The organism is Ammoniphilus soli, from assembly GCF_040813775.1.
Genome location: NZ_JBEGDL010000031.1, coordinates 1 through 57,671, shown reverse-complemented (window position 1 = coordinate 57,671; position 57,671 = coordinate 1). Strand labels below are relative to the sequence as shown.

Sequence of the window (57,671 nt, the reverse complement as noted above, 5' to 3'; positions counted from 1 at the left end):
ACAGAAGAGACTTGTAACGATGAATCCGATGATCATGGTTGTAATAACAACTGGATCATCCCATCCCTTGCTTCCTGCACTACTAAATCCAAATAAAATTGAACCAAAGCCAATCGTTGATAAAATAACACTTACAGTATCTAATTTTGCTTTTGTTGTTTCTGCAACATTCATTAAAAATTTAAACGCTAGAATAATGACGATTAAAACCATTGGAGCCAATCCAATAAATAACCATCTCCAAGATGCATAGTCAATGATAAAACCTGATAATGTTGGAGCGATGGCTGGCGCAAAAATCACGGCAAAGCCAATGGTCCCCATAATACTTCCACGTTTTTCTAAAGGGTATAAGTGTAAAATAACCGTCATCATTAGTGGCATAATGATTCCTGCCCCGATGGCTTGAATCATTCTTCCTGTTAACAGAATGCCAAAATTCATGGCAAAGGCACAAAGCACAGACCCGATGAACAAAAAGAACATCGAGCTAATAAACAACTGCCTTGTTGTAAAACGTTTCATTAAAAACGCAGTAATCGGCACTAATACCCCGTTTACGAGCATAAAACCTGTAGATAGCCATTGTACAGTTGCAGCCGTAACATTAAATACTTCCATTAAGTTAGGCAGTGCTACATTTAATAGCGTCTGATTTAATGTTGATAAAAAACACCCTGCAATCAGGACAATTATTAAGTTTTTTTTATTTCCTTCCGTTATTTCCATCGGCATTTATAAACTCCTTCATTTTATACTTGAGTTATCAACACTGTGTCGATAAAATCATAGTAACAAAATAATTATTCATTAACCATAAACAGTTTTTTTGAAAATGTTCACTACTCGACACAGAAAGTATGTCATGTTGAGAAAGTTAATAAAAAATCTATAAGGAGTCTAAAAATGTCTACACCTAAAAATGAAGATCCTCGTACCATTCGTTCAAGGGAAATGTTCAAAAATGCCGTCTTTTCTCTCTTATGTGAGGACTCCACTGTAAAAAATTTAACGGTACAGAAAGTCGCAGGCAAAGCAGGATTAAATCGGACAACCTTCTATTTACATTATCAGGATATTCAAGATTTACTAACGCAAATCACTAATGAGATTTTAAATGAGCTTTCTGATAAAATTGATGATTTAATACATACAAAAGATTTATCAGAAAAACAAATGCTAACGCAATTGCTTGATTATTTGTATACCCATCGAAATTATTTACTTATCTTATTTAGTGTGAATCAGTTTGAGGAGCAATTGTTTTTATTATTAAAGAAATTAATAGAAACAAGAAGGAAGAATACGAAGAAGGATTTACCTGCAAATTACGTTTCAGTAGATATAAAAACAGCCTCACTGGTAGGCATCATCATGTGGTGGATCAGGAAGGGGCTTCATTTTAGTTCAGATTATATTGCAAATCAAATTTATTTAATGTACAAATCGCAATGATTCTAAACTAATATTCCAGCCCATTTTTTTGTAATCAGTTCCATAAGAATTATCGATTATGCAAGTATAAGGTGTAGAATTATAGTTTGTTATTCCGCTAAACTCCCTTTAGCAGAATAAAGGAGCCATGAGACTCCTAGAAAAATCGTTTATATAGTTCTCTACGACGCTCTCCACGTAACTGAGCATAAATTTGAGTTGTAGATGCCTTTTCATGCCCCAACATCCCCTGAATGAAATCTAATGGTGCGCCATTATCGAGTAGTTGGCAAGCGTAGGTGTGTCGAAAACGGTGAGGATACATATTGACAGGAATCCTACCACGGGCAGCAATCAACTTTACAGCGTAACGGTGGGTTGGGATGGTCAATCTTCGAATTGGTTTCCTGTTCGTTACAAAAAGCGCCTCACAATGATCTTCCCGACTATCTAAATACTTTTTCAACCACACCTTGCACTCCGTTGTAAAATAAACCTCTCTTTGTTTTGAACCCTTCCCATTCACAATCGCAGATCCTTTCTCCCAATTGATATCTTCGATGTTTAGTCAATGAACCTCTCCCACACGACAGCCTGTGGAGTAAAGGAATTGGAGCAGAGCATGGTCTCGGAGGGACTGACAGGATATCTTGAGATGAATGACATCTTCTTCGATCAGGAATTTGGGGATTCTCTTGTCGGACTTCGGTTCTTTAAGTTTGAGAGTCGGATTTCGTGCGATATATCCTTCTTCAAATGCATATCGAAAAAGTGACCTTATGAATCGGATGCGATGACCCAAGCTACTGGGCTTTAGACGTTCTGACTGTTTTGCCAGATAATTCTTTAACAATGGCAACGTGACATCTTCTAGTTCCAGATCACCTACTTCACGAATGAGGACATTTAACTGAAGAGAATACGCTTTTAATGTATAAGGACTGAACCCCAGAATACGTTTGTCTGCCTTATATAAGTTCCACAACTCACTTAAATACATAAAGAAACCCCTCCCCAGAATTTATCTTCATAGATCCAGCATTACTGGAATGGGAGAGGGTTAATCATTTTATTCTGTTGAAGTAGCGATCCCCGTTAGTTGAGTCCCTTTAATTTGGTTTTGCATTGATTTCCGTTAAAGTTCATGCATCACGAAGTCCCACCGAGTTAAGGCAGCTTGCTGCCGGCCGCGATGCGGTTAGTCGGTGCGGATGTGTCCCGGCAATTACTTCCTCGTTCCTTGTTTCCGGGACCGAGGGTCGCCCAGACCCGGAGCGTGAATGCGGTGTTTATATGATGCACCCGACTTCTTCGAGATACTTTCACACTGCTTTTCTGTTTCTATTTTTACTCTAGTAATGTATATTTCAGTTAAGTCTTCTTTTAAACGTCACTTATTTATTACCGAGTTGTTCCGCCAAACCGATTAGAAGTCCTTCATTTCCACGAATGTAGCAGAGCCGATACGAGTCCTCGTACTGAACCACTTCGCCAACGAGCTGAGCACCATACTTAGTGAGTCTGGATACCATTTCGTCAATGTCTTCAACGGTGAACATGACGCGTAGATAACCGAGGGCATTTACAGGAGCAGTTCGGTGATCTGATATAGTAGGTGGGGTGAGAAATCGCGAAAGTTCAAGTCGGCTGTGGCCATCTGGGGTAACCATCATAGCAATCTCTACACACTGTGAACCCAGCCCGGTTACGCGACCAGCCCATTCACCTTCGACAGTAGCTCGCCCTTCGAGCTTCAAGCCAATCTCCTCGAAGAAAGAGATTGCGTCATCAAGGGATTCTACAACGATGCCAACATTGTCCATTCTTAGTAATTTGTTTTTTGCCATAGTTTTATCTCCTTATGTGTACAAATTTATTACCTGATCATCTTCATATTTATTCTATCAAGAATTACTAATTCCTTCCAAACGATTAACATCTTGTCACAGTTCATGATAACAAAGATAAGTCACAGTATAGTAAAATGTGAAATTTGGTTTTCGGATATGTCATATTAACTTTTATTCTAGAAATTCAATTCGTAATTACCGTAATAAGATCGTTTTACGTAATAAAATTACGTAGATACCCCTTTTCTAAACTCCTAATATTTTTATACTTTAACAATTCGGAGTTACGATATTATCTCCTGCTTATTATTTTTGATGTAGAGTAGGGGACTGGTTTCCCAGTCCTCCCTCATCAAACCGTACGAGCGGTTTTCCCGCATACGGCTTTCCGATGCTCTTCACCTTGTGCAGTATAGCTACCCCAAGCGCTAACTCGTTTCAGTCCCATACGTCCGAATTCCTCTGCTACCTTTCTCGGATGCAAATGGTTTCGCTTGTACTTCTTGTTCCAGTACAGTGTCAGTCTCCGAATAATGTGCCAATCCACTTTTGCCAGGAATTTGTTTGACATGCCTGGGTCCACGCTGCCGTAGTAATTCTTCCATCCTTGTATAATAGGATTGAGCTTGTCTACCATTTGTTTAGGCGACCAATAGAGAAGTGCGCGTGGTGCGGTTACTTCCTTCACCTTGGCACGCATTTTCTTCATCGCCTTCTTAGATGGAATACTCCGCAAGTCGTAGAATTTCCCCGACTTAAACAACTTCGGCATGCGCCGGTGATGAAATCCGAGGAAGTCGAACCCCTCTTTATCCAACCACAGGTTCACTAATTTGGACTTGTCCGTGTTCATGGTCAGTTCCAGTTTCCCGAAAACTGCCTTGAGCACTTGAATGGCTTCAAGAGCGTGGGTTTTCTTTTCGCATAAAATAACCAGATCATCAGCATAACGCACTAGTGTGCCAATATGGAGAAATTTCTTCTCCCATATAGAATCGAGATAGTTTAGGTAGATATTCGCAAGTAATGGGGAAATCACGCCACCTTGGGGGCTTCCGATTTCTGTGTCACGGAACAGGCCTTCTTCCATGACTCCAGCTTTCAACCATTTTCGAATGAGTTTCAACACTCTTCGGTCGCTCACCCTTTGTTCCACGAGTTTGAGCAGTTTGTCATGCGGGATATTGTTGAAGTACCCGGTGATGTCGACATCCACCACCCAATATACTCTCCCGTAGTTCACCGTTTTGTGTATCCTCTCAATCGCCTGTTTGGCGCTTCGCTTCGGTCGAAACCCAAACGAGCAGTCTTTAAAATCTGCTTCAAATATCGCCTCCAGGACGATTTTTGCCGCCATCTGCACCAGTCGGTCTTGAATGACAGGTATCCCCAGTGGCCGTGTTTTACCATCACCCTTGGGTATATCCTTCCTTCGTACGGGTTGAGGTCGATAGGTGTCCTCCAACAACTGCTGTTGGGTATCTCTCACAAATTGTTCTTCCCCGTACTCCCGTACAATGTGCTGAATCGTCACACCGTCGATTCCTGCACTACCTCGATTTGCCTTGACTCGCTTCCATGCTTCCCGCATGACATCTGTTCGGTACACCTTATCGTACAGAGCATGAAACCTGCGCTTGGCATTCGCCTTAGCCGCAAGGTAGAGGGTTCTTTGGAGTTCTCGAACTTTTCCTTTGATGTAGTTAGCAAATTTCACTGCATTCACTCGCTCTTACCTCCTTTGATACCCGTGAACAAAGTGGGGTACTGTGTTTACACACGCCCTTCCCTCCACGAGGTTGTGTTGTCCTCGCTTCCCCGGTACTATGGCCCCCTCCGACTCCCTTCTCGCCGCTGGCCACTTCACCCCTTTGGGCTTATAGGTTCACGCTTTACGACTCCGTCGTGCGAGGTAGGGTCTCCCTAGTTCCAGACACAACTGTCACTGCATGCCGATCCCCATACACCGGAGGGTTCTTCCGCGCTGTTTCTCCAAGTTCTTCACGCGTTCCATGGCCTTCATCACACAATACGAGATTCGGCTCCCTCTTGTCCCTTTCGGGTTGTAAATGACGATGCGGCAGGATTCACTTCATGTTACGGCCTGCAGTCTTGCTTCACCCTTAGTCAGGGCTTTTCACAGGGCTCCATCCTTAGGCTCTCACCACCAGATGCCTGCTAGCTACGAGGCGGCTTGGCCCCTACCTCGATTGGACTTTCACCAATGAGCTGTGCCTAGCTTTGCTAGGCGCACTATTGTGCTATCCTGCCCAATAGCGCAACAACAAAAGAAAGAAGACTGTCCTAAGCAGCCTTCCTAAGTAATTTAATCCCGTTATTCTAATAAAATCAACAAAGTAAAATGTCATTAATGTCTAATCAGACCTAAGATAAAAAGAAACGCCTAACTATTGGAAGTTGGTGCGATTTCTCTCTTTCTTGACAGATGCTATTTAATTTTCTTTCTGCCCATAAAGCCTTCGTGGATACCATGGTAATAGTCAATCTGATCCTCCCCTTGTTTCCAGCAAAGCAGAACCTCTTCACCATCGATCCAAGCAGGAAAATCAATTAATCCATGATCAATATCCTTTAATTGGACTCCTTGGGTATGTATATTGTTAATATGCATATTAGCTTCCATTTGCAGAAACTCGAGCTGACATTCCAATTCGAAAGTTCCTTCTCCATCGTTTATGGTACGTAACTCGACATATTTATCCTGAAACTCATTCTGAAGTCTCTGCAAATGATGAAGCTCAACTTGGATGATGGGCAGTAGCTCTTGAGCTTCGGAAAGAGTAAAGTACTTTTTCGTCAAGAAAATACACCTCCATTCAAAACAGGAATAGACCATATCCTTCTCCAGGTACTAATTCTTATTATTTATTTTATCCACTTCATCAAATCGTATTGATTCCATTATGTAGCTAACCTTCCCGGAATACGTATTTCTTCAAAGTGACGGGTTGTTACCTTGCGAATGGTTACCGTAGGCCGTGAGGTTGTGGAGGAAACGTAAAATCGCAAAACCTCCGGGTGAGCGGAGTTTTTGATGAAGAGCAGAAAGAGAATCCCCCACTTTAAGATCGCATGCGCGTCCTCTTTTACTCCGATGCCTTCTCTGCCCTTTATCGTCTAACCTTGAACCATTCTATGTCCGACCTTACTACCTAGCTTCCAAGAACTCATCCGAGAACATCCCCAACTTTCATTTCAAGCTTTACTATCGATCCCTGAACACATCTTAGAACAACCCATTGAAGAGCTCACTAGACTATCCCATCATTTCTATCCCGTGATCACCCCTCGTCTGATCAACATCTTAAAAAAGATCCTTCCTCGTCGACGAGCCAAAGGTCATAGCGCATTGGAGCCGATCACGATACAGGAGGTGGCATCTAGAAAGCCCATGGAACTTCAGTGAATTAATCATTTGGGACCTAAGGTGTTTAAAGACTTACTGATTATGCTCCTCAAAATCAGTCGGATCACCCCACCCGATGAAGACAGCATTCGTTATTAGTTGGGGCCTGAAAATCCATTTTTTTAAATTTTCTATTAATTACTTTACGGTGATCATACCAACCATAAAGTTGTGCGGCTTGCAATAAATATGATATTCCCCCTCTTTTTTGAAGGTCATGGTATATGATCTTCCTTTGCCAATATTGCCGCTGTTAAAAGATTCATCTTTAGCCGACACCGTATGATCGACATCATCCAGGTTGTTGAATGTGATTGTAGATCCGACTTCTACAGTCAATGAACCTGGCTTGAAAGCAAACGATTCAATGTTTACCGTGTAGGTTTTCGCTGGATTAGCTGGCTTTGTAGATGTTTTCTCTGTTTTCTGTGACGGATGGGCTGCCGTTTTAAATTTTACTACCTCCTTGACTGCAGGAACAATCGGCTTATGATTGGCCCCTACGAGTTGAACGGTCAATGTATGATCGCCTGGCTTTATATTTTCGAAAATCACAGGTTTTTCGCTAATTTGCTTATAGGCCAATTTGGGATTGGTAATATCCGTATCTAGCCAGAGGTGTAAATGGCCTTCTTCAACAGCTACCTCACTCTTCGTACGGAAATCTAAGAATTTGAACCCGGTCAGTTCTGAGGTGACCGTTACTTTGTCCCCGAAGATGGTTTCACCTTCCTTAGGTCCTTTGATGGCTAGTGATGGAGTTGTTGCTGTTGTAAACGTAATGACTTGCTTAACTTCAGGCGTAATTGGCTTATGATCATTTCCCACCAACTGGACCGTAAGAGTATGATCTCCAGGTTGTACATTCTCAAACACGGCGGGTTCTCCATCGATCATTTTATAAGCTAACATAGGATTGGAAGGATCTGTATCCAGCCAAAGATGGATGTGTCCCTTCCCGTTTTGAGGTTGCTTTTGTTGTCGGAAGTCCACTAGTTCATGATTAAAGGAGGCAATGGAAATCTTTACTTGATTGGTGTAAAGAATATCATCTTGGGAAGGAGATATCACCTTAAAAGAAGGATTGTCGTTGGCTTTTAAGGATACAGTACGGGTCTCCTGACTATAACCGACTTTAAGCCCCAAGTTTTCAGAAACAAAACGAAGCGGCACGTATGGCACCTGGTTGATAATAGCGGCAGACACATCCAAACTTACAGTGGTCCCGTTAAAGTTCGCTGCATTGCTACCGATTGGAAGTAAATAAATATTGCTTCCTTTTATAATTCTTATTGTCTTGTTTACCTGGTCGTAAGTCATCTTGGCCCCAATTTCTCTTGCAAAAGTTTCAGAAGGAACCAATAAGCGATTATGTACAAGTACAGGTTCCTGACTAAATTCAAGGGCTTTTCCATTAAGGAGTACTACTGTTTTGATTAGAGAAGCGTTATTCATATTAGTAGCTTCAGTTTGAGCTCCTGTTCCCAGTATTCCGCATATTAACAGACCAGATAATATGGAAGACATCATTTTCTTCATTCGTATTCCTCCTAAGTTTAATTGCGAGAATTTCTCGCTTTTACTAAGAGAACGACGAAGAATTCAGTCGGTTTGTACAAAATAAAAATATTTTTTGATAGAAGAGGAAGGGGGGTTGCCTTGTTAACGAAATTTTATAACCTGAATAAGGGGGTATCGGACGAAAGGTTTTAGAAGGAAAAAGACAGAATTCGAATACCTGGATAAAGGGACAATCTTTTTAGGACCTGTTACAATAACAAACGAGGGGTTGTCCCAGATCCTTAGTCAACCCCTGTTAAAACGGTTCTATTAAGTTCCTAACACCTTTTTTCCTCTTGGTTGGGTTCCATCGGCATCCGGTTCCAAGGTAATGCCAATAGCTTCAAACGGTAACTGTTCTTCTTTCATTTCGTAAGTCAGAACACCGTTTCCCTGCTTATCTACACGGAATACCCCAGCACTTCGCCTCTTTCCCGACTGAATCAACCATACTTGATAGGTCTCAGTTCCCTTTGTCGCTTCCAGTCCCTCGAGATGAAAGACGAGTTTTTTGGCGTTTCCTTGCTCAAACAGCCAGACGTTCCCTTTGGCTGATACAAGGGAGGGATCTGCCGACTTTAAAGAATAGGCTTGAAGGACCTGAGAGGGAAGCTGGGATTGTTGTTCTAAAGCCAGCAACTGTTGTCGCATAATTACGTTGTTCCATAAAGCACCAACCAAAGCAACTGTCAAGGCGGCAGTTATCCATATATAGGAGGGAAGGCCTAGAAATGTCAATCGTTCTGGCCATTTCCATTTACTCGCAGGCTTATCCTCCTCTTCAGAAAAAAAGATCGCTTGCATGACTTCTTTCTTGAGATCGTCGGGAACATCCACTTCCTCCAGATTGTATGGAATCATATCCCAAGCCTCCTGCAATTCTCTTACTTCCCTACTACAACTGGAACAGTTTAAAAGATGTTTATCCATGAAGTTTTTTTCTTCTTCTGAAATTTCTCCGATTACATAAGCTAGAATCTCATTAGATAATGAGCAATGTTCATAAACTCCCACTTTTAAACTCCTCCATCTCTAGTACCAAGTGGCTTCGCAGAATCTTAAGTGTTTGATGAAGACGGCTCTTGATCGTGCCAATGGGCTCTTCTCTCATTTGGGCAATTTCACTAAGTGAATGGCCTTCCCAATATAAGGATTGGATGAGTTCTCTTTGGCTTTTCGATAAGTATTGATAAGCGTTTTCAACCTGTTCCCGAAGTAGCTTCCGTGATACGATATTGGCGGGATTTTTTTCCGGTTGATCAGGAATCCGATCCCAACGCTCAGGCTCAATTGGAACGAAGGACTGATTGCGTCTTTCTATTCGGATATGATCGATCGTAATATTCCGGGTTATGGTCAGTAGCCAATTCACGAACTGGCCCTTTTCTGAATCATAACCTTTCTCGGTCGTCCATAAGCGTGTAAAAACGGCTTGAACGATTACCCTTGCCATATGTTCATCTTTGGTTGATTTCATAGCAAAGGAATAGACTAATTTAATATAACGATCATATAATTCTTCTAATGCTGGGCGATTCTTTTCCATGACCAGCCGCATTAATTCTGTATCACTCTTGTTTCGCATGAGATAGGCACTCCTTGTTTTTTACTCATACTTTTATTAACGTAAAAAAACAACAACCGGTTTGATTCTATTTTTAAATATTTACTCCAAATGATAGTTTATTGCTTCGAAGCCAATCATTTGAAGACCTCTCTAAAATAAATCAAACCAGCAGGAAAAGTTTGAAGGCCTATTCAAAACATCTTTAGTAATTTTTTTATTTATTCTTAGTCAAATGATAAAGCTACAAAAATTAAACTTTTTATATCGTGGCATTATTTCAGTTCTTATACGTGCAATTTCATCTAAACCTTCAAAAATTCTCTCTAAAAGGTGCAGAAGTTGTATCCGCTTAACAAATAATCATTACGAATCCTAAGAATCAATATGGTATGTGAAGGTATTCAATTAATATTTGAAATATCAAACGTAACTGATTTTAAAACATAACGAAAAAGTATAAAAACAAGAGATAACAACTATGTTGAAGAATTTATAAAATAAGAAGGCACGAGGGCCTTCTTATTACAAAACGTTACTTTTTAATCACAGCATTATGCTGGATGGTATCTTTATTTATCCACTTTACAGTTGTACCAGGTGTGATTTCAAGTGTTTCTGGTGTATAAGTGTAGTCTTTTATTTCGACTGTTTGTCCCTCCAGCAATTCACCGTCTTTAACAATGATCGTCATTGTCATATATGGATGAGGATCGCAATGAATAGCATATTCCCCAGATTCATTAAATGTATACGTATATGTTTCGTCAGTTTTTAAAAGAGGGGTGCTTTCAAGAACCATTTTTGATGCTTCTTGTTTTGAATCATCTAAGTTCTCTTGTGTTTGGGATACCTTTTTTTCTGAATGATGGTTTTCCGTCATTAAACCTTCCGTAAAATAAGCTGTACCTCGGCTTCCCATTGTCGCTGTGAAAAACGGAAAGGCACCTGTTTCTATCGTTTGGATCACTTCATTCGTTGTTGTATCGACGACAACAAGTTTATTTTCTTCCGTAACAGGTACATAAACTTCTTTATTGTCTGGAGTGATTGCAATACCATGCGGACCTTGTCCTACTTTAATCGATTTTATGACTTCTTTTGATGTTGTATCAATGACTGTAATGGTATCGTCTCCTATATTCGCAACATACGCAAACTTACCATCATTTGTTAAATCAATCACGTGATGCCCTTTGCCAACAGCAATCGTTTCAACCATTTCTCCTTTTTCCAAGTCAACAATTCCAATGGCATTTGATTTTGTTAATGTTACCCAAAGTGCTTTTCCGTCTGGTGTAATTGTTAAATTATGAGGCAAGTCTTTTACACCTTTAATTGTATTAATAACAGATTGATTTTTTGTATCAATGATGGATATCGAATTTGAGCCTGTATTTGTAACATAAAATTTACTGCTATCTGGGCTAGAAATTCCGTTATGAGGGAATTCACCAACTTGAATGATAGTACTTTTTTTCATTTGTTTAACATCAATGACTGACACAGTACCCTCACCTTCATTTATTATATAGGCCCATTTTCCGTCTGTTGTAAAGTTCACTCCTTTTGGTGTTTTACCAACCGGAATGCTTTTAATTATTTCTTTTGATTTGGTATCAATAATTGAAACTTCTTCTGATTTGCTGTTTACAACATACGTATAACTTCCATCAGGCGTTACTTGAACATATGTAGGTTTTTCCCCTACATTCAACGTACTAACAACGCTATATGTTGTAGGATCAATGATTTGAACAGTGTTTTCTTCCTGATTGTTGACATAGATTAAGGGGGAGTGGCCATTATCTGTCTTAGTGCTTTCTTCATTAGTACTTTCGTTATTTCCCATGGCTACAGGTTGAGTGTTTTGTCCACTGCTGCATGCACTTGTGACTAACAGTAATAATGTAACAATAAATAGCACCACATAAGATGATTTTAAATAGTGTTGTATCATGGAAGATACCTCCTTTTTTATTCCTAGTTAAGTAAACGAATAAAAGAAGATATCGGTTTGCAAATTATAAAAATTGAAACAAAATGATTAGTGGACCCCCTACTTGCTAAACTCTAGAGAACATATTTTTGGTATTACCTGATGAGTTTTGAAAATTAGAACTTTAGTGAAATTAGTTTATTACTGTACTTTTTATTGCCAGTAATATTTATTCCGGTTCTATGTTCAATTGCAACACAGATCCCATTCACAAATGAAAAAGGAAATGCATGTATTTTTAATCCGTTCCATAATAGGGTACGCATACTGTATTCAATGCATCTATTCTTTTTAACTAATAACACTATTCTTGAAGTAAGGGATTATAGTAAGTATGCACGGTAATTAGATAGGTTAGTCTAATGTATAAAACAATTCATAATTTTTTTATACCTCTTCCACTCTCCTTCCTGGTATTATTGTATAGGAAGAAAATGTAAGAGGAGTGGATATCATGCTTGACCACAAACTTTATAGTATCGAATATTTTGCCGACCTTTTTCACATTGCTGTATTCTTCAAAGGTCAACCGAAATTTGACAAGTTAGATTATCAATGCAAGTTGGATAGAGTTTATCGAGTTTCCGTCTCAAACGTCTTGAAGTATGCAAAGGAGGATGCAGAGCAGAAACTTGAGTACATAGAAAACGCACAGAAAGCTTATGAAGCTGTAAAAGCTGATTATGAAGCTAATTTGTAGACTCTTTGTAACTTTTATAAAAATTTAACGCCACTCCCAAATACCATCCTCACGAATGTAAAGCACTCTTTGTTCAATTTCTACTTTAGCAATCATCTCACGATATTGTTCTTGTTCAGTCATTTCTTAATTCCCCATTTCTTCGATTGGATTTATTGTAAATTACCTTAAATTGAGAATACATTGAAAAGTGGACATATGAAAAATTAATATATTTAATCATTACAATAAGTATTTACTTATAAATAATAAAAACCTATTCTATATTGGGGTTTTAATTTGTCATTGCTACTAGTTTCTTGTTTTTAGTGAATTTAACGATAATAAGTAAATGGTTATTATTTTAATAACAATAATTAATTTTCCATATATAAATTTCCGATGTATGATTATTTCAAAAATTAATAACAAATAAATCAAATCGGAGAGGTCGGGATTATGCGTGAAAGGAACACTCGTTGAGGTGGTTAAAGGATTAGGAGTTGGCCTTGTTGTGATTACGTTATTACCCTTTATCACAATTAGAGAAATCACAAAAACAGGTTAGGAAAAGTGAGTATGGTTAGTTTTGTGCATAAACCCTATGGCGAATCCCCTGTAAGAAGCCATAGGGTTTTCCTTATCTAAAAGCTTGCAAGTCCTTATTTTTCCACAAGATCTCTAAAAATACTTTCGTTGCTTTGGTATGAAACTCCGTATCTTTTTTTACAATTGAAAATTGACGAATAATAGGGTTACCATTGATTTTCAGTAATTTTAAACTACCGAGTGAGTCCTCTTTTTTAACTGCCCAATGGGATAGAAGCGTAATACCTAGGCCAGCCTCTACGGATTCTTTAATAATTTGAGTACTGCCAAACTCCATAATGTCTTTTGGAAAAAAATGAAATTCAGAAAACATTTTCTCCGTTGCTTCTCGTGTTCCCGAGCCCAATTCTCTCACAATCCAAGTTTCATCCGTCAATTCGCTTAATTGAATTTCCTTGAGATGAGCATATGGATGATGAGCTGAAACAATGACAAACATGTGATCTTCTGAAAATGGCTCAATAGATAAATCTTCATGTTTAAAGTCTCCCTCAACAATTCCAACGTCTAATTGATGGGCAAGGATCAATTCTGCAATTTTTTTTGTATTTCCTATCGTAATGTTCGGTTTTATCAAGGGATACTCTTGACGCAAATAAGCGATGATATGAGGCAAAATGTATTCACCAAAGGTATAGCTGGCGCCGATGGATAAATCTCCTTTGTTTTCATACAGCAAATCATCCACTAAGCCTTGCATCCGAGAGTAAAGACTCGTAATTTCCTTTGCATGATGGTAAACAATTTCTCCAGCTTTGTTCAAACGCACATATTTATTTGTTCTTTCCAATAATCTAGTTCCTATCGTTCTTTCTAATGCTTGAATGTACTGACTCACAGCAGGCTGAGTCATATGCAGTTCTTCGGCAGCGCGAGAAAAGTTCTGCTTTTCAGCTACAGATATAAAGACCAGTAACGATTGATCCATAAAGTCCCCTTTCTTTAGGAAGTCATTCATTAGTAAATAATTATCATTATATCTTAAATGATTTATTTTTCTAAATGTTAAGAAGGATAGAATGAACAAGAGATTCGCTAAGTGAAAATTTTCATTTTGTAAAAGCAGATGCTTCACTTTCTCTTCTTTTGGCAATTTGCACTGGTCTGCTGCAATAACGTAGTATCTATCTTCAAGGTTAAAGAGGAAAGTACAATCATTAGAGTAGGAATTATTGTTCTATTTGATAATCTTTAATTTAGGAACAAATTGAAGGCTATACTTGGAGCAACTGCAGTACGGAACTAATAAACACCTGTACCTTTCGAACGGAGGTAAGGACTTCTTCCTCCACTTTTGAATAGACCGCTTTTCCTTTAGGTAGAAGCCGGTATACTCGATGGGACCTCCGCTCTCCTTCCCATTCCCCTTCTACCCATATTTTCTTTTCCATATCCCAAAGAACTTCATAAAAATAGGTTTTGGCCGGTTGCCAACCATACTTTTTGAGAGATTCGTTGAATATCGTGGATGGGATTAATCGAGGTGTGTGGTGAAGTTCTTTTAAGATCATCCACTCAACTAAGCGGCGGACATGAACCAAACGACTAAAAAATTTCTGGTGTTTACTATTTGTATGGATAATTGAAGGTTTGCTACCCATCCGTGTAATTTCAAATACGAACAGATCGGCCCAATGCTTCACTATCGTAAAAGACTCTATATAACTTTGACTATACCACTCTCGTTTCTGTCTGCCTGTCGGGGTGATCGTTAATAAAGTTTGACGGTGATCAGTGGAAGGTACTTTTTGTATGAATCCTTGCTCTCTTAAAGAAGTTAACGTCGCATAAAAATGGGATTGGCTTACTCGTCTTCCTAATAGTTCTTGGCCCATTTTAAGAAAGAGTGCCGATCCGCTCTCTGTCCGTTGATCGAGTGCTTGCAGTACGAATAACATAAACAGTTCCCTGTGACTAAGCCCTATTTTTTTTACGGTTAGCACCTCTTCTTGATCTGGGTTCATCGTGTCTCCTCCTCTCATATCACGCTTATTCTATTATATACCATTTAAGAAACAGTACGCTAACGGAATATTTTAATAAATCCAATAAAGATATCTCACCTTCCCCCCTCCCATTTTCACCTTCAGTTTTACTACCTAACCACAATTTTTACTCTTTCAATAAGGGAAGTATGTAAAAATCCATAAAAAGTGATTGTGTCCGTAGATTCCAACATATATTCCGTTAGCGTACTGTTTGATAGAAGAAGCATTAGGAACGTTTGCGAGCGTGGTATAGTTTGCTTTGGATTTTTTCCACCGTAATCACCTTTAGTCCCATTTCCAATTATTTATCAAATGTATTCTATGTGTATTGTACTTTGCTTATTGTTTCAAATTGGTTCCTTGTTTCTTGTTTCTTGTTGAAGATTTGACGATAACATAACATATTGAGCAGCAACCACTACGATTTTTATGTTGTCTCTGCTTCTAAAAACAAAATGAATCAATCATTTCAGCTTGGTCTCTTTGTAGGAAATTTCAGGTTCAGCATCAACTTTGCTTCCTGATTACAACCATGAAATAATAGGCAAATAAGCTGACTCTCCGTTGAATTTTTCTCTGGAGGATATTGTTCCCAAAATCATATTAGACAAAATCGTTTGTTGCGTTAAACTACTCGTCCGTAGCAACGCAAAAGAGGATCGTAACCCTCGATCCTCGATTATCAATCTCCGATAGCGTAAAAATCAACTTTTTGCCTAAATAATTGTTCTTGATTTGATGTCACCTTTAGATTTAATAAAAAATGAGCCTATTCGGCTCTACAAGTGTAAATCTCAGGGGTATACTCTCCTCCTCTATCGTTGATAAATCGTATATTTTCTTCTTCCTTTTTAGTTAAGTTTAATCCTCTTGCCACCCAAGGCCATACAGCACCAATATTTTGATTATTATTTGATATCCTAAGTGCCTCATCTGTAGTTAAGTCAAATTGTCTGTGATCATTAATAACATGGAATTTTGAATCTCCACCTGAGGTTGTTATTTGAATAGTTATCATAAAGTTCCTCCTTAGTATTTTTACAATACTAAAGTTCCCTACATTTGCTTGGAATAATCAAATAATTGGTTACACCCTTATCTCTGCTCCATCGTTACCCCGCTCATATTTATTTTCATCCAACGTTAGCTCTTTATACTGACGGCAAAAAGGGTTATTGAACAATTGATCCCCGTCCCTCGATATTTAAGGAAGTTTTTCCACATGCTCTCTCATTCGCAGAATTTCACTACCTCGAAAAGAGATGATTGGATGGAGAGTATGTCAGATAGAACCGGTGGTGTTGAATTGAAGCATGTTTAATATAGAAGAAGTGATGTCGATTCACCTTGGAAATCTTTTACGTGACGTATCCTCTACTACCTTTCCTTGGAAGTTCACCTCCCACTGCTCTACGGGTCCATGCCCTTACATTCCTTCATTACACCTGTGTCCAAGATGTGGAGACGGATGACGGTTTAGTTAATAAGTCTATGCCCTTCTGGGACTCGAACCCGGTCCTCCCTGCTTTCTTTGTAAAATCCTGCGAACGAGCCAATCTACGTAAGGTAAAATTTCGTGAATTAGAGGATATAACTCCGTATCGAACCTGACCGAAAGGAAGGTGAACCAGGAGAACTTCTTCGTTTTATGCGGTCTGATCATAGATAGGAGCAGCTTTATCAAGACAAATAAATTCTCCATGAACAATTTTGATTAAGATTCGAGCTAACTTCCCTATCAAGTTTCTAGTTGCGATAGTACCAAGAGTTTTACTAAAACGTATCCTAATTTATATTTTGGAAACATATCGTTCAAGGGTAAGGGTGATGTCTAACTAAAAAAGAAAAGAGCACCCTGTTTCCGAACGGGGTGCTTTTGTTATGCCATGTTTTATCGTCTCTATTACATTGTATTAAATTTGGGCATTACATAGGCAATAGCAATTACAAGGAAAAGCAGTCCCCGGCCAATCCACCGTGCTTTAGGTTTTCTTTTTATATGGCCCATAATTAAAATAACTAAACCGGGCAATATCATTAACAGAAACTGAGTATTTGTCATTCCGGGAACCTCCTTCATTACTTTACGGGGTTGTTTCTACTGGAATAAAAGTCTCTCTTGTCTTCCCAAGAGCGTTTAACCATAGTTCAACGAATTTCTCCCTGTCAACGAGTTCGATCTTTAGTCCTTTGGCATACTCAATTGCATTTTCCTAATAACTACTTATTGTAACCAGGAATCCACCTACAGCACCTTGCTTGATCATTTGGCTATGAATGACTGCAATCATGTGGGCTCTCGCATTTAACGTAGCCCAAGGTGAATATTATTCACCTGAAGAAATTATATCTTCTGTAATCCTTTAATTTAACTATTCTTTTTCGGAAGTTTTTTCTTACTAGCCAATCGTTTTCCTTTGCCCATTTTAAGATATCCTGCTTTAACTTTTTGGCATCCTGTTGTTTCTACAACGTTCTCGGGCTTAACTCTCTTCTTAATTGCCAGTCTAACCAGAAAAGTCCAACCTTAATCCTCGTCATCCCCCCTTCTTCTCCACATTAGATGTACTAATAAAGTCTTAAACACGTAAACACGGTTTAAAGGATCATGGAAGAGAAAAGGTCGAAAGATGAGTCGAGGAGTAAAAGAAAAAGCGGAAAGAGCGATCCCGATAAGAAACGGGCCATTAATCTAACTATACTGTTGCCTTTGTATGATGTACTTTATCGGTTAGCTTACATTTGCAATCGTCCACTGAAAGATATTGGCGAAGAACTTTGCTTTCAAGGAATCCGAACACGGACCGTTATAGAAAAAATAGCACCTTTTTTAAGAAGGGATTTCATTTTCCTTATTAAAGGAGATATTGTCTATTGTGGAAACCCGGTCAACACCGGATTAATCTTCGTTTTCGTAAATAAGACTATGAACGATTTGCTGCCCCTAGCCTAGCTTATAGTTTGGATAGGACCATTTCCAGTACCATCGCCCTTTTGTTAGATATATCCCTTCAAGATAAACAAGCACTAGGTCGGTTATTAGTTCAATTCGTTGAAGAAGAATTAGACCCTCAACGATTCAAGCAGTTAAAAGAAGTCCTAAAGATCATCAACCAATCCAACCTCCCCTCTCCGGATGTTTCTCTGGGTACTCTTTTAGGCTATCTTCTTGAAAAAATGGGAACGAAGACCAAACGATTAAAAGAAGTTGAAGAGGAGTGGATCCCCTCTATAGAGCAGTCCTAAAGCCTCTATTTCCTTGAAGATGATATAAAAATAAAAGTAATAAGCTAGGAAATTAAATAGATTGGTGGTCTTTTCACATTCGTTGGACACGAATTTACTGCGGGACTTGCTTGCCATCTTCGATGCAAATAAGATGATGGCGTACGCGGTATCCTCAATGGTTGGAAACGTCAAAAACGACGTTCCCACATACATTGAACCTTTGATTTCAAAATGAAAAATCCTCCCGATTTAACCGGGAGGTAAGTTTTTCTCAACCTGAACTTTTTATTAAACTTTTTCTTTTCATGAAAACCATGAAAATTAGCGGTTGGCGTTACGAAAAGACAAACTCAACAAAACTAGGTGTCCTCATGAGCCCGGCTTTCGTCCAACACTGGAACTTCACCTTCACTTTAACCAATGGATCGAGATAGATCCATTGATCATCCTCTTTTTGAATGAGCTGTTTGGCAATTTGATAAAAGGCTTTCCGTTCGTTGGGGGGTACGAATTCACATGTCCCTACATAACGTCCATTCTTTAGGATCGACCATGCAAATTCCTTCTTCCGAATTCCGCCGATCTCAACCACTTCATATTGATAGTTCTTCACCTTAAGCCAGTTATCGCTGCGAGTATCCAGATGATATTTGCTATCCTTACGTTTGCTTACCATACCTTCTAACCCTTGCTGAACAACGGCCTGAAATAAACCACTTCCATCGTCAAACGTGGGGCATAAGGATATCCAATCTGGCGTTACTATGATTTCATTCAAGATAACCCATCGCTCATGTATATGGGTCATTCATTAAGCTTTTTCCGTTGAGATAAAGAATATCAAAGGCCATAAAATGAACGGGTAAGGTCTGAGAAAGACGGAAGATGGAAGAATCTTTACGAGCTTGAAATCGTTTCATGACCGATTCGAAGCAGGGCTTGGCCTGTTCGTCCAGCACAACCATTTCTCCGTCCAATATACAGGTCTCCACTGGTAGTCGTACGTTTTGAAGCTCGGGGTACTGGGCTGTGCAGTCATTCATTTGGCGGGTAAAGACCTTCACCCGCCCGTTATCGTAATGGAATAGCCCTCGGTGGCCATCAAATTTGAGCTGGTGAAAATATTCGGCACCTTCTTTTATGGTGTCTGACTTATGAAGCAGCATGGGCTTCAAGGGCTTGTTTAACATATCATCCCTCCATAATCACCATAACATTTCCGTGGGTTCAATCAATATGAAAAGAATGGAAGGATTTCGTCCATCAAGCCTTCTATTTATTTTTCTACTATTTTGTCGTCATACATCCATTCTTACATCCCCTACTCCCCGGACGGGTTTTGAAGCCAGAAGCTGAGATGACCGACTACACAAGCCAACACGAATAGCCCGAACTGCTGCAAAGGAGGTTCCAGAACATCCCCTTACCCTTTGGTGCCTCAGCAATTCAGACTAAATATATGACGGAGAAAGCAGCCTTGCATCGAAAATCCCTGCTTTTCAGCCCGTAAGAATTTAAAGGAAAAGATTAATAACAGTGAAACGGCTTAAGGTATAAAACGAAAGCCATGGGAATCGATTGGATTGATTCTCATGGCTTGTTTATTTTATTAAAGTCCTACTCCATCGATTGGTTTATTGGATTCTTCCTGCTAGAGCCTGTTCTGCAAACTGTACTAATCGTTTGGTGATTTCTCCCCCAACAGAACCGTTGGCACGGGACGTCGTGTCTGGTCCTAACTGTACACCAAACTCTTGAGCAATTTCCCATTTCATTTGGTCGATAGCACTCTCAGCTTGCTGTACAAGTTTTTGATTTGAATTACGATTTGGCAATTTACATACCTCCACTCATAAATTTTTGAAAACTACTTGTGAAAGTATCATTCCACTATCTTTGTGCTTTATTCATAGAAACTCATTATTTATATATCATCTGAATATTAAAAATATATTACACGCTAATTAGTTCAATATTGAATGTGTTTATCACCTCTTATTATACAATAAGACTCTCGGAATTAAGTCTTCCTTGATGGCTCTAGTCTTTTGACTAGGGCTATTTATTGTTTCACCTCAAAAAAGAGGTGGGAACTAACTTTCTTCTTGACAAATCAAAATCCCTACAAAATCGCCAGGAAGGTGTTAGGCCTACTACGGACGATGGGGTGATTGTCATGATTCCAACTGTACGTTCTCACCACGACTATCTTCAATTTGTTACTCAGACGCTACATCAACACTACGGAGATTCGATCCACTTTCTACAAGATTACTTTGCAGAAACGATCCTCTGGACGACTTCAATGGATCTGTCTCCTACAGCTTTTCTCATGAAGGATCGTTATTCGGCGAAAACTCAAGGTAGAAAACCGCATGATCCAGCGAATCTGCTTCGAAGCATTCTATTGATGACTAAACTTCACATGAGCGTAGATCAATGGGTCTACGCGATGCGAATCACGCCGGTCTATTCCATCCTTAGCGGTTTTCCTTCAGGGAAAACCCCGGGTGTTGGTACCTTCTACGACTTCTTTCGCCAACTCTGGCTGACGGATTCTCCTCATTTGACTAAACGAATAAAGCGCAACCTCCGTAAACCTCGAAAGAAAGGAAAGAAGAATCAGAAACAAGAACCAAAAAACCCTAAGACTACGGAAAAATTGGTTGCTCGTGCTCTTCGCTCCCATAAGATTCACTACACATCATGGTGGAGCGTTACCTTAAATCCATCCTTATATCGGGGCTGCCCCATGGATCGGAGACGTTTAGCCATGCGCTCGGCATAGCAGTGTCGGCAACCTTCGCTAATCTTGGAACAGCCTGTTACGGGATTCCACGTATAGTCGGTCCATTCAATGGACGAATTGGCCATCGGTAGCACCTTCTTCTATCACTTGAGCCACTGGTTGGCGATATCCTTGTTTTGTTCCAGCCACTTTTGTACCCCTTCCTGTTCATTGGATGCTTTTTGAATTGAAGATTCCAGCTTGGCCAATTGGTCGGCGGAAATTTTAAACTGACCGATCCATTTCGCTACTTCCGGGAAATCATTGGAGAATCCTTTGGAAGCAATCACTTGAAGCTGTTCAGCTCCGGAAGGATTCATTAACTGCTTCGGATCTTCCAAGTAACGCAATGGATATTCGCTAAAAGCCCAATGCGGCCTCCATAACGTAACGACAATCGGTTCCTTGTTGGCGATGGCCTTATCCAATTCCGACAGCATGGCTGGCGTGCTACTTTCAACTAATTTCCAATCCTGCAAGCCATAGCCAGGGACCGCCTCCTTTGTGATCCTCATTAAACCGGCACCAGGCTCGATTCCGATAATCTGTCCTTTAAACTCTTTCCCAGATTTCGCCAGATCCTCAATTGATTTGGCATCGACATAGTCTGGTACGGCAAGGCCATTATCGGCTTGATCATACCAAGTGCCCAATACCTCAACCTGTTCCCCATATTTCTCCATATAAGTCCCATGGGTCGCGGGCATCCATGTATCCATAAATAAGTCAATGCTTCCTTGAGCCACCCCGGAGAAAACGGGAGCAACATCTGCCAGAACCGTATTCACTTTATACCCTTTTTCCTCCAATAAAGCCTTCCACAAGAAGGTGACGGCAATGTCTTCATCCCACGGAATATATCCGATCGTCAGTTCATTCCCTTCTGTTTCCGCTTCATTGGCTGGCGCTTGGGTCTCCTGCTCCGCATTATTAACAGTTGAAGAATTCCCGCTGCACGCCGCGAGGATAAACAGGACGGAAATTAGGCTCATGATTCCGAACCATCTTTTGTTCTTCTTCGGTTTTATCACCATTTCGCTTCCCCCTTGTTTCTTTGTCTTCAATATCTAGGGATTACTTTGTCCGGATGTGAATTTCTTTTTATGGGCCAGATGCTGAGTCACCCGATCCAATAAAACGGCAATGATGACAACCGCTATACCGCCCACAAATCCGAGCCCGACATCCAGCATACTAATGCTTCGCAGCACTTCGGCGCCTAATCCTCCTGCGCCTACCATGGAGGCAATAACGACCATGGACAGGGAGAGCATGATGACCTGATTGACTCCCGACATAATCATGGGCAGAGCCAACGGAAGCTGAACCTTAAATAGCAGCTGCCATTCGTTTGCCCCGAACGCTTTCGCGGCTTCCACGGTCTCTTTGGGAACCTGCTGCATGCCCAATATCGTCAATCTGACCGCCGGAGGCATGGCAAAAATGAAAGTGGCGATCAGGGCCGTAACGTTTCCTAATCCAAAAAGCAAAACGGCGGGAATCAAATACACAAAGGCAGGCATGGTTTGCATAATATCCAATAAAGGCTTCACGATGGCTCCAACTTGTTCGAGTCGATAGGCCAAGATCCCAAGTGGAACACCGAACAATAAGGAAATGATCGTTGAAGCGAGTACCATGGCGAGGGTCAGCATCGATTCCTCCCAAAGGCCCAGACTCATGATAAGAACCAGCCCAAAGGCGGCAAATGTGGCCATTTTCCAATCAACTAGCCACCAGGCCAGCGCCACGAAGGCCAACGCCATCACCAATGGTGGAGGGGCAATCAGGAGCCACTCCAGGGAGCCAATGACGAAGGTCATAATATCCCCGCACAGGGTAAACGCGCCGGAAAAATGCTCAGTTATAAACTCAACGAATGAATTCGCCCAACGACCCAAAGGCAATTCCGGAATAAGTGTGGATTCCATTATCTCGCCGCCTCCCTCCGATAGGATTCAAGTTTATTGCCGTCCAATTCTATATGCTCCGCTAAACTAGCGACGATGGCGCTATGTGTAATGAGTCCTTCCAGCTGATGCTGATCATTAATCATAGCTACCGGGTGGGGATGATCTGCAAGTAGGGGCAGAATTTCCCTCAAAGGGGTATCGCGATGAACCAGCCGCACCTGGGGGTCAATGGCCCCCTTCAAATCTGGCTTATTCGATTCCGCTATTTCCGTTATTTTGCTTACGTCTGTCCGGCCGATCAAGCGCTGATGGCAATCGACGACAAAAAGGCTGGATAGGCCTTTGTTTTTCATTCTCCTTAGTACTACATGCGGTGCTTCATTCTCATAGGCCATATCTTTCACAGGGACCATCGCACTGTATGCCTTTCGGACTTTGCCGTAATCCACATCACGAACCAGCTGCTTGACGTATTCCGTAGCCGGTTGGCTCAGGATTTCTTCGGCCGTCCCCACCTGAATGATCTCCCCATCTTTCATGACAGCAGCGCGGTGGCCCAAACGCAGGGCTTCATCCAGATCATGAGTGACAAAGATGACCGTTTTCTGCACCTCACCTTGAATGTCGAGGAAAAGCTTCTGCATATCCCTTCGGATGAGCGGATCAAGCGCAGAGAAGGGCTCATCCATCAACAGAATCTCCTGATCGGAGGCCAGCGCCCGGGCAAGACCGACACGCTGCTGCATCCCTCCCGAAAGCTCATGGATTCTCTTATAGGCTTGGCCTTGCAGACCCACCATCTCAATCGCCGCTTCTCCCCGCTTCTTCCTTTCATCATAAGAAACCCCTTGGATTTCCAAGCCGAACGTTACATTGTCGAGGACGGATCGATTAGGCAAAAGTCCGACATGCTGAAAAACCATACCGACTTTCTTGCGCCTCACTTCCTGAAGCTGTTTGGATTTCATATGGGAAATATCTTCATTTTCAAGCATTACCATGCCTTCCGATGGTTCAACCAACCCATTTAGACATCGCAGCAGGGTGGACTTTCCACTTCCCGATAAACCGATCAAGACGAAGGTTTCTCCTTTATGAACCTCAAAATTAGCATTGAGGATGGCTACCGTTGTATTCGTTGACTGTTCCACTTCATACTTGCTCATTCCGGATTTTCGCATCTCCAGCGCTTGCGCACTATGCCGCCCGAACACTTTGGATACATCGGAAACCCGAATAATTGGTTCTTTTGCCGGAACATTCTGTTTCATATCAACTACCTCCTTCGGATCTATGTGTGCTAGGGTCCCCCCGGATGAACCTCCAATGAACAGGAGGCCCATCACAAGACCGAATCGATGGGGGTTACTCCACGTAGGCGCCTAAAGCATTCATGATATAGTGATGGAAATTCGCGATATGATGCTCGATCGGAACAAATACTCCTCCGTTCTGATAAGCCTTTGAATTCATGTTATCCTGGCACCATTCACTGGCGTCAAAATCCTGCACATTGACCCGATGGAACAATTCGATGGCATCGGAAGGATCAAATTCGGCCTGCGCCATCACCTCAGGATCGAAAAGCCAATCACAGATCACCTTCGTTTTATTTGCACCAAGCGGGATGAGACGATGGACAATCACATGATCCGGAACTAAGTTAATAAACACGTGTGGCAGCAGCGTCATCCCATAATAGATGCGATCATCCTCGGGAAGCAGTCCTTTCAGGCGAGGGCGGCTTCCCTTCCCGCCAAGGGAAAAAGATTCCACCTCCTGACTGAAAGATGCCCCGCTGCCAATGGCATTCTGGGTTCCTTTGCCCGCCCGGAATCCCGGAAGGACAGCAGTCAATTCGGGGTGAATCATCGTGCAGTGATAGCACTCCTGGAAATTTTCAATAATCAGTTTCCAATTCGCATCCACAACATACTCTTTGCGATGTGCGATCTGAAGATCCTCAAGTCGATACCTGCCGAAGGTCGTCAAATTGCCAAATCGGCTTAAGATTTGAAAATCCAGCTGCTGATCGATCGGAACCGGCTGATCAGCCAGATTCAGCCAGATCATGCCATGCCAGATCTGAAGATGTACGGGAGTCAAGTGGTAATCCTCATTATGTAGCAGCGATTCGCTGCAGCCGCTGGTATGAGGCACCCCTGCTAGGGAGCCATCTAGCGAATAGCTCCATGCATGGTAAGGACATTGCATCACTTTTCCCACTTGACCCCTCGGTTCGATACATAATTTCGATCCCCTGTGTTTGCATACGTTTAGAAACGCCCTGAGTTGGTTGTCTCTCCCACGAACCACGAGAATATTCTCGTGCCCGATTTTCGTAGTCAGGTACTGTCCGGGATCCGCTATCTCATTCGCAAAACCGATGCAATACCAGGAGCGGGAAAAAATTTCCGCCATTTCTCTTTCAAAGATGGAAGAATCGGTATAAAATTCTCCTTTTAATGTAGGAATCAATTGATTGCCGCCGGATTCAGAAATTGGATCTAGTACCATGAGAATTCCTCTCCTTTTTTATAAATTGATTCTTATCCTAATCTCATTAATTAATAGACAAAGCAAAGCGTTGAGGACGAAATAACTCAATCGGGTGGGATGTCTTACCTTCTATCGTTAAGTCAGCCAAAATTTCCCCCACCACACTGGCAAACTTAAATCCATGACCGGAAAACCCCGCGGCAACCGCAACCTGAGGGTGCCTCGGATGGGTGGAGATGACAAAATGCTGATCAGGCGTATTGGTATACATGCATGTTTTTGCTTGTAAAAACCTTCCATTCAGTTGGGGGAGGCGGGTAGCGATATATCCCCGCATCCGTTCAATCTCAGCATCATGGACCTGGCGATCAATCGTTTCAGGCGTACACGGCTGACCCATCCGGAAAAAGGCAATCTTGGCGCCTTCTGAAGCTAGACCATGCGCTGGGAATCCATAAATCTGCATCTCATCCTCCGCTTCCCATATATAGATCGGCTGCTTTCCTTCCCGGAAAGGATCGATGCCATCCGTCGGTTCAAACCACATCATGACTTGCCTCTCCACTTCAAAGGACAATCCTAAATCCTCCAGGATTACCGGCGACCAGGCTCCCGGTGAAATCACCAATTTTCCTGCTTCGTATGCGCCATTTGAAGTGATGACCCTAACCCCCTCGCCTGAGGGATGGGCCTCCCAAGACAGAACCTGCTCGAAGAACCGAAGCTCTGCCCCGTATTTTTCAGCCTGAAGAAGATGGTTATAGACACTGGCCTCCGGACGCACGAACCCTGCGTTCTTTTCATACAAGGCAACGGTATCGCCATTGGGATTAAACGCCGGGAACCGGTCGCGGATTTCTTTCGCATCCAGCATTTCAAAGGGAAGATTCCATCGCTTGGCACTTTCCAGACTGCCTGATACAGTCAGACTGTCCGGCTTCCCCATCAGCAGCCCTCCCGTAACGTGCAGGATGTCAGTTTGGCTTTCCTTTTCAATTTCCTTCCATAATTCGTAAGACCGCAATAAAAGCGGAACATAAGCCGGATCTTCAAAGTAGGATTGGCGATATATCCGAGATCCGCCATGATGAGATCCCTGATCATGCGCCGGCCCGAATCGCTCAAGTCCGAGAACGCGCTGGCCCCGCTTGGCTAGTTGATAGGCTGCCGTGCTTCCCATACTTCCCAACCCGATGACAATGACATCAAAATGCTTCGACATTTCTATTCCTCCCCAGTACAGGTTTCTTATTATTTGGTTTGTCTATCCGGAAACTAAAACCGATTCGACAGAGACCGTCACGTTATAGCGTTGGCCGAAGTATTCCACAGTGAGTACTTTCCCGGCTTGTGCCGCTTCAGGAAGTAACCAGGCATAGGCGATACTTCGTCCTATCCCGTACCCGTAATCCGCACTGCTGATGAACCCAACCGCAAATTTGCCATCAAAAACCGGTTCATGCCCCATGACGACATGCGATGGGTCATCGAAAAATAGAGTGGCGAGACAGCATTCAGGCCCTTTGGATTTTCGCTGAACTAAAGCCTCTTTACCGATAAAGTCTGCCTTTCCGAGATCGACTGCCACATCGAGCCCCACTTCATACGGATCATGTTCACTCCAAAAATCTTTGCCATACCTTGGGTTTCCGGACTCAAGTCTTAGGCTTTCTAAAGCTCGATCTCCTGCTGCGATCAGCCCATAAGCTCTCCCCGCTTCCCAAAGCAAATCCCATAGCCTCAATCCTTGATCATGAGCAGCCACGAACTGCCATCCCGTTTCTCCAAAATAGGAATCATAAATCGCAAGAACAGGAACAGTATCGATGTAGATTTCCTTCCCTTGAGACAGTTCCCATTGCTCAGGAGCGAAGTCCCTGCTGGCAATCGACTGCATGATCTGGGCTGCATCCGGACCGATCACCGCTAAACTACATGTTCCCGGGGAAAGGTCCCTTACTTGGACGGAGCTGATCAAGGGAAGCTGGCGCTTCATCCAATCCCACTCCAATGGCCCGCTGCAGAAAACTAAAAATTTCGACTCTTCTAATCGGATGACTTTTAAATCCCCTCTGATCCCCGCCTGTTCATTAAGCATAAGGGTGTAGGTTCCATGGCCGACCGGGATATCCATCTTGTTGGTCGTCAAATGCTGAAGATATTCCAACGCCCCTTCACCGCTGATTTCAATTCGCATCTTGGTGGAGGTCAAATCATAGAGAGCTGCCTTTTCCCGCGTATAGAGCTGTTCTGCTCCAATGATTGGAGACCAATAGTTACCTGCCCAACCCGTACGATCCGGAATCTTCAGGTTACGCGCCAGCACAAGCGCAGCATTGGCCTCATACCATTGAGGCTGTTCCCAGCCGTTGGAATCCGCAAAATAGGCACCTAATTCATGCTGCCTTGAAAAATAAGGACTTACTCGCATCTCCCGGGATGATTTATCCGACATCAAAGGGTGGTGAATATCATAAACCTTTTCAAAGGACTCGATGGAACGGGATTTATAATAAGCTGGGCTTTGTGCATACGAATCGAACCGATTCAGGTCACATACCTCCAGATCCACTCCGGAAATGCCGTCCACAATCCACTCCGCCATGGCTTTCCCCACTCCGGCTGAATGGGTGACCCATACGGCTTCTGCCACCCAGAATCCGCGAACGTTTTGGGCTTCTCCCAGTATCGACATACCATCAGGCGTAAAGGAGAAGATCCCGTTAATCCCTTTTTTGATCTCTGTATTTTGGAGTGAAGGAATCAATTGAATGGCGTCTTGCCAAGGTTTCTCAAAGTCCTCCGGGGTAAAGGGCTGAACCGACGGCATGTCCTTCGATTCTCCGTACCGGGCAATCTCGTCAACTTCTACAGGAATCGCTCGGTGTTGGTAAGAACCCACACCTATACTGTTGAAGTGTTGACGGAAATACATCGAACTGTCCTGGTCACGCAAGATCGGATAAGCTACTTCCTCTGTTTGTTGCGATAATTCATTTAAGTCAGACGTAAACACATATTGATGAGCCATCGGCTGAAGAGGAATCGTAACGTTGACCATTCTGCCGATACGCGGACCCCAAAAACCGGCACAGCAGAGGACAATATCTGCCTCAAAGGTTCCAGCATTTGTCTTTACCGCCTTCACATGCCCTTTCTCCACCTCAATTCCCGTGACTTCCGTATGACCATAAAATCTTGCTCCGCGTTCCTCAGCAAAACGAGTCATGGCTTGAACCGCACGCAGCGGTTTGGCGATACCGTCAGAATGAACAAATAATCCCCCATAAATCTGTGTGCTATCCAAAAACGGATACTTGGTCGCACATTCTTCCGGAGATAATAGAGAGGCTCTCATTCCCCAAGATGAAGCTAACCCGCTTTTTCTTTTAAGGTCTTCCCATCGTTCGGGTGTTTTCGCCACTTCAATGCTCCCTACGGGATAAAAACAAGGTTGATCATCCAGCGTCAGTTCAGAAAAACATTGAACCGTGTCAGTGGCCAACTTGGTCATGGTCTTTGAGGAGTTCAGCTGAAATACCAGTCCCGGAGCATGGGATGTGGAACCTCCTGTTTCGACTAATGGCCCTTGTTCCAAAACGGTAATGTTTCGCTGGCCCATTTTACTCAAATAATACGCGGTACTGACTCCAACCACACCTGCACCGATAATGACAATCTTTCTGTCGGCAGTCAAACACATTCCCTCCTCACATTTGATCAAACAATTGCAAAAATTACTAAATATAGTAATAATAATTATATTTTATAGACAACTATTACATATAAAACTATAAAAAAATAAACGCCCTTTAACTCGAACGATTTTTTCAGGAGGATAGTCCGTTAATCCATACCCTCGGTGATCCTATTAATAGAAGAACACCCTGATTAGATGAACATGTTCATTTTCATGGCAATCCAGTTTCACCACCTATCGTTTATTTTGGAGGAACAACTCTTCACAAAATTTGTTTTAAATCTATTCTCACGGTGAAAATATGATTTTGATACCGAAATTATAATTTGATTTTTTTTGAAAAGATAGTAACACTGTCAGAATATTTTACAATGTTTCTTTAAGTTTAACCTTTTTTAACATTCTATCGTTTACTACTCAATATTTATAACTTTCCTACTTTATTTGACAGTTTTAAAATAGAATGTCATAAAACTTACCAAAGTAATTGAATCCATTTACTTTTCTGAATAATAATTGCAATCAGATTCACCAAAATCCTACAAGAAAGAAGGAGTCAAAATGAAAAAATTATCATTGGAGCTAGCAAAAAAAATCATTGAAGGAGCAGAACAAGAAGCAAAGAATCTTGGAGTGTCGATGGTTGTGTCGCAAAATTTGACCTCAGAACGTTATCCTATTTATTGAAAAGCTAACGAATAATAATTACATTCTATTTCCCATAATAACTCCAAATTAATGCCACGAATCAATTGAGTACAATGGGATTATTTAATGTATCAAGGTAGACAAGGTTCTAATTAAGTGCTGAAGGATTGGATAGCCAATATTACTATAGAACAACTCATTTAAATATTGAAATCTAAACATAAATACACAACAGCCCTTCTTTATGGGATGCTAATAGGTATATTACAAATCTTTTATAAAGAGGTGACTTTCTTTGAAAAAAAAGGCTTCAATGACCAAAAAGCAGTTATCTCGTATGTGGCAGTATTTTATTGAGGCAACGACCCAAATCATTGAAAGAGAAGGAATTCATCAAGTTACAGCCAGAAAAGTGGCTGATATTGCCGGTTATCAAAGTTCTACAATATATAATTACTTTGAAGAATTATCACATTTAGTATTTTTTGCTTCACTTAGATTCCTAAAACCTTACATTGATGAACTTCCAGTTTATATGGCAAAAGGGGAAAACTCATTAGAAAAATATTTATTATGTTGGGAATGTTTTTGTAGACATTCTTTTAAAGAACCCCAAATCTATTATAGTATTTTCATTTCAAATTTAGGAGATTCCCCTGAAGAAATGCTTAGGAAATACTATCTAGTCTATGAACAAGATATTATCGATTTACCTGAAGACCTTAAACCCATGTTTTTAGAACATAATTTGTCTAAAAGAACGATGAATGCTCTTCATAAAGCTATAGAAGAAGAATATATCAAACAAGAAAATGTTGAATCCGTTATTGAAATGACCATCCTCATCTGGAACGGAATGATCAATTCTCTCTTAAATAATAGAGCTAATTATAATGCAGATGAAGCATGCGAAAAAACCATGGAATATATTAGAGAAATAACATTAAAAAACGCAATTTTTGTTGACACAAAACAGTTATAGATTTTACAAAAAAGCATAAAGTCCCTTTTACTACCTAAAGAGTAAAAAAGAATTTTATCGAAAAGCCATCGTAGTACCGGAGTTACACCAATGGATACCCTTAATATATATGATAATATTGGGATAAGAGAAGGCCAAGAAAATACAAACTCTCTAATTTTTACATTTCAACCTCATTTCTCAGAATCCGAATAAAACAACAACGCGGAAAACATACGCTAATACAGTTTTTGGAAATAAAAAGCCAACTTTTCCTATGATAAGGAAGAATCGGCTTTGGTTCGTTTATTATGCTATTGATACCCGTTGAACAATTACCGATTATAGATGGGTCAATGTTTCAACGAAGTCTGTAATAATTTTCTGCTGTATATATCGACCAACTCCAAAACTTAGAACCTTGGCTAATTACAAATCTGTCCAACCATAATTCAAAATTTATATCTAAGGGCTTCTCGTCTTCAAATGAATCAATCTTGTCCTTTACATATAAGTAATTCTTTTCTCCGTTTATGTATTTTGTATAATTTATTACTATGTTCTCTCCGTAAATGTAAGCTACCTTAAAACAACGCTCAAACGGGTCTTCAACATTTCGTCCAAAGTATATAAATATGATTCTCCACCATACTGGGGGTGGTCAAATAGTCTGCAACCAATAAAAAATTCTTATAGTACTCTGGCAACACAACACCCATCGAGGCTTCGAATTCTTCAATCTCTTTTATTGTAGCTGGTTGGTTAAAACTGCATTTAAATGAACATAAATCCCCTTCGCCAGAGTAAATTTCAAATACTCCTTGACCCATCTCTAAACGATGTTTTAAAAAATTGATAGTCTGTTCAATTATGCTTCCGTAGCCCATAGCAGTAAATACTCCTTTATCAGTCATTTACCTTATACTGGATTTACTTGCTAAACGATTGTTCAACTATCCTCCCGTTAGCCAGTAATCCCTTCTTGTTTCCGGATGTCCGAACGGTCTTTTTGCCGTTACAAATCCAGGTTTTGTTACTGTATTTTATTATAAAGAAGAGTTATTAAAAATTTCCCACCAAGAAAAATATTTCTAACCTAAATTCATTCCTATCCCAAAGTAACAAATTAACTAAACGTTTCGATGGACTACTACCAAATAATATACCCTTGACCGTATGATTCATAAAGCATTTGTTCAAATTTACATTCACAATCAACAAGAAGCGATAAGCCTGCCTCGCCCACCCATTAGGCAACACAATGCAGAAAGCCAGGAAGAAGTACCTGGCTTTATAAACATTACATTTGCACGACTCTATTATCTGAAACATTCATGGGTTGTATGAACCGCCCAATGGGCTCTCCTACGATCCCTTCATTCAAATCAAACACTAACTGCCCTCTCACGAATGTTTTGGTGACCCGGCAATTGATGGTTCTGTTTGTATAGGGGCTGTGCTTATGGCGGTAATAGAAGTCTTCCGCTTTTACGACATACGATTGGTTAGGGTCGACCAAGATAATATCTGCGTCTTTGGATATCGCGATCTCGCCTTTCTCCCTTAAATTGAACCTCTCAGCAGGTTTCGTTGCAATCATCCGGACAAAATCGGTTACTGGTACATAACGTTTTTTCACCGCTTCATCGAACATCAGGTCCACGTTGTTCTGGCAGCCCGTAATTCCGCCCCAAACTTCAAAGATATTATTGGTTTCACTATGCTTCATTTCCGGCGGGCAAGGGGAATGATCCGATGTTAACATATCGATTTTCCCTTGCTTTAATGCTTCCCATAGCTTTTCTTGCTCCGCTTCATCCCGCAAAGGAGGAGAACATTTGGCAAGAGGCCCTATTTCTTCAAACTGACTCGTTGTAATCGTAAAGTAGTGAGGGCATGACTCAAGAGTCACATCCTGTCCTTCATTGCGGGCTTTCATAATCTCTTCTACTCCAGCAGCACTGCTAATATGGACAAAGTGCAGTTTACACCCGGTTTCCTTGGCCATGAGCAAGGCTCTCTTTATCGCATCTACCTCCGTGAAGACAGGACGGGATGCAACATAATCAGAAGCTGTTAACTTTCCTTGCTTGATCTTTTCTTCGGCTAAACGGTCCGTAATCTCCGCATTTTCTGCATGAATGGATAGGATATGGCCAAGCTCGGCTAATTTTTTCATTCCAGCATAAAGGGTATAGTCATCTACATTTCTAAAATCTTCCGGCAGGTCTGTGCCGCATGTGGCCATGAAACACTTATAGGCGACAACTCCTACATCGGAAAGCTCTTGCAGGTTTTCAAGGTTTCCCGGAACTAATCCACCGTACAAGGCATAGTCGACGTAATTTTTGCCTTCAGCGGCTGCAAGTTTCAATTCCAGTGCTTTTTTCGTTGTAGTGGCGGGAAGGGCATTCAAGGGCATATCCACATAGGAAGTGGTCCCTCCGGCTGCCAATGCTTTTGTACCCGTTTCAAAGCCTTCCCATTCGGTTCGTCCAGGCTCGCATATATGTACATGCGTATCGATCATCCCCGGCATCACATATTGTCCTGTCGCATCCATCACTCGATCGGCTGTTTCATTTAAGTTTTCGGCAATGGCAGCAATCTTGCCATTTTGAATCGCTATATCCGCCTTTTTCACGACATCCCTTAAAACGACATTACCGTTTCTGATGATTAAATCATATTTCATGGCATGTTCCCCTCTCTATTAATTACTTTTCAAATATCGTACCTTTTTTGAATTTTGAATCTCGAAATGCATACTTCATCAGAAGAATATAGGCAACCCCAGCCACAACAAAACCGATAATCCAAGCCAGCTCCACTTTTATAAAGGCGGCACCTGCGCCGAGAAGCATGGCAATCACTGCGGCTGGATTATATCCAACAAATGGACCATCTTCTTCGTACAAATCTGAAACATTTACTTTTTGTTTTCTTAAAACATAATATTCAATCAATAAAATGGAAACAATGGGTCCTAAAAATGCGGAATAGATGAGAATGAACATGCCAAGTCCCTTTGCAGAGGAGTCCTGCACAAGTACCCAAGGAAACGACGCTAACGCAAGCAGCCCAGTTATGGTAACAGCAGGCTTATATTTTAATTTTGTTAGCAGTGTAATGACATAGGCCGGAGGAATAATATTGGCAACCATGTTTACGCCAATCGCACCCATCACGATAAATACAGAAACGAAGACCGTAATATATGAATTATCCACTACGATGGCAAACGCCTTTACAGGATTGGAAATGCCGGTTGCGGAAGCAAGCATTGCTCCAATAGCAAGGGTCATACCGTACGCGATCAAAATAGGAAAAAAGTACAAAAGTCCGCGTTTGGTGTCACTGATACCGGATTTCAGCTCTCTTGAATAGTCCGCTGCGCTTAAAAAGATAGCCGCATAATTGCCCATAAACATCATGATGAACGCAAAGAACGGCAAGCCCCATGTGCCTTCTGCAAGAACCCATTTTTCTGCAATGACATCGCTATGGGATGTCAGAAGAATGCCGAATACATAGAGAAGCGCAGCCATAATAACAATAGAAACTAGCGTTTCAACCCATTTGATGGCATGGAAGCCGTACAGCGAAAGAACAATTTGCACCAGCTGAAGCACTACAAAGCAGATGGCAACATTATCAAAGGCGCCGCCGGTAGCAATCTTGGCGATTTCATTTAAGGCAGTTCCGCCAATCCAGCTTTGGAAACCGTACCATATGATGGCGGGAATACCGCGGCAAAGGGATGATATGATGGAGCCCTGCAGCCCAAAGGACATTCTGAGCTGAACAACGTAGGGTATTCCTGTTCTGTACCCGAGCCTGTCATTTAAAGCGAAAATAGTCGAAATGATACCAATGGCTATGATGGCTGCGGCAAATGTCTGAAAAATGTTTAGCGTTGCGATTCCCGCTACTACTAAACTGGCTCCGAGCGTCATATTGCCTAAATTAACACCGTCTCCAATCCACATAAAAATATAGTCCAGCGTACCGACAGTCCTGCCCGAATCGGTTTTGGGTTTTAGCGATTCATCCACACCAGTTTCGGGTTGAATCTTCGTCTCTGTTGCAACGATTCTTTCTAAACTTGTAGACATAAAAACCACCTTTCCAATTATGTTAGATTAAGCAACATGTCCTGTTATCTTTAATGACTAATATAATCGAAAGATGGCAATATATCATTATTCACACTACACAAATTAACAAACCAGCATTATTCAAAATGCATAAACATCAGTAGTACCAAGGCCTCCAGCCACCTAACAATGTTAGATTATCTAACACAATTCTTTCGTTCTCTCTTCCTTCCATTCACCAATAAATTCGACCTCACTATACGAAAAGAAGTTTTTCAAAATCTCTGCGCGATCGTCCAGGAAAAGCTGATCCGCCACCGCAGACACGAGCTTGGGAATACCAAATCTCATGCCTGAAAGCCCAGAAGCTGAAATGCCACAACTGATTAAAGCCGAATAGTTAAAAGCAAAAAGCCCATGTACAGACTGTTTAGCCGATTCATCGCGACTCAAGAATGCAAAACCAGGGCTGAGGTATGGATGCACATCGAGCACGGGATTCGCCACCTCTTCCGGAGCCACATATCGGTCTCCCCAACGGGCAATATGCCTTTCAACCAGCTTCAATTCAGGGCGCAAAGCGGGATCCGTAAGAAGACCGGTACTGATGATCAGGTAATCGAAAGCGAATTTTCCCTGAGGCGTGGTCACCGCCGCACCCTCAGCTTCGGCCTCCACATCTAGCCATGGCGCACCTAAGTGCAGATGGAAACCTGGCCAGGCGGCGGCACGTGCGAAAGTATCATTCGTCGGCGGTTGATTATGCTTAAAGAAATGGGCGATAGCCGCATATTTATCAGCGTCTGACAGGGCATGGTAACGCTCAATCATCCCTGACCCCTCCATTTGCCGGATGGGATTGATTCTCGGCATCTCCTTGCGGCGGACAAAGACATGAGCTTCAGCTACACCTTCCGATAGCGCAAAATGGGCATTGTCAAAAGCCGAGGCCCCACCCCCAAGGATAGCAATCCTCTTGCCCTTGAACGCCTCAAATTCAATCGCTTCAGAGGTGTAGGCATAGAGATGACGGGGAAATTTTTCAGTAATCATTGGCGGTACATGCCATTCGCCACCTCCTTGAATGCCAGTGGCCAGAACGACCTTGCGCGCCAGCAATCGACCGGTTGGAGCTCCCGCCCCCTCTACATGCAAGCGGTAGATCCCTTCTGCAGGCTCTATGAGCTTTAGCTTCACTTCATTGACGACGTGCAAGTCGAGCACTTTCCGGTACCAGCGCAGATAATTCATCCAATCTCTCCGCGGAATCTTATCTAATGCCTCCCAGCCATCTGGCCCGAATTGCGCTTCCCACCAGGAGCGGAAGGTTAGGGAAGGGATCCCGAGGTCTATGGAGGTCAAATGCTTGGGCTTACGCAGCGTCATCATGCGGGCATAGGTTTCCCAGGGCCCTTCCAGTCCTTCGCGGTTTTCATCGATGACAAGGATATTGGAGATTCGCTCGCGCAGCAGGCCGAAGGCTATCCCTAACCCGCTTTGACCGCCGCCAATAATCACTGCATCATACACATGACCTTCAGGATGATGGACTGGGCCCACCCAGTCCTTACCCCCGAATGCAAGGTTGGGAAGATCTTTTTTCACTTGTTCTTTTAAAGCATCTAGGCTCATTACTTTTCTATTCCTTTCCACATACGTTTTATCAATTAACTTCCTCGATAGACCTGATAGCCCCACGGAGAAACAAGCAAAGGCACATGATAGTGCGACGATGAATCATGAATACCGATCCGCACCGACACCTTATCCAAAAACGGAGGATCAGGAAGTGATAGCCCCTTTTTCCGGTAATAGTCACCAATATAAAAGAGTAATTCATACTCCCCTGACCGCATATCACGTAAAACCAGCAGAGGTTGATCCAATCGGCCATCCGCATTGGTTGCTGCCGTGTTCAGCAAATGTCTTGCTGCTCCTTCCAAACGGTAGAGTTCGATGACAACCTCTGAGGCAGGATGCCCATGCGTCAAATCCAATATATGTGTCGTAAGTCCCTTCATACAGTCAACATCCTTCTTTAAATGATTTGATCTTCTAATCGGAAACGGGCAAATCGATAGATTTCGGATAAAGCCTGATTGAATTCTTGCTCCTTCGAATTCTTCAATCGAGCTTGCATCGATTGAAGAATATCATCTTTGGTTTTTCCGCGAACAGCCAAAATAAAGGGAAAACCGAACCGGTCGACATATCCTTTATTCATCTCCAGCAATTGCTCAATTCTGCATCCGATAGCTGATTCAAACCGGCATTTTTCTGTTCCGCTTGGGAAAATGAACTCATGGTTTTTCGCGCTCCCAAATGGGGGTGGGCTTGAATCAGATTTAGCTTTTCTTCCTCACTCGCTGCTTTAACAACAGCAACCATCTGTCTATAAAGATCCTCGCGGGAGTCAAAAGGACGCAACTCCCCTGCCCGTTGGGCTACCCAAGGAGAGTGTTCGAATATGCCTCCCAGCTCTTCCACAAACTCAGATAACGGTATTTCGTTTAACGCATTCGCAGTAACCATCTTTTATGTCCCCTTTCGTTTTATCGTTGTTCTTAAGCGTGCAAGGCTTCAGTTTCCTCATGCTGGAGAGATGCCGGAGCAAGAATACTACGGAAGTTAAAAAATAGATTCACAAAGATCGCCGTCAGACTTCCCGTAATCACTCCATCGCTCACGATGATCCGCAAGGCTGGAGGCAATTGGTTGAATAGCTCAGGTACAACGGTGGCACCGAGTCCCAACGAAATCGAGCAGGCAATAATAAGCGCATTGTATTGATTGCTGTAATCTACCGAGCTCAGCATTTTGATCCCTGAGAACAACGACCATGCCAAACAGCACAAAGGTAGCTCCGCCAAGCACTGGCGCAGGGATGCCATATTGCGATCCGATAGCAATCATAGGCGACAAGGCAACAAACGAAGCACCCAAGACTACGGGCAAGCCAATGCCGGAATATTTGTTTTTCCATGCCTGCAATAAGGTCGCGATGCCGAAGGTTAAGAGGTCAATAGCGACCAAGTAAGCTAATTGCTCCGGACTGAGATTTAGCGCTCTCCCTACCAGCAGCGGAACAAGAATTGCCCCAGCATACATAGCCATAACGTGCTGAAAGCCTAACGAGAATATTTTTACATTCATCTGAACTCCCCCTTCATTTTGTATATAAAAAAGCCGCAGAAATAGCAGGGATCCCCTCCTAAATCTACGGCTCCTAAATCACGTTGAACGAAATTTAAGCTCCTGAATCTTAAAGCAAGTCCGTGAAGAAAACATGATAAATCAAGATTTCTCCAACAAGAAAAAAATTAGACTTCAAACGGTTGTTCCAGATACACTACCGTACAAGCATGCTGACTTTCAGGATCGTAGTCCTTAAAAATCGTGGTGACCTTCAGCCCGAACTGATTCTCGAACTTTTCTTTTAAGCGACGTTTATATTCCATCGCTAAAGCCCCATCGACGGATAATGTCAGTTCAGGATATCTCCCGCTTAATACCGAAATCAGAGGCGAGCGTTTCGTCTGAGCAAAAATGACGATGCGGTTATCCGCAATGTCATTTTTTTGCTTACTGACCCCCGCGCTATAAATCTCTTGGTTGACCTCATTGTATAATTGCGATAATTGCTTTTTAAAGGAAGCATTCACTTGGGTTCACCTATTGTTTAACATTCTTATAAACTTATAATACGAAAACCATTGCCCTCTTTCGCTTTTTGTGTCAGAAAATTTAACATACTATTATTAACTCACATGAGGCAGAATGACCCCTCCGTAAACAAAAGCAGAAATAATAATAAGCGCCGGATGAATCTTCCATTTCGTTAAACCGAAGAAAGAAAGGAGCGCGATCCCTAAGGTTTGCCATATTCCTATAGAAACGATAGAGTCCTCTACCATTTGCCACGTTAATAGGAGCATCATGATCGCAATGACAGGCTGCACTAATAAAGCCATTCCTTTTACAGGGAGAGATTCCCGATGCCGCTGAATGATCTTCAGCAAAACAATGAGGGCGAAGGCCGATGGAAATACGGTAGCAAATAAAGCAATAAAAAAACCGCCCCACCCGAGAACATCATATCCAACATAGGCAGCAATTTTGGTTGCGATCGGCCCCGGAAGCGCATTCCCCAAAGCCAGCATATTAGAAAACTCGGTATTGCTCAGCCAGTGATAGCGATTTACGATTTCTTCGTACATAAGCGGAATGGAGGCAGGCCCCCCGCCATAGCCAAGGACATTGGCAAGAAAAAACCCTAAAAATAAGCCAACCCAAATCATCATGCGGATATCCCCTTCTCTTTCGAGTTTTTGCGTTGGAATTTTTTCTTCCATTTGAAATGGAAAGCACCATAAGCCAGAAATAGGATAATGACGACAGCCGGGTGAAGGGACATCGTCTGAAGCATGAAAAAGGAAAGACCAAAAAGCAGGAAACCCAATAATTTGCCCAGCCCCTTTACCGCTTTCTCGCCAAATTCATAAGCCATCTGACCGAGCATAACGGCAATGACAGGCATTACGGCGGAAATCATGCCTGAAACGATAACCGAATAACTAAGTACATGAACCAAAGAAAGCAGGGCAACCATAGCCAGGCACGTAGGCATGATATGTGCCGCTATGCCAGAAATGGCCCCCATGGTACCCTTTAGCTTATAGCCCAAATACGCGGCCATTTTGGTAGCAATCGGGCCAGGCAGCGCATTAGCAATCGCCAAAACTTCTCCGAATTCATCATCTTCCAGCCAGCGGTATCGGGTAACCGCCTCATACCGAATGAGCGGAATCACTGAAGGTCCCCCGCCGAATCCGAGTATCCCCGTGCGAAACATAGCCAATATGAGTTCTTTATATGAAGCTCCCACTTCTTCCCCTCCTGATGGTCATCATCTGCCAAAAAGAAAGAGTGCACTCATCAAGGCCACGCTTAGAAGACCTCTTGAGTCACCCCTTTTTTCTGCTTATGACGTTACCTCTATTGCGTTCGCATGATAGACATCCAATGCAGCCTGAACAGCTTGACCTGCCTGGATTTTTGCCCCATGGCGCAGAAGCACGGCTTCGAGCGCACCTAAAACATGGAGCACGTTTTTCTTCCGGCAGCTGTAGCCCATCGTGCCGATCCGCCAAATCTTCCCTTTTAAGGGGCCGAAAGAACTTGCGATTTCGATATCGAAATCATGCAATAACATGGAACGAACCGATTCCCCATCCATTCCGTCCGGGATCGCAACGCAAGTGACGACAGGGAGTTTGCAGGCAGGGTCGCCGTACAATTCCAATCCCATCGCTTGAATTCCGCGAACAAGCGCTTTTTCGTGCAGTTTGTGCCTCGCAAAACGTCTCTCCAGCCCTTCTTCCAAGACAATCCGCAACCCTTCCCGCAGCGCATAAAGCATCGAGGTGGCTTCGGTATGGTGATTTAAGCGGGCAGGACCCCAATAATCCATCAGCTGGCTTAAATCGAAGTAGTTGCTTCGGATGACCCGGGGCTGCACCATCCTTTTCAGTCCAGGTTCGACTAACCCTTGTTCAATCTTTTTCCGTTCCAAGAGAAGCGCCTCAACACGGGAGTTAAAGGTGATCGGCGCCATCCCGGACGGTACGGACAAGCATTTTTGGGTTCCGCCGATCGCTGCATCAATCTTCCACTCATCGACCTTCACTTCCGCCCCCCCTATGGAGGCGACCGCATCAACCACAAAGAGAACGTCGCGTTCCCGGCAAGCTTCGCCTATTTCCTTTAAGGGCTGCATACATCCTGTAGAGGTTTCCCCATGCACCATCGCCACAATTTTGGGCTGAACGCGATCGATTTCGCGAATGACATCCTGCGGATGGAAAACCGTTCCCCATTCCGTTTCGATGTTGTAGATTTCCGCTCCGTACCGTTCTGCAATCTCTGTAAGAAGATGGCCAAACCGGCCGTAAATGGGCACAAGAACCCGGTCACCCGGTTCAATGATACTGGCTAGCACCGCCTCGATCCCGGAGCGCGATGTTCCATCGACAGGAAATGCCCAGTGGTTATTCGTCTGGAACAGCTCACGGATCATTTCCATCGTTTCGTTCATCATGTGCGTAAATTCAGGATCGAACTGTCCAAGGATCGGCGTTGCCATCGCCCGAAGCACGCGCGGTTCAGCTTCCACCGGACCAGGAGTCATAATCGTCCGGGTTGACGTATTGAGTTCTCTGTATTTCATTTATTCTTCCTCCTTTGTATAACCTAACTGGTAAAGAAACTCAATCAGAACTTGTACGCCAGCTGCCAAATCTTCTTTTGACGTATATTCTGCAGGGTTATGACTGATCCCGCGGTGACTCGGCACGAAAATCAGCGAAGTGGGGTAATGCGGAGCCATGATTTGAGCATCATGCCCCGCTCCGCTTGGCATCAATTTATAAGGCAAGTCCTGTTGCCGACAAATCGCTTCAACTCGGCGTACCAGCGATCCATCCATTTCCACAGGACGAGCATCCAGATGCTTTTCCACCTTGAGTTGAAGCCCCCGGGAGTGAGCGATGGTCCGGCATGCTTCCAGCGCCTCTTCACAGAAAGCATCCATCACGTCTCCTTGCGGATGGCGGATATCCAAGGTGAACGTTGCCTTATTGGGAATGACGTTGGATACATTCGGTTCCACTTCGATCTTTCCCACCGTCGCGACCAATGGGGCACCGACCCGATCTGCAGCATCCATGATCGCCAAAATCATTTGGCTAGATCCCCGCAAAGCATCCTTGCGCCAAGCCATGGGTGTCGTGCCTGCATGATTGGCTTCCCCAGTGCACTCGATCGTATACCGTTTTTGTCCCACGATCTGCTCCACAATTCCGATCGGCACTTGTTCCCGCTCCAGGATAGCCCCTTGTTCGATGTGAAGTTCAACAAAGGACAGGATGTCCTCCCGCCGGGCGTCCCGGTATTTCCCCAAACCGAAACCAGCCTCTCTCATCGCCTCCACGAAGGGAATTTCCCCCGCATCCCGGATCTGCGTGATTTTATCCATCGGAGCCGTCCCCGTAATATTGGTTGATCCCCAAAACGTCAACGGAAACCGGCTTCCTTCCTCTTCGCACAAGGAAACTACTTCAATATTCCTTACAGGAGCCCCGTATGTTTCTTTCAAATAACGCAGCGCCCATAAACCGGCGAGAATTCCGAACGCCCCATCATATTTACCGCCGCACTTGACTGTATCGACATGCGATCCGGTGAGAATGGTACCTGCCTCAGGGTCGCCCGAAGCAAGTCTGCCATATAAATTCCCTACTTCATCATAGTAGGTTGTAAGGCCGCTTTCTTTCATCTTCTGTTCCAGTGCCTGCTGAGCCCCTGTCCAGGATGACGTATACAAAAGCCGCGTCACGCCACCTTCCGGATCCGCTCCGTAACCCGCTAACCACTGTACCATTTCTTCCATTTGCTGATGGAGATCCGGTATGTTCATCCGTGTGTCCCCCTTTTTATCTCGTGTCAACTTTCCTGATCTCTTATGGGAGTTCAAGTGATATTTCTATTGTAGTGAATCCTTTTTTAGAAGTCATTGTGTGCATTGAATAAAATTTCGCCATTTGATGGTGCGTAGTGTACAATTACTATGTTATATTTGTTAACATCAACAACTTGATTGGGGTGATAGTTATGAAAATGGCCGATGTGATTCATATGCCTCTTCTTAAACATGCCAAACTCGCTGCCGGGCACCTCGGCATGACCAGAAGAGTAGAAAGCGTCAATATGATGGATGCTCCTGACATCATTCATTATTTAAAGCCAAATGAATTATTGTTAACCACCGCTTTTGCCATTAAAGAATCACCGAATGACTTGCTGGAATTAGTCCAACAGATGGCAATCAAGGGATGTGCAGGGTTAGGAATTAAAACGAAACGTTTCATTTCCGAGATCCCTTCCTCTGTCCTTGAATTGGCTAATGATTTAGCCTTCCCCATTATTGAAATCCCGCTTGATTCTCCTTTAGGAGAATTAACGACACAAATTCTCAGTTATATCTTGGAAAAAAGAACCGATGAATTGCGCTATGCGATGGAAACCCACCAAACGTTTTCCCGCATCGTCATGGAGGGGAAAGGAATGCCGGGGGTCATGAACAGATTAAGCGCGCTAATTGAACAACCGGTCTTTCTTCTTGATCACCGGGGACAGGTGCTGGCTGAATCGCGTCCAACGCCATCCCTCTCCCAAGACGAACGAAAGAGGATCACGGATCTTTTGGTATCGATTCGCTCGCATCGGGTCTCCTATTTCTCTCTTTTAGCCACGAAAGAGCCGGTAAGCGCCTTTCCCTTTGAAATCTATCAAGAACAGCAAGGATATTTAGTCGTTCTTGGGACCATGCTGGATGATCCTTTTTCCGTTCTAGCCGTGGAACAGGCAGCGAATGTTGTACGGTTTGAATTTATGAAGCAGCACGCGCTGGAAGAGAGCCTAAGGCGGATTAAAAATGAGTTTTTTGCTGATTTTCTGGATGGGCAGATTACTTCAGAGGAAGAGATTATGAACCGCGGAAAACATTATGGCCTGCAAAAAAGACAAGCTTACAAATGTATCGTAGCGGAGATCGACGATAGCTCGGAAATCTACAGCAAAAAGTTTGTTCATCGGGAAGAAGCCATCAGCCGATTTAAGGATCAAGTTTACGAATATTTGGATGATCTGTTTTACCGACTAGAGAAGCCATATATCTTGTTTACGAAAGGTCATTATTTTGTGCTCCTGATCCCCGTTGCAGCAGCACAGGCCACTCAAGAAACCGAAGAACAAGACTGGAACAGCATCCTGCGGAACCTTCAGGATCAGCTTTATGAGGAGTTGGACGTGAGCCTATCTTTTGGAATCGGCAATTATGCCGAACAATTGATGGATATTCCGCCATGTTTCCACAAAGCCCTGGAGGCCTTGCGGTCCGGATACCAATCCAAGAAAACGCGATTTATCCAATCCTACCGCGTTAAGGAGCTGGCCGAATTGCTGCGCATGATTCCCTATAAGAATTTAAAGCAATTCTATGACAATACTCTTAAAGGTCTTGCGGACTCTACCGATCGGGAGCATATGGACTTAATTCAAACCATCGCCGTCTATTTAGAGAATAATTGCTTGATTACGGAAACGGCCAAACAGCTCTATATACATCGAAACACCGTTTCCTACCGGCTGAACAAATGCGAGGAGATTCTCGGCAGGAGTTTAAAAGATCCGAATGAGGTGCTGAAATTGAGGATCGCTCTCATGGTCCGTTCTCTGCTTCAGACTTAACCACAACCACTTTTGTTCAAAGTGCACAATATATGATCCTAATTTTATTTCCGTTATACAATGACTTCCTATCTCTCAACCACTAATATTAATCTTAGATAATGATGTGAATTAACCTCACATGGAAGGTGTGTAAAAGAGATGAACAAAGATTGGGGAGCTTTTGTCTGTAAAGAGCTTGTGGTGGAACCTACCCGTTCAGGAACACTTGACGGTTTGTCATTTGCCGTAAAGGACGTATTTGACATTCAAGGATATACTTCCGGTGCGGGTAATCCGGATTGGCTGCGAACGCACGGTCCCGCTGTCCGCCATGCCGTAAGCATCGAGCGGTTGCTGAGCCATGGGGCTCGTCTAACCGGAACCTCACATACCGACGAACTCATGTACAGCTTGGATGGGGAAAATGAGCATTATGGTACCCCTATCAATCCTAAGGCGCCAGAACGCATTCCCGGCGGATCATCCAGCGGTTCGGCTGTGGCCGTTTCTGCCGGTTTGGTCGATTTCGCTCTAGCTACGGATACAGGGGGATCCGTTCGGATTCCTTCCAGTTATTGCGGGATATATGGATTCCGCCCTACTCACGGTCTGGTCGATATCAGCGGAGTCATCCCCTTAGCCCCCAGTTTTGATACAGTAGGCTGGATGACAAGAGACGCAAAGACACTTCTTGATGTCGGGAAGGTATTACTGGACGTCCACCCCACCGACAAAACCGATTTTAAGCGTATGTATTTTGCCGAGGATGCTTGGTCCATCGTCGATGAAGAGTGCCGAGATGCTTGGTCAGCATCCCTGCCGATCTTCAAAAATAAAATAAAGGAGTGCAAAGGGATCACCTTAGCCTCCGTCGGATTAGCCGAGTGGATGGACAGCTTCCGGATTTTGCAGGGCTTGGAAATCTGGGAGACCCATGGAAATTGGATCAAGCAGACGAAACCGCGATTCGGAACTCATATCGGCAAACGCTTCTCGTCGGCAAGTCAGTTGCAGGCAAACGAAAGCCAGGCCCCCTTGCGCATGAGGCAGAATATCAGGGATCAACTGTCCGAACTATTGGACAATCATGGACTTTTAGTCATTCCGACGGCACCAGGGATTGCCCCGCTGAAGGGCATGTCTGGAAATGAAGTAGATCTTCGGCGGGCTAGAACCTTACAGCTCTGCTGCATTGCCGGACTTGCCGGATTACCGCAGGTGACTGTGCCTCTAGCTGCTGCACAGGGTTCTCCCGTCGGATTGTCCATTATCGCAGGACATGGCCAAGATAAAAAACTTCTTGAATGGGTCTATCACCTATTAGGAGAATAAAACAATAGGAAGAGGTAAATGCTTTGAAATTAGCCACCATTCAAATCGGAGGGAAGGAACGTACTTCTCTCGTCACAGAAAGCGGTCTTGTTTTAATAGAGACAATCAATCAAGCGGATAACAAAAATTGGGATACCTATCTTTATGATATATTGCAAAAAGACCAGCTAGGAGACATCAATAACTGGTATCAGGCAGAGGGGAAAAAACGCCTGAGAGAACTTCCCGCTATACCCCATAGTGACGTGACATACGCTCCTCTGTACCGCTATCCCCGGAAAATAGTAGGGGTGGGCTTTAACTATGTCGAGGATCCTTCCCTATTCGCTTCCATCCCCAAAAATGAAGAGCCTGTCAGTTTCATGAAGCCTGATACCAGTCTGATTGGCCCGTTCGACTCGATATGCATCCCGGCTCAATCCGAGAAAACAACAGCGGAGGCGGAGTTGGCCATCATTATCGGGAAACGCTGCAAACAGGTCCCGGAATCCCAAGCAGCAGATGTTGTCGCCGGTTTCACAACTTCATTGGATATGACCGCAGCCGATCTTCATCAAAAAAATCCGCGATTCTTAACGCGTTCGAAAAGTTTCGATACCTTCTTTAGCTTCGGGCCCCATTTCCTGACTACGGACGAATTCCCCAACCTTATGGATGTCGCAGTCAGTACCGTATTGAATGGGGAAGTCCATAAGCGCAACGTCGTATCCAATATGCTCTACCGCCCATGGTTCATCGTCTCTTTCTTTTCGCAAGTCATGACCTTGCTTCCGGGGGACATAATTATGACCGGAACACCCGGGCCTGCTGTCATTCGGGATGGGGACGTCGTGGAGTGCCGCATTGATGGATTTGAACCTCTTGTAAATCCAGTCCAAAACAGCTTGTAATTAAGGAGGAATAACAATGGCAGATCGACCATCAGGTTATCTTAAACAAACCCGTTCCGTAGTGCATGCGAAAAATGGAATGGTTGTCACCAGTCATCCCCTGGCGGCCATGGCCGGATTGCAAATCCTGCAGCAAGGGGGAAATGCCTTTGATGCAGCCGTCGCAACCGCTTCTGTGCTATGCGCCGTAGAGCCCATGATGACGGGTTTGGGCGGCGACATGTTCGCCCTCATCTATGATGCCAAAAAGCGAGAGGTCAAAGGCCTGAACGCGAGCGGACACGCTCCGCAAGCGGCAACCCTCGATTTTTTTGAGCAAAATGGCTTCACAAGCATTCCCTCTACTGGCATACTGTCATCAACCGTGCCAGGAGTTGTCGATGGTTGGTCACAGCTTCTTCAAAGTTACGGAACCCTTACCTTTAAAGAAGTATTGGCTCCAGCCATTCGTTATGCCGAAGAAGGATACCCTATACCGGAAATGGTAGCCTACTACTGGAAAAAAGCTGAACAGCTCCTTTTGCAGTCCGAAGAAGCCACTAGAAAATACTTAATCGACGGAAAAGCTCCAAAGGAAGGAACGCTATTTAAACAACCCGACTTGGCTTGGTCCCTCAAACAAATCGCAAAGGATGGAAGGGATGCCTTCTATCAGGGCGGGATTGCCGATAAAATCGATGAATTCATGAAGAATCATCACGGATTGCTGCGAAAAGAAGACCTGAAAGAACATCGTTCCCGGTGGGTCACACCGATATCGACCAATTACCACGGCTACGAAGTTTTGGAAATTCCCCCGAACGGTCAAGGTCTTGTCGTCCTTCAAATGCTGAATATACTTGAGAATTACGATCTGAAAGCCATTGGCCATAACTCCCCGGAGTATGTCCGGCTGTTTATCGAAGCCAAAAAATTAGCTTATGCGGATCGAGACCGATATATTGCTGATTCCGAATTTGCAGACATCCCCATTGACCGTCTGCTTTCTAAGGAGTATGCGAAAGAATTGGCGGATCTGATCCAATCCGGACAGAAGATAAGCCAATCGGGCGTAGAACTGGGCGGAGATACCGTCTATTTAACCGTCGCAGATAAAGAAGGAAACGTAGCCTCAGTGACCAATAGCATCTTTAGCCTATTCGGAAGCGGCGTGCTCATACCCAATACGGGGATATTCATGCATAACCGCGGTTCTTTGTTCTCTTTGGATCGGAACCATCCCAATGCGCTACAACCCGGCAAACGTCCGTTTCATACCATCATCCCGGGATTGGTGCTGAAAGACCAGAAACCCTTGATCTCTTTTGGCGTGATGGGTGCCGACATGCAGCCGCAAGGGCAAGTCCAAACACTCGTAAACATGATCGATTTTGGCATGAATGTCCAAGCGGCAGGAGATGCCCCCCGCTTCCGCCATTATAACCATGGAATTTTCCTGGAATCGGAAATCAGCCAAAAGATCCGCCAAGAGCTTTCCGAGCAAGGCTATACGCTTTTGGAACAGTCTGATGGCGATGATTTTGTCGTTGGGGGTTACCAAGGAATTTTCATCGATCCGGAAACCGGCTTGTTTAAAGGCGGATCTGATCCGAGAAAAGATGGATGTGCAATAGGATTCTAGTTGGTATTACAAGCGGGGCTACCGAATGCGAAAAATACTTTGGATAGCCCGCAAACTTATCGAAAGATAAGGACGCAAAGCCAACAGGTCTAAGGTTCCTAACTATGACGGTGGGTTGCCGAAAGGAGAAGATGAATGTCTTATATAGTTCTTTGTATTGCTATTTTATCGGCTATGGTCTTAAGTTTTTTGGTTGGACTTAAAGAATGATTATTCCAGTACAAAAATATTACGGTTTTTATTAAGAAATCTATTCTATTGATCGGAAAAAAGGAGAATCTTGATCGCTGTTTTTCCGATCCTTTTTAACCAAATTAAGAGAATTTCATCTCATTAGAAACTTGGTAATGAATCTACTGCATCAGCCAAATCTTGATAGCTATCCTTTAAATACCTGGAAATCGTCGCAATATTACTATGCCCAGCCAGTCTCCTCACCTTCTCAATATCATTAACCGTTGCTTTCAACATCCATTTGCAGAAGGTATGCCGAAACTTATGAGGAGTAAGCTTCTTTTTCGGGGTACTATAGTTTTCAATCATCATCTGTATCCCTCGAATCGAAAACTTGGGGGGATCGTTAACTATAGAAAACATAAAGAGAATCAGTGACATGTTCTTTTTTGTTGGTTTCCAATCGAAACTTCAACCAATCGTGCAGCTCGTGGAGTAACGTATTGGAAATCGGAATGGTCCGCACTTTGTTCCCCTTACACAGTACTTGAATCCTCTTCATCTCAAAATCAAGGTCCGTCAACTTTGAATAATTCCTCCACTCGCAGTCCAGCATATGTCAGAAGATAAACCACCGCTCGATCGCGATGATACTTTTCTTCGGAGTCTACCCCTCGACTTTTCACCGGTGTTCTCGCATCCGGTTTAAAAGATCCTGAAACTCCTCTTCGGTCAACCACATGATCTTTTTCATGATCCTCATCAGCTGATTTTAAATCCTCAATATCATGCATGGGATTATGCTTAACCTTTTTATTCCGCTGCACCCAATCATAAAAGCTGCGCAGTGTATTTAATCGGCGATTGATCGTGGTATTGGCCAAAGGCTGACCTTCTTCCGGTCGGATCAACTAGCTGATCCATTTTCGAACATCAGTCTCTGTCACATAATCGTTAGGTTGAATGCCAAGGTCGTCTAGAAATTTATGTAAGTCATTCATGTACGACTCCGTCGCTCTCGGTTCAAATACAATATTAATAAGTCAGTACCTGACCAATTTTGTAACTGAACTTAAGATAAACTTGTATTTAAGATTAATAGAAAATTAGAGCTGATCTTAGGATCGATAGATAGGCCTTCACTGTTCGATTACAATATCATGTTTTTCACACCATTCAATGACCAATTCCTTGATCTTGTTTTCACTGTATTCATACCATTGTTTTTCAACACCATGCTCTCGGATTAAAAGAAAATTTATTTGTCGCTATCCCGTTAAATAGAAGACTATTTCTCTAGATTTCTTGTAAATCACTATTTGTGTAATTTTTTTGCTTGTTGTAGAAGTTGAGTTGTAAAGCGACCGGGATAGAGAAGATCTAATGCTTTAGAAGTGGAGTGGTGAAAAAGCTCAGAAAACATACCTCCCAATCCATACTGACTAAAGATTTTATGACCGATAACATACGGAATCTCCTCTTCTTCTAGTTTGAGTTGATCATGTATTAACCATTCCAGCGCCTCCCTTGCATGTTTCAATCCTTCCGATCCGTTCCAAAATCCATTGCGTACCGAACCAAATTGCCATGGTTTAAATAAGCCGGGGTAAGTCGCATCAATTGCAGCAAAGGGTGAACCTTTGAAGACCATCTTTAGCATGGAGGGTAGTCCATGTTTTTCGAAATGATCATAACGAATGTGTCTAGGCAACTCATGAAGTGGAATTTTACATTTTTCTTCAACCAGCCACTTGACTGCTTGAAGTGCGTGCGTGCGTCCTCTCTCTCCTTTCCAATATCCATTTGGCGTTTGTCCGATCTCCCATGGTTGACCAGCCCAGAGGCCGGCATCTTGAATTGCTTTCCAAGTGGAACCTTCATAAACCGTGTCCAATACACCATCCAAATGGTACCTTTCAAAAGCCTTTGTAGTTACTTTGCGAAGATCAGATGTTGTATAATGTAATTTTTCAATGATCAACCATCTTACAGCTCGTCTCGCCATCAGTCTTCCGTTTTGTCCGGTAAACAGATGGCGGCGAGCACGAACTAATTCCCATGGCTGAAATTCACCTGGATAGGCATTATCAATCACATTAAAAACGGAGTCTTCAAAATACGTCTTTACCATCCCGGCTAGGCGGTATGTTTCAAACACTCCACGGCAAAGGTATAAACAAATTGATTTCCGATTCCAGCGTAATTTCTCTTGTATGATGTATCGGGTAATCATGCTTGCATATCGTCTTCCTTGGTCTCCAACAAAAAAATGGGGAGGGAAAGCATGTCGACGACGGCTTAGAATCTCTTCGTAAAGTTGTATGATATCTTCTTTAAAATCCTTCATCATTTTTTCCTTACATTTATCCATATTTGTTTTAAGTAACCAATCCTACTACCGTTTCTAGAAACAAAAAAGGAAAACCAAACGAACTCTTCGCTATCTTATATGGGATAGCTGTTTTATAGATAAGAGTTTTAAAACCTTGACACGGCCCGCTATCGCCTTGATCTCTCAAAAAATGCGATACATCAAGGTTTTGTGGGCTATCATGCTCGCAACGCCGTGTTATTGTTAAAGACCTATCTAATCCAACCCCAGATGAAACAGCGAGGAAGCAAAAGACAGGACTCAAAAGAAAACCAAACATTTTCCAACCGGTGTTCGCACAGATCCTCACCTACTGAAAGAATTCTATCACCCAACTGGAAACCCATATCAAAGCACCGAGGGAAAGATTAAAAACACCTAAAAATCTCGCTGCTTTTTGCTCCTTTTTCATTTCTGACATCCTATAGGCTTTGACGTCAAAATATAAAACCAATCCTCCTGTTCCTAGAAGTAAAAATATGACGTATTGGAGATATCCAATGGTGATGCCCGCAATCGTCACGCTTATCCCTCCTTCTACTGTGCTTTCATCCCTACACGTCGAATACTAATGTTTACCTGACTCTCAAAGGTTGCCTCCTTATACATTTCCCGCCACTTTTCTTTGGTTTTAATGTGTTCATTCCAATAATCCGGATGCTTGGCCCGTACATATTCTCCAAAGCCAAAGATGTCGGATCCTTTTTCCTGCGTTTGTTTGATGAGTTTGGCTTGGGATTTTTCCTGCTTTTCAGCGATTTCCTTTTCGATTTTAGCAATCATCCCCGGTTTATTCACATCAAACTGTTCATTGGACTTTTCCACAATGTCTGCTTCAATATGAACCTGGATGTTGAAGTGTGGCCGTCCATTCCTGATCTCTGAACGAATCTTGGCCTTGCGACTGGTTCCCTGGGTCATAATGGCCCCTGGGCTTGGATCTTCCGGCACCGTTATAAGAACGGAATATCCCGCCGTTTCCACACCGAGCAATTGCATCACAATTGCAATCTGTAACGGTTCGGTTCTTCCTACCATTTTGTCTCCGCGAAAGTAAGCCAGACCTTGGACGAAAATGTTATCTTCCTTGACCTCGATATAGGGCAAGAACGGTTCTCTTCCGTGAGCCGATGAGGCACTCCAAAAAAGTCCGAGAAAGGAAGGGGGCAATTTCCCCAGTTTCACCGACTGGTTCATCGTTTCCATTAAGTATAAAGTGGGGATCCGTTCTAAAGGAGGAACCGTCAACATGGCTTTGTCTGCATCCCCTTGGGAAACCATCATCCATACGGTTCTTCGGATCTCTGAATTGCGGCGGAAGTAGTCATTGATATTTTGAACCCCTTTTTTAGCAATCTCCTCACTGATCACGACCACCCGCAAATGACCAATGAACAGCCGGTAAGCGATTTGCTGCTGTAACACCATGATTGCATCATCTATGGTGTCTCCCACCGCATGCAGCACCCACACCGGCTTCTTTTGTCCTCCCCCTCCGCCTCCCCCCTCACCAGGTCCTAAAGGGATGCGCCCTTGGATCGCTATCTGGGCCGTTAAACGGATTTTCCCTGTGGTCGGTTTCGGGAAATCTTCTTTCAGATGCGTCACCTTCTTCTCTTCTTTTACCTCTTCCTCCCCAGCCGTATCAATGGCCATTCCCAAAATGACGGCTCGTTCCTCAATTTCTAAGCGATCCCAACATCCTGTCAGAAACGGAAAAATGAGGACAAGTACACACCACACTTGGATTGTTTTCTTCCATAGGTTACTCACGCTCGTTCCCCCTTTTTTCGAATCAAGGTGACCGTGACCAATTGAGCGGGGTAGACAACTTGGTAAAGGCATGTTCGGCCGATAAATTGAATAATGAGGCCCATCTCAAGTACGTTTTGTGGAATCCTAGCAAATACTAAAACAAAAGACAAACAAGATGATTGACCATGATCATTCACCTTACCGTAATAAGCATCGCCTACTAAAGGAAGCCCATCATCCAATTGGAAACCTATCAATGCACCAAATGAAAAATTAAAAACACCTAGAAATCTCGCCGATTTTGTGCTCTTTTTCCATTTTCAACATTCTATATGCTCCCATGTCCAAATATAAAATCAAACCTCCTGTTCCTAGAAGTAAAATATGACGTATTGGAGATATCCAATGGTGATGCCCGCGATCCTCACTTATCCCTCCTGCTATTCCGATTTCATCCCTACACGTCGGATACTCACGCTAACCTGGCTGTCGAAGGTTACATCCTTATACATTTCCCTCCATTTTTCTTCTGTTTTGATGTGTTCATTCCAGTATTCCGGATGCTTCGCCCGTACATATTCACCAAAACCAAAGATATCAGACTCTTTTTCCTGCGTTTGTCTGATGAGTTTAGCTTGGGATTTTTCCGACCTTTCGGACATTTCCTTTTCGATTTTGGCAATCATCCCCGGTTTATTCACATCAAATTGTTCATTTGACTTTTCCATTAAGTCCCCTTCAATATGCACATTAATTTTGTAGTGTGGCCGTCCATTCTTGATCACTGAACGAATCTTGGCCGTTCTTCTCTTACCCTGGAACATAACTGCCCCTGGACTAGGTTCTTCGGGTACGGGGATTAGGACGGAATAACCCGCGGTTTCCACACCGATCAACTGCATCACGGTCGCAATCTGTAACGGCTCGGTTCTACCTACCATCTTGTCCCCGCGAAAATAAGCCAGACCTTGAACAAAAATGTTATCTTTTTGCACCTCGATATAGGGTAAGAACGGTTCTCTTCCGTGAGCCGATGAGGCACTCCAAAAAAGTCCCAGAAAGGCAGGCGGTAATTTCCCCAGTTTTACAGCCTGGTTCATGGTTTCTGTCAAGTACAGGGTGGGGATCCGTTCTAAAGGTGGAGCCGTCAGCATGGCTTTGTCCGCATCTCCTTTAGAAACCATCATCCATACGGTTCTTCGGATCTCTGAATTGCGGCGGAAGTAGTCATTGATATTTTGGACCCCTTTTTTAGCAATCTCCTCACTAATCACGACCACCCGCAAATGGCCAATGAATAGCCGGTAAGCGATTTGCTGCTGTAACACCATGATCACATCATCTATGGTGTCTCCCACCGCATGCAGCACCCACACCGGCTTCTCTTGTCCGCCTCCCCCCTCAGCAGGTCCTAAAGGGATGCGCCCTTGGATCGCTATCTGGGCCGTTAAACGGATTTTCCCTGTGGTCGGTTTCGGGAAATCTTCTTTCAGATGGGTCACCTTCTTCTCTTCTTTTACCTCTTCCTCCCTGGCCGTATCAATGGCCATTCCCAAAACAACAGCTCGTTCCTCAATTTCCAAGCGATCCCAACATCCGGTCAGAAACGGAAAGGGGAGGAGTAGGGCACAGCACAACTTAACCAGTTTTTTTACCCACGGGCTGTTGCTCACGCCGATCCCCCCTTTTATTTCGAATGAAGGCTACCGTGAGTAATAGAGCGGGGTAAGCTATCGTAATCCAAAGCCCTGTTCGGCCGATAAATTGAATAATCCGGTACAACTCGATCACATTTTGCGGGATCATGGCAATGACAAAAACAAAAGGTAAAATGAAGATAGAGAACATCTTATGGTCCCGTAATTTAAACAATTTGCTTATAGAATGAACCGTTAAGAAATAACTAGAAAAAAGGGTTGTAAAAACGGCTGTAACCCATACGATCAAAAATACCGCATCCAAACGCTCCAGGATCGCGGCAGGCAAAGCGGTTGTTCGGGCTAATTCTAGTGTCGGCCAAAGCAGAAGTTTAACTTCTTCCGGCCCAAACACGGCAACGGTGGCCATGACGATCACCAGATAGAGACTGGAGGCGATGGCCATGCCCCAAAAGGCTGCCTTCATGGCTCTTTCCGGTCGTCGCATCCCCGGGATGACTACAGTAAAAATGAAGGTGCCTTGAAATAAGGCAGATACGGTGAGCAAACCTGTCCACATTCCCTGGGGGTTATTTCCTGTAATGGGCAGAAGATTCAGCACATTAGCGTTTTTTAAGGATAAAACTACGATTAATAATGCTGGCGCCAAAACCAGAGGAAAATAAAAATGGTGAATGTAAGCAAAAACCGTAAGGTTATTTCGGGTGGAGACGGCAGCTAAAAGCAGCATCACGATGACGGTTACTTCCAAAGGAGTCCGCCGCAATACGGCCGTAATGACAACTTCACCAAATTCCCGTGAAGCTAAGGCGGTTAAGATGGCAAAAAAGCTAATAATCAACACACTTCCAATACGTCCCAACCATTTGCCGAGTATGTCCTCACTGTATTCGATCATGGTTTGGTTGGGAAAACGCATACCCAGTATGGTAATCAAGGATAACCCTATAAAGGCCAGTCCAATACCTAACACCGTCACCAACGAAGCCCCCGTATCCGCTGCCTGCACAGCAAAACGAGGTAGAGGCAGGATCCCCACCCCAATGATGGTACTAATCAGAATCGCGGCGCCCTGGATCACGGTGATCTGTCGAGGATACTCCATCGGCTTCATTCCACCTTTCATTTCCTACTTTAAGCGGATCGAGGGTATTGCTGGGCGGTTGTTTGATCTGTTCCACGTCACTTCCTAAGCGATATTTGTTCGGCGGATGTAATTGGCCAGGCCTTTTCGGCATCCACCATAACGGAGCCCGCATCACGGTATCCTTCATTCCTTGAAAGTCACCGGGCACAATGGGGCTCAGATAAGGAACACCAAACGACTTTAGGGAAAGCATATGATTAATGATTAGAATCAACCCAATCATGACCCCATACAAACCAAAGATTCCGGCTAAGATAATGAGTGGAAACCGCAGCATACGCAAGGCAATGGCAGCATTATACGCCGGTGTAGCAAAGGAACCGATCGTGGTCAAGGCGATAACGACGACCGTAATGGGGCTGGCAAACCCAGCAGACACCGCGGCCTGCCCGACGACTAGAACACCCACAATGGACAAAGCACCCCCGACTTGCTGCGGCAAACGAAGGGTCGCTTCACGGAGGACTTCCATGGATATTTCCATGACTAATACTTCGATGACGGCTGGGAATGGAACGCCAGCTCTTCCCCCTGCTACCGCCACAGCAAACTCCGTAGGGATCAATTCGGGATTAAAGGAAATCACTGATACATACAGGGAAGAGAAAACAAGAGAAAACAAGATGGCCACAAGCCGAACTAACCGAACCAGGCTTCCCATCAAAAATCGTTCGGAGTAATCATCCATTGTCTGGTAAAACTGACTAAACACAGCCGGTACGATTAAGCCCATGGGAGATCCATCCACCATAATCAATACACGCCCCTCTAAAATCGAGGCAATCGCTTTATCCGGACGTTCCGTAAACTGCACCTGCGGAAAGGGGGAGAATTTATGGTCTTCGATAAATTGTTCTATGTAACCGGAATCGAGGATGCCATCAATATCAATTGCCGAAAGGCGATTCATCACTTCTTCTACCAGTGCCGGGTTAACATTGCCTTCAAGGTAACAAATGGCTACCTTGGACTTGATTTGCCGTCCAATTTTGATCGATTTCACACGAAAATTAGGAGTTTGCAAACGATATCGCATCAATGCAATATTGGTTCCCAATTGTTCGATAAACCCTTCTCGTGCCCCGCGTATAACCTGTTCGGTTTGGGGTTGTTCAACCGAACGCTTTTCGATTTTACGGGAACTGATTCGAAAGGCATGGTCCAACCCTTCAATGACGACAACGGTCTCCCCACTTAAGACGGCCTCCACGATGTTATTTAAATTGTTTTCCAGTTTTCCTTCGCTATGGTAAAGACAATCTTTCAATAGAACTTCTTTTAATTGATGAGTTTCTATTTTCTGGTTTTCTAAGTGTGGAGGTCCGTACATCAATGGCTTTAAAATATCCGTGTTGGTAATCGCTTGATCCACCATATTCGATATGTACAGCATCGCGGCAGAATGTTGACCCAACACGTCGAAACGGCGTACGACAAAATCATCATTCGGGCCCAATAAATTCTCCACGTATTGGATTGTGTTTTTCAAACACCGACTGATTTTATCATGCTTGTGTTCCTCCATGATTTGGTCAGGTACCTGAGAACTGGCGTTTGTTTGTTGCTCCTGCCTTTTTTTATCTTTCAACCAACGCCAAACCTTCATCGTTTAAGCTCCTATATATAAATAAATTTAAATATGATCTGAACACCTGCTTTTCATTATTAACTTTCCTATCGATTTTAAAACCACAATTTCATTTTTTATTCATGATCTATTGTTCCAGGGCCTAATAGGTTTGTGAAAACCAAAAAGCCGATTTTCCTTCAAGATAAAAGAAGAATATCGGCTTTTTTTACCTTACGATTTCCACAATTAATCTAATATCTGTATTAGAAAGAAAGATGATTTGGATCTAGTTTGTTTTTTCAATCATCATCCATCTTTCTATGATCATTTTCAAAATAAATCCTAACCCTACACCAAGCAACATAAAAAGAATGGAGAGAAAAACAGAACTTAAAAGGAAACCAAGCATTTGAAATGTCGGAGAGAAAATAACGCCAATCGTTCCCATATAAGCGGAGAAAACAAACGGAAGGAAGGAGTACGGGGATGCTCCCCCACCTGCGTCACGGTAAGCATCCCATATCGACAAAGAGTATATTCCAAATATTTTTACAATATTTTTCACTATGTTACTACTCTTACGAAAGTATTAGTATTGATTATGGAAAGACAGCGATAACTGCTAGATGGTTACACTTATATTTGCCAACTACTTGTTTAACTCCTCTTCCATCTGGGATAGACCATACAATCGCATTTGCTGTTTAACTCCCTCGATCGACTTGTTCCCTCTGGTTGCTTTTTCTAACCACAGCAGAAGAGACAATTTACGAGAGGCTAACGTTTATAAGAGAGGTGATTGGATTATTAAAAACTACAAGCACATGACTTGAAGATTGACAAGTGTAATTAAGAAAGGGTGAATTATTTGAAAAAAGATAATACCGTTTTAATTGCTTCGCTTATCTTGACATCTATTTT

At 43.2% G+C, this 57,671-nt stretch carries 52 protein-coding genes, 3 pseudogenes and 1 riboswitch (1 of these 56 running past the window's edge); of the genes and pseudogenes, 9 read left to right on the top strand and 46 right to left on the bottom strand.

The genetic code is table 11. The annotated features are described in order from the left end of the window. A protein-coding gene (locus ABLT31_RS31040) for a DHA2 family efflux MFS transporter permease subunit (RefSeq protein WP_367759004.1) crosses the window boundary here: on the bottom strand, positions 1-735 show its 5' portion. Its footprint begins 729 nt before the window's first position; 735 of the gene's 1,464 nt are visible here — the first part of the coding sequence; the start codon lies at positions 733-735; the stop codon falls past the left edge of the window. Between the two features lie 171 nt (positions 736-906). On the opposite strand from ABLT31_RS31040, the gene ABLT31_RS31035 reads away from it, so the two are divergent. Beyond that, entirely contained in the window at positions 907-1,455 is a 549-nt protein-coding gene (locus ABLT31_RS31035; protein WP_367759002.1) for a TetR/AcrR family transcriptional regulator, read from the top strand. Positions 1,456-1,591: 136 nt separating this feature from the next. Here the strand turns inward: ABLT31_RS31035 and ABLT31_RS31030 are convergent, their stop codons facing one another. From ABLT31_RS31030 to ABLT31_RS30990, 9 genes are all read right to left on the bottom strand, one after another. Continuing rightward, entirely contained in the window at positions 1,592-1,960 is a 369-nt protein-coding gene (locus tag ABLT31_RS31030; RefSeq protein WP_367759000.1) for a tyrosine-type recombinase/integrase, read from the bottom strand. A gap of 42 nt (positions 1,961-2,002) precedes the next feature. After that, positions 2,003-2,434 carry a tyrosine-type recombinase/integrase gene (locus ABLT31_RS31025; protein ID WP_367758998.1) on the bottom strand — a complete coding sequence of 144 codons (432 nt, stop codon included), beginning with the start codon at positions 2,432-2,434 and terminating at the stop codon, positions 2,003-2,005. Between the two features lie 394 nt (positions 2,435-2,828). Continuing rightward, positions 2,829-3,281, bottom strand: a complete 453-nt coding sequence (locus ABLT31_RS31020; protein ID WP_047679368.1) for a VOC family protein — start codon at positions 3,279-3,281, stop codon at positions 2,829-2,831. Between the two features lie 355 nt (positions 3,282-3,636). Then, positions 3,637-5,010 carry a group II intron reverse transcriptase/maturase gene (gene ltrA, locus ABLT31_RS31015; RefSeq protein ID WP_367758995.1) on the bottom strand — a complete coding sequence of 458 codons (1,374 nt, stop codon included), beginning with the start codon at positions 5,008-5,010 and terminating at the stop codon, positions 3,637-3,639. A gap of 723 nt (positions 5,011-5,733) precedes the next feature. After that, positions 5,734-6,105 (bottom strand): DUF2203 domain-containing protein, encoded by a 372-nt coding sequence (locus tag ABLT31_RS31010; protein ID WP_367758993.1) that lies wholly within the window; start codon positions 6,103-6,105, stop codon positions 5,734-5,736. A gap of 744 nt (positions 6,106-6,849) precedes the next feature. Then, positions 6,850-8,250 (bottom strand): stalk domain-containing protein, encoded by a 1,401-nt coding sequence (locus tag ABLT31_RS31005; protein ID WP_367758991.1) that lies wholly within the window; start codon positions 8,248-8,250, stop codon positions 6,850-6,852. A gap of 291 nt (positions 8,251-8,541) precedes the next feature. After that, entirely contained in the window at positions 8,542-9,285 is a 744-nt protein-coding gene (locus ABLT31_RS31000; RefSeq protein ID WP_462976556.1) for an anti-sigma factor, read from the bottom strand. Next, positions 9,272-9,856: a sigma-70 family RNA polymerase sigma factor gene (locus ABLT31_RS30995; RefSeq protein WP_367758987.1), complete on the bottom strand. Its 585-nt coding sequence runs from the start codon at positions 9,854-9,856 to the stop codon at positions 9,272-9,274. Before ABLT31_RS30995 ends, ABLT31_RS31000 begins: the two co-directional genes overlap by 14 nt. Before the next feature lie 514 nt (positions 9,857-10,370). Continuing rightward, positions 10,371-11,795, bottom strand: coding sequence for a YVTN family beta-propeller repeat protein (locus ABLT31_RS30990; protein WP_367758985.1), 1,425 nt, complete (start codon positions 11,793-11,795; stop codon positions 10,371-10,373). Positions 11,796-12,288: 493 nt separating this feature from the next. On the opposite strand from ABLT31_RS30990, the gene ABLT31_RS30985 reads away from it, so the two are divergent. Then, positions 12,289-12,534: a hypothetical protein gene (locus ABLT31_RS30985; RefSeq protein WP_367758983.1), complete on the top strand. Its 246-nt coding sequence runs from the start codon at positions 12,289-12,291 to the stop codon at positions 12,532-12,534. A 619-nt stretch (positions 12,535-13,153) separates the two neighbouring features. Here ABLT31_RS30985 and ABLT31_RS30980 read toward each other — a convergent pair. The 4 genes from ABLT31_RS30980 to ABLT31_RS30965 all read right to left on the bottom strand — a co-directional run bounded on the left by ABLT31_RS30980 (position 13,154) and on the right by ABLT31_RS30965 (position 17,172). Further along, on the bottom strand, positions 13,154-14,050 hold the full coding sequence (locus tag ABLT31_RS30980) for a LysR family transcriptional regulator (RefSeq protein ID WP_367759012.1): 897 nt from the start codon (positions 14,048-14,050) through the stop codon (positions 13,154-13,156). 286 nt (positions 14,051-14,336) lie between these two features. Continuing rightward, entirely contained in the window at positions 14,337-15,086 is a 750-nt protein-coding gene (locus ABLT31_RS30975; protein WP_367758981.1) for a hypothetical protein, read from the bottom strand. Between the two features lie 793 nt (positions 15,087-15,879). Continuing rightward, positions 15,880-16,128 (bottom strand): hypothetical protein, encoded by a 249-nt coding sequence (locus ABLT31_RS30970; protein WP_367758979.1) that lies wholly within the window; start codon positions 16,126-16,128, stop codon positions 15,880-15,882. Between the two features lie 885 nt (positions 16,129-17,013). Next, a complete protein-coding gene (locus ABLT31_RS30965; protein ID WP_367758977.1) occupies positions 17,014-17,172 on the bottom strand; it encodes a hypothetical protein in 159 nt (52 codons plus the stop codon). Positions 17,173-18,071: 899 nt separating this feature from the next. Here ABLT31_RS30965 and ABLT31_RS30960 point away from each other — a divergent pair. Beyond that, entirely contained in the window at positions 18,072-18,356 is a 285-nt protein-coding gene (locus ABLT31_RS30960) for a hypothetical protein (RefSeq protein WP_367758975.1), read from the top strand. Between the two features lie 316 nt (positions 18,357-18,672). Here ABLT31_RS30960 and ABLT31_RS30955 read toward each other — a convergent pair whose 3' ends face one another. The 10 genes from ABLT31_RS30955 to ABLT31_RS30910 form a co-directional block, all read right to left on the bottom strand. Next, positions 18,673-19,116, bottom strand: a complete 444-nt coding sequence (locus ABLT31_RS30955) for an ATP-dependent DNA ligase (protein ID WP_367758973.1) — start codon at positions 19,114-19,116, stop codon at positions 18,673-18,675. Between the two features lie 13 nt (positions 19,117-19,129). Continuing rightward, positions 19,130-19,528 (bottom strand): ATP-dependent DNA ligase, encoded by a 399-nt coding sequence (locus ABLT31_RS30950; protein ID WP_367758971.1) that lies wholly within the window; start codon positions 19,526-19,528, stop codon positions 19,130-19,132. 444 nt (positions 19,529-19,972) lie between these two features. Continuing rightward, positions 19,973-20,173 carry a small, acid-soluble spore protein, alpha/beta type gene (locus ABLT31_RS30945; RefSeq protein WP_367758969.1) on the bottom strand — a complete coding sequence of 67 codons (201 nt, stop codon included), beginning with the start codon at positions 20,171-20,173 and terminating at the stop codon, positions 19,973-19,975. Positions 20,174-21,035: 862 nt separating this feature from the next. Continuing rightward, the gene (locus tag ABLT31_RS30940; RefSeq protein WP_367758967.1) at positions 21,036-21,212 is read right to left on the bottom strand and encodes a DUF5131 family protein; all 177 of its coding nucleotides are present in this window, start codon (positions 21,210-21,212) and stop codon (positions 21,036-21,038) included. A gap of 18 nt (positions 21,213-21,230) precedes the next feature. After that, the gene (locus tag ABLT31_RS30935) at positions 21,231-22,160 is read right to left on the bottom strand and encodes a glycine betaine ABC transporter substrate-binding protein (protein WP_367758965.1); all 930 of its coding nucleotides are present in this window, start codon (positions 22,158-22,160) and stop codon (positions 21,231-21,233) included. A 33-nt stretch (positions 22,161-22,193) separates the two neighbouring features. Then, positions 22,194-23,057, bottom strand: a complete 864-nt coding sequence (locus ABLT31_RS30930) for an ABC transporter permease (RefSeq protein ID WP_367758963.1) — start codon at positions 23,055-23,057, stop codon at positions 22,194-22,196. Next, positions 23,057-24,310, bottom strand: a complete 1,254-nt coding sequence (locus ABLT31_RS30925; RefSeq protein WP_367758961.1) for a quaternary amine ABC transporter ATP-binding protein — start codon at positions 24,308-24,310, stop codon at positions 23,057-23,059. Before ABLT31_RS30925 ends, ABLT31_RS30930 begins: the two co-directional genes overlap by 1 nt. Positions 24,311-24,404: 94 nt before the next feature. Then, entirely contained in the window at positions 24,405-25,556 is a 1,152-nt protein-coding gene (locus ABLT31_RS30920) for an aromatic ring-hydroxylating oxygenase subunit alpha (RefSeq protein WP_367758959.1), read from the bottom strand. 46 nt (positions 25,557-25,602) lie between these two features. Next, positions 25,603-26,760 carry an N-methyl-L-tryptophan oxidase gene (gene solA / locus ABLT31_RS30915; protein ID WP_367758957.1) on the bottom strand — a complete coding sequence of 386 codons (1,158 nt, stop codon included), beginning with the start codon at positions 26,758-26,760 and terminating at the stop codon, positions 25,603-25,605. Positions 26,761-26,802: 42 nt separating this feature from the next. After that, positions 26,803-29,235 carry a GcvT family protein gene (locus ABLT31_RS30910; RefSeq protein ID WP_367758956.1) on the bottom strand — a complete coding sequence of 811 codons (2,433 nt, stop codon included), beginning with the start codon at positions 29,233-29,235 and terminating at the stop codon, positions 26,803-26,805. Between the two features lie 564 nt (positions 29,236-29,799). Between ABLT31_RS30910 and ABLT31_RS30905 the strand changes: the two genes are divergently transcribed. After that, a complete protein-coding gene (locus ABLT31_RS30905) occupies positions 29,800-29,925 on the top strand; it encodes a hypothetical protein (RefSeq protein ID WP_367758954.1) in 126 nt (41 codons plus the stop codon). Positions 29,926-30,181: 256 nt separating this feature from the next. After that, positions 30,182-30,868 (top strand): TetR family transcriptional regulator, encoded by a 687-nt coding sequence (locus tag ABLT31_RS30900; RefSeq protein ID WP_367758952.1) that lies wholly within the window; start codon positions 30,182-30,184, stop codon positions 30,866-30,868. A gap of 587 nt (positions 30,869-31,455) precedes the next feature. Here ABLT31_RS30900 and ABLT31_RS30895 read toward each other — a convergent pair. The 13 genes and pseudogenes from ABLT31_RS30895 to allC all read right to left on the bottom strand — a co-directional run bounded on the left by ABLT31_RS30895 (position 31,456) and on the right by allC (position 42,418). Beyond that, on the bottom strand, positions 31,456-31,761 hold the full coding sequence (locus tag ABLT31_RS30895) for an SMI1/KNR4 family protein (RefSeq protein ID WP_367758950.1): 306 nt from the start codon (positions 31,759-31,761) through the stop codon (positions 31,456-31,458). 386 nt (positions 31,762-32,147) lie between these two features. Continuing rightward, positions 32,148-33,542: an allantoinase AllB gene (gene allB, locus ABLT31_RS30890; RefSeq protein WP_367758948.1), complete on the bottom strand. Its 1,395-nt coding sequence runs from the start codon at positions 33,540-33,542 to the stop codon at positions 32,148-32,150. Positions 33,543-33,564: 22 nt separating this feature from the next. Further along, positions 33,565-34,962: an NCS1 family transporter gene (locus ABLT31_RS30885; protein WP_367758946.1), complete on the bottom strand. Its 1,398-nt coding sequence runs from the start codon at positions 34,960-34,962 to the stop codon at positions 33,565-33,567. A 183-nt stretch (positions 34,963-35,145) separates the two neighbouring features. Then, the gene (locus ABLT31_RS30880) at positions 35,146-36,576 is read right to left on the bottom strand and encodes an NAD(P)-binding domain-containing protein (RefSeq protein ID WP_367758944.1); all 1,431 of its coding nucleotides are present in this window, start codon (positions 36,574-36,576) and stop codon (positions 35,146-35,148) included. Between the two features lie 35 nt (positions 36,577-36,611). Beyond that, on the bottom strand, positions 36,612-36,965 hold the full coding sequence (uraH, locus tag ABLT31_RS30875; protein ID WP_367758943.1) for a hydroxyisourate hydrolase: 354 nt from the start codon (positions 36,963-36,965) through the stop codon (positions 36,612-36,614). 17 nt (positions 36,966-36,982) lie between these two features. Continuing rightward, positions 36,983-37,476, bottom strand: a pseudogene (gene uraD / locus ABLT31_RS30870) (2-oxo-4-hydroxy-4-carboxy-5-ureidoimidazoline decarboxylase). A gap of 32 nt (positions 37,477-37,508) precedes the next feature. Further along, positions 37,509-37,697: a hypothetical protein gene (locus ABLT31_RS39085; RefSeq protein ID WP_462976557.1), complete on the bottom strand. Its 189-nt coding sequence runs from the start codon at positions 37,695-37,697 to the stop codon at positions 37,509-37,511. 124 nt (positions 37,698-37,821) lie between these two features. After that, a pseudogene (locus tag ABLT31_RS39080) lies at positions 37,822-38,097 on the bottom strand (solute carrier family 23 protein); the annotation flags it as partial. Positions 38,098-38,264: 167 nt separating this feature from the next. Further along, positions 38,265-38,606, bottom strand: a complete 342-nt coding sequence (locus ABLT31_RS30860; RefSeq protein WP_367758941.1) for a Na-translocating system protein MpsC family protein — start codon at positions 38,604-38,606, stop codon at positions 38,265-38,267. 96 nt (positions 38,607-38,702) lie between these two features. Next, on the bottom strand, positions 38,703-39,245 hold the full coding sequence (locus ABLT31_RS30855) for a chromate transporter (protein WP_367758939.1): 543 nt from the start codon (positions 39,243-39,245) through the stop codon (positions 38,703-38,705). Then, positions 39,242-39,829 (bottom strand): chromate transporter, encoded by a 588-nt coding sequence (locus tag ABLT31_RS30850; protein WP_367758937.1) that lies wholly within the window; start codon positions 39,827-39,829, stop codon positions 39,242-39,244. Before ABLT31_RS30850 ends, ABLT31_RS30855 begins: the two co-directional genes overlap by 4 nt. Before the next feature lie 96 nt (positions 39,830-39,925). Further along, positions 39,926-41,170, bottom strand: a complete 1,245-nt coding sequence (locus tag ABLT31_RS30845; RefSeq protein WP_367758935.1) for a pyridoxal-phosphate-dependent aminotransferase family protein — start codon at positions 41,168-41,170, stop codon at positions 39,926-39,928. Then, on the bottom strand, positions 41,171-42,418 hold the full coding sequence (gene allC / locus ABLT31_RS30840) for an allantoate deiminase (RefSeq protein ID WP_367758933.1): 1,248 nt from the start codon (positions 42,416-42,418) through the stop codon (positions 41,171-41,173). A gap of 194 nt (positions 42,419-42,612) precedes the next feature. Between allC and ABLT31_RS30835 the strand changes: the two genes are divergently transcribed. From ABLT31_RS30835 to ggt, 4 genes are all read left to right on the top strand, one after another. Continuing rightward, positions 42,613-44,250 carry a PucR family transcriptional regulator gene (locus ABLT31_RS30835; RefSeq protein WP_367758931.1) on the top strand — a complete coding sequence of 546 codons (1,638 nt, stop codon included), beginning with the start codon at positions 42,613-42,615 and terminating at the stop codon, positions 44,248-44,250. Positions 44,251-44,391: 141 nt separating this feature from the next. Then, positions 44,392-45,564 carry an amidase gene (locus ABLT31_RS30830; protein WP_367758929.1) on the top strand — a complete coding sequence of 391 codons (1,173 nt, stop codon included), beginning with the start codon at positions 44,392-44,394 and terminating at the stop codon, positions 45,562-45,564. Positions 45,565-45,587: 23 nt separating this feature from the next. After that, positions 45,588-46,454, top strand: coding sequence for a fumarylacetoacetate hydrolase family protein (locus ABLT31_RS30825; protein ID WP_367758927.1), 867 nt, complete (start codon positions 45,588-45,590; stop codon positions 46,452-46,454). A 16-nt stretch (positions 46,455-46,470) separates the two neighbouring features. Next, complete coding sequence (gene ggt / locus ABLT31_RS30820) at positions 46,471-48,075, top strand: gamma-glutamyltransferase (RefSeq protein WP_367758925.1); 1,605 nt, start codon at positions 46,471-46,473, stop codon at positions 48,073-48,075. A gap of 39 nt (positions 48,076-48,114) precedes the next feature. Further along, positions 48,115-48,198, top strand: a riboswitch (cyclic di-GMP riboswitch). Positions 48,199-48,408: 210 nt separating this feature from the next. On the opposite strand, the pseudogene ABLT31_RS30815 reads toward ggt, so the two are convergent. From ABLT31_RS30815 to ABLT31_RS30775, 9 genes and pseudogenes are all read right to left on the bottom strand, one after another. Continuing rightward, a pseudogene (locus ABLT31_RS30815) lies at positions 48,409-49,289 on the bottom strand (tyrosine-type recombinase/integrase). Positions 49,290-49,564: 275 nt separating this feature from the next. Continuing rightward, entirely contained in the window at positions 49,565-50,596 is a 1,032-nt protein-coding gene (locus tag ABLT31_RS30810) for a hypothetical protein (RefSeq protein ID WP_367758923.1), read from the bottom strand. Positions 50,597-50,930: 334 nt separating this feature from the next. Continuing rightward, positions 50,931-51,143, bottom strand: coding sequence for a CLC_0170 family protein (locus tag ABLT31_RS30805; RefSeq protein ID WP_367758921.1), 213 nt, complete (start codon positions 51,141-51,143; stop codon positions 50,931-50,933). 14 nt (positions 51,144-51,157) lie between these two features. Continuing rightward, complete coding sequence (locus ABLT31_RS30800; protein WP_367758919.1) at positions 51,158-52,393, bottom strand: Ger(x)C family spore germination protein; 1,236 nt, start codon at positions 52,391-52,393, stop codon at positions 51,158-51,160. Beyond that, positions 52,390-52,632 (bottom strand): hypothetical protein, encoded by a 243-nt coding sequence (locus ABLT31_RS30795; RefSeq protein ID WP_367758917.1) that lies wholly within the window; start codon positions 52,630-52,632, stop codon positions 52,390-52,392. The genes ABLT31_RS30800 and ABLT31_RS30795 overlap by 4 nt, the downstream gene beginning before the upstream one ends. Positions 52,633-52,815: 183 nt before the next feature. Next, the gene (locus ABLT31_RS30790) at positions 52,816-54,048 is read right to left on the bottom strand and encodes a Ger(x)C family spore germination protein (protein WP_367758915.1); all 1,233 of its coding nucleotides are present in this window, start codon (positions 54,046-54,048) and stop codon (positions 52,816-52,818) included. After that, positions 54,014-55,138, bottom strand: coding sequence for a GerAB/ArcD/ProY family transporter (locus tag ABLT31_RS30785; RefSeq protein WP_367758913.1), 1,125 nt, complete (start codon positions 55,136-55,138; stop codon positions 54,014-54,016). The genes ABLT31_RS30790 and ABLT31_RS30785 overlap by 35 nt, the downstream gene beginning before the upstream one ends. Then, on the bottom strand, positions 55,086-56,786 hold the full coding sequence (locus ABLT31_RS30780; RefSeq protein ID WP_462976555.1) for a spore germination protein: 1,701 nt from the start codon (positions 56,784-56,786) through the stop codon (positions 55,086-55,088). The genes ABLT31_RS30785 and ABLT31_RS30780 overlap by 53 nt, the downstream gene beginning before the upstream one ends. Positions 56,787-57,036: 250 nt before the next feature. After that, a complete protein-coding gene (locus tag ABLT31_RS30775) occupies positions 57,037-57,315 on the bottom strand; it encodes a hypothetical protein (protein ID WP_367758911.1) in 279 nt (92 codons plus the stop codon). Positions 57,316-57,671: the final 356 nt, after the last annotated feature.

Coding starts and splice junctions, on each gene's coding strand:
- ABLT31_RS31035 (WP_367759002.1), top strand. CDS start 907: ATGTCTACACCTAAAAATGAAGATCCTCGTACCATTCGTTCAAGGGAA.
- ABLT31_RS31025 (WP_367758998.1), bottom strand. CDS start 2,434: ATGTATTTAAGTGAGTTGTGGAACTTATATAAGGCAGACAAACGTATT.
- ABLT31_RS31020 (WP_047679368.1), bottom strand. CDS start 3,281: ATGGCAAAAAACAAATTACTAAGAATGGACAATGTTGGCATCGTTGTA.
- ABLT31_RS31005 (WP_367758991.1), bottom strand. CDS start 8,250: ATGAAGAAAATGATGTCTTCCATATTATCTGGTCTGTTAATATGCGGA.
- ABLT31_RS30995 (WP_367758987.1), bottom strand. CDS start 9,856: ATGCGAAACAAGAGTGATACAGAATTAATGCGGCTGGTCATGGAAAAG.
- ABLT31_RS30990 (WP_367758985.1), bottom strand. CDS start 11,795: ATGATACAACACTATTTAAAATCATCTTATGTGGTGCTATTTATTGTT.
- ABLT31_RS30985 (WP_367758983.1), top strand. CDS start 12,289: ATGCTTGACCACAAACTTTATAGTATCGAATATTTTGCCGACCTTTTT.
- ABLT31_RS30980 (WP_367759012.1), bottom strand. CDS start 14,050: ATGGATCAATCGTTACTGGTCTTTATATCTGTAGCTGAAAAGCAGAAC.
- ABLT31_RS30975 (WP_367758981.1), bottom strand. CDS start 15,086: ATGAACCCAGATCAAGAAGAGGTGCTAACCGTAAAAAAAATAGGGCTT.
- ABLT31_RS30970 (WP_367758979.1), bottom strand. CDS start 16,128: ATGATAACTATTCAAATAACAACCTCAGGTGGAGATTCAAAATTCCAT.
- ABLT31_RS30965 (WP_367758977.1), bottom strand. CDS start 17,172: ATGACAAATACTCAGTTTCTGTTAATGATATTGCCCGGTTTAGTTATT.
- ABLT31_RS30950 (WP_367758971.1), bottom strand. CDS start 19,528: ATGTTAAACAAGCCCTTGAAGCCCATGCTGCTTCATAAGTCAGACACC.
- ABLT31_RS30940 (WP_367758967.1), bottom strand. CDS start 21,212: ATGGCCAATTCGTCCATTGAATGGACCGACTATACGTGGAATCCCGTA.
- ABLT31_RS30935 (WP_367758965.1), bottom strand. CDS start 22,160: ATGGTGATAAAACCGAAGAAGAACAAAAGATGGTTCGGAATCATGAGC.
- ABLT31_RS30930 (WP_367758963.1), bottom strand. CDS start 23,057: ATGGAATCCACACTTATTCCGGAATTGCCTTTGGGTCGTTGGGCGAAT.
- ABLT31_RS30925 (WP_367758961.1), bottom strand. CDS start 24,310: ATGAAACAGAATGTTCCGGCAAAAGAACCAATTATTCGGGTTTCCGAT.
- ABLT31_RS30920 (WP_367758959.1), bottom strand. CDS start 25,556: ATGGTACTAGATCCAATTTCTGAATCCGGCGGCAATCAATTGATTCCT.
- solA (WP_367758957.1), bottom strand. CDS start 26,760: ATGTCGAAGCATTTTGATGTCATTGTCATCGGGTTGGGAAGTATGGGA.
- ABLT31_RS30905 (WP_367758954.1), top strand. CDS start 29,800: ATGAAAAAATTATCATTGGAGCTAGCAAAAAAAATCATTGAAGGAGCA.
- ABLT31_RS30895 (WP_367758950.1), bottom strand. CDS start 31,761: ATGACTGATAAAGGAGTATTTACTGCTATGGGCTACGGAAGCATAATT.
- allB (WP_367758948.1), bottom strand. CDS start 33,542: ATGAAATATGATTTAATCATCAGAAACGGTAATGTCGTTTTAAGGGAT.
- ABLT31_RS30885 (WP_367758946.1), bottom strand. CDS start 34,962: ATGTCTACAAGTTTAGAAAGAATCGTTGCAACAGAGACGAAGATTCAA.
- ABLT31_RS30880 (WP_367758944.1), bottom strand. CDS start 36,576: ATGAGCCTAGATGCTTTAAAAGAACAAGTGAAAAAAGATCTTCCCAAC.
- uraH (WP_367758943.1), bottom strand. CDS start 36,965: ATGAAGGGACTTACGACACATATATTGGATTTGACGCATGGGCATCCT.
- ABLT31_RS30855 (WP_367758939.1), bottom strand. CDS start 39,245: ATGATGATTTGGGTTGGCTTATTTTTAGGGTTTTTTCTTGCCAATGTC.
- ABLT31_RS30845 (WP_367758935.1), bottom strand. CDS start 41,170: ATGAAATACAGAGAACTCAATACGTCAACCCGGACGATTATGACTCCT.
- allC (WP_367758933.1), bottom strand. CDS start 42,418: ATGAACATACCGGATCTCCATCAGCAAATGGAAGAAATGGTACAGTGG.
- ABLT31_RS30835 (WP_367758931.1), top strand. CDS start 42,613: ATGAAAATGGCCGATGTGATTCATATGCCTCTTCTTAAACATGCCAAA.
- ABLT31_RS30830 (WP_367758929.1), top strand. CDS start 44,392: ATGAACAAAGATTGGGGAGCTTTTGTCTGTAAAGAGCTTGTGGTGGAA.
- ggt (WP_367758925.1), top strand. CDS start 46,471: ATGGCAGATCGACCATCAGGTTATCTTAAACAAACCCGTTCCGTAGTG.
- ABLT31_RS30810 (WP_367758923.1), bottom strand. CDS start 50,596: ATGAAGGATTTTAAAGAAGATATCATACAACTTTACGAAGAGATTCTA.
- ABLT31_RS30785 (WP_367758913.1), bottom strand. CDS start 55,138: ATGGAGTATCCTCGACAGATCACCGTGATCCAGGGCGCCGCGATTCTG.
- ABLT31_RS30780 (WP_462976555.1), bottom strand. CDS start 56,786: ATGAAGGTTTGGCGTTGGTTGAAAGATAAAAAAAGGCAGGAGCAACAA.